Source organism: Micromonospora sp. DT228, from assembly GCF_049841595.1.
In the GTDB taxonomy this organism is placed as follows: domain Bacteria; phylum Actinomycetota; class Actinomycetes; order Mycobacteriales; family Micromonosporaceae; genus Micromonospora.
Window position 1 is genome coordinate 57,672 of sequence record NZ_JBNCKO010000023.1, and the last position, 43,035, is coordinate 100,706.

Here is a 43,035-nt window from a genome sequence, read left to right on the forward strand (position 1 = left end):
GCCCCTGCCAGGGGCGGCTGGCACGCCGGGGCGAGATGCGGCGGCTCGCGGGGTGCCTGCCGATACCGTGAGCCGGTCGCCAGGATGGTGAGCAGGGTGGTGCGCCAGTGCGTGCAGCGGCCCAAAGCTGCGCGATGAGGTGCGCGTGGATGGCTAGCGGTTCGCGGCGCCGCCTCGCGGGGCGCGGACGCAGGCGGCGGCGAGGCGTTCGACCTCGCCGATCAGGACCATGACCCGGCCCGTCGGGCCTGTCTCCTTCTTGGCGGGCTCTGTCAGAGCGCGACCGCGAGCAGTCGCTGGTTGGTGTCGATGGCGTCGAGCAGCCGGTTGGCCTGTTCGAGGTAGGTCACCCGGTCGGCCATGGCGTCGCTGGCCGGGGCCAGCTTCGCCCCTTCGGCGGTGATCAGCGCGTCGCCCGCGAGGGCGCTCAGGGCGCTGTGGTGCTGGTAGGCCATGCAGCCGGCCTGGTACATCTCCAGTTCGCTGAGGCGGATCTGCCCGGCGCCGTAGGTGGCGGCGTTGTGCATCCGGATGGCGTTGACCCGGGGCTGATGGGTGAAGTCCGCGACGGCCGTGTCCCACGGGTATTGCTGCGGGTCCGCTAGGTGGCGGGCCTCGTAGACGTGCCACGGCGTGGCGTTGCGGGTGCCGTGCACGGCGCGGCTGAACAGTTGGTGGCGGATGCCCGCCCCGACACCGGCGGCGTGGCGCATGCCGGTCAGGTCGAGCAGTCGCGCTGGTCCGCCGGCGCAGTAGGCCGGGCGGCCCTTGCGCAGTCCGAACATCTGGCTGCGCTGCCACAGGTGCAGGGCGGGGCTGGCCCAGAAGCGGGGCGACAGCGTGCCCTGCACGCCGAAGTTGCGGTCGAGTTGGTGTGCGGTCAGGGACTCGCGGGGCAGGTCCCCCGGCACGCAGACGATCATGGTGTGGATCGTCGCCGTCGGTGTGACAGCCGGCGAGGTGGCCTTCCTGGTCGGGTTCTTGGGCACGAGTGGTCCTCCTTGGGGGTGGGCGCGTCAGGGCGCGCGGAGATGACCGGCCCACTGGGGTGCGTGGGTCGGGTTGCGGAGAGGTGCGGTGCGGGTTGGTGGGGTGCGACCTGGGGTCGCCGCGCGGCGCGGTGCCGACCGGCCCCGGGAGGGGCGGGTGGGCGAGGCGCACCGGTAGGTGCGGCGGTGGTTCCGAGGTGGGACCGGACCGGGGTGGGGATTTATGAGGGGGGTGTTAGTGCCGTGAACGGTAGCGGTCTGTTCTGTCAGGCCGATCCGACGAGTTGATCGCCGGAAAGTGGGGTTGACCTGCGATGTGGGGCATTCCGGCTCATGGGGCAGCCGTCGTCGGCGCGGACGCTGTGAGCCTTCATGGCTCTCACAGATGACCTTGTTTGCTGACAGACGTCGGCGACGGTAGTCGGCTTGCCGGAGGTGCTCACTCTGGCAACTGTCGGCGCGCTGGCCGGCGGTGTGAGTTTTACCGGTGGTCGAAGCGCCGCGGGTTGGTGACCGTGTCGGGGCCGTGGTCGCAGGGCAGCTCGTGCAGGTACCGCCGGTGGCTGGGGTCCGAGACGAGGGTCCACACCCGACCTGCCGGGTCGGGGCCGTGGACGGCGGTGGCGATCGGGCTGGCGGTGCGCAGTCCGGCGAGCACTGCGAGGAGGCTGGCCTCGCGGCGCCGGCTGGGGACCCAGAACAGCACGGGGTAGCGGGGGCCGAAGGTGGTGAGGCGTTCGTAGCCGCGCAGCTTGGCCACGACCCGGGCCAGGTTCTCGGTGTCATTGTCGTGCTCGAGGAAGAAGCCGGTCGAGGTGTCGCCGACGGTCCAGACGCCGTGCCCGTCGGGGCGGATGCCCGACTGGGCGTAGACGGTGGTGGCGTGCTGCTCGGACCACCAGCGCGACAGCCGGGCGTTGGGTGTGTGGCGGGCGGTGGCGATGAGGTCGGTGAAGAACTGGTTGACGCCGAGCAGGTGGTTGACCTGGCCGCTGGCGGCGATCCGCTTGGCGCGTTCCAGCGAGCTGCGCGGCGCTTTGCCGCTGGTGCCGGTGGGGTCGTGGTAGACGGTTGGGTGTAGCTGCAACCCGACGGGGCCGAGGGTGTAGAGCAGTGACCCGTATCGGCCGTGGGCGCCGCTGCGGCCGAATCGGTGCAGCACGTCGAGGCGGTGCAGGATCGTCAGCCGCCGTTGGGCGGTGCGCCGGGTGTCGAAGAGGGCGCTGGTGATTTGGGCGGTGGACAGCAGGTAGTGCTCGGCGAGCAGCCTGAGGAGGGCGTGGTCGCGGGGAACGATGCGACCGAAGACGGCTAGGGGATCGGGGTTGCGGGAGGCGGGGGGAACACGGGAGTACACGACGGTTGCTCCTGGGCAGGATGGGGTTCCCCTCCCGGTCGGGAGGGGTGTCTGGGACGAGGGAGGCCGGTGCGGAGGGCCTGTCACGGGGTGTGTGCGGCACTGACAGCCCAGGTCAACACTGTGCTGCGGATGCCCGGCGGTCACCCGTGACGATCCCGATGGTGAGCCGGTGCGCGACCCGGGCGACGCCACCGTCTGACAGAGACAGTTAGCTCCGGTCGCTCTTCGGACGGGAGCGACGGTCGTTGGGTCTGCGGCTGAGCCGTTCGACGAGGTCGTCGACGGCGCTAGTGTCCTGGCTCGGTACCGCCGCTGCGGCGGCCTGACGGATGACGGTCGCCTCCCCGACGATCGGCTTCGGCGGCCGGGTCTTCATGGTGAACGCCGGGGTCTGGCGGCCGTTGACGACCAGCCGCGCGGCGGCGGTGTACGCGTCGAGGTGGGCGAGGTCGTGCTCGCCCAGTTCCGGCAGGGTGTGCCGGGACAGGACTCTCGCGTCTTCCGGCGCGACGGTGAAGTAGATCTTGTTGCGGGCGTTGGCCGACGCCGCGGCGAGCAGGTCGCGGGGGAACTGGGCCAGGTCCTGGTGGGCGAGCACGAGCGACAGCCGGTACTTGCGGGCTTCGGCGAGCATCGTGTCCAGGGAGTTGGCCAGGGTCAGGAAGTTTTGTGCCTCGTCGATGATCAGGGTCGCGTCGCGGCGCCGGTCGGGTTCGACGCCGGCGCGGGCGGTGGTGGCTTGCCATACCTGCGCGAGGATCAGGGAGCCGAGCAGCCGGCTGGTGTCCTCGCCGAGCACTCCCTTGGGGATGCGGACGAGCAGCACTCCGCCGTCGAGGACGCGGCCCATGTCGAAGCTCGATTTGGGGTAGCGCATGGTGCGTTTGACGAAGTCGCGCAGCAGGAACGCGCGCAGCCGGGCGAGGACCGGTCCGATGACCTGCGAGCGGAGGCTGTCGTTGAGGCTGTCGTACCACTGCCAGAAGCCGCTGAGCCCGGCCGGGTCGTCCAGGTCCACCGTCATCGCCGAGCGGAACTGAGGGCTGTTGAGCAGCGGCGGGATGTGTTGCAGGGTGACGTTGTTGTGGCGCAGCAGGGTCAGGCAGGCCACCCGCATCACGTCGTCCATCCGCGGTCCCCACGCCTTGGCGAAGATGTTCCCGAAGATCGACACGAGGTTGTCGACGACCAGGTCAGGGTCGTCGCCTTCGAGAGGGTTCAGCGTCGGCGGGTTGTCCTGGTCGGGGTCGAAGAGCACGACGCGGTCGGCGACGGTGGCGGGAAGCCGGTCGAGGATGTCCAGGACGAGGTCGCCGTGCGGGTCGATGACGACGGTGCCGCGGCCGGCCTTGATGTCGTCGAGAGCCATGTTGACCAGCAGCGTGGTCTTGCCGGAGCCCGTGGAACCGATCACATGCATGTGATACCTCGCGTCCGTCACCGACAGCCCCACACTGTGACCACCGATTTCGGCGTCGCCGAGCATCTTCACCCCACGCCCGCCGCCGGGCACGGCGACCGGCGCCGGCATGGACGCGGCCCGCGCCCGGTCCAGGCCGGGCACCGCGAGGTCCTGCGGCAACGCGGCGAGGGCCGCGAGTTCCGGGGCGGAGGTGAGGAATCCGGGGCCGAGGCGGCGTGCGGCGAGGACGGCCACCGGCGCTCGCATGCGGGCGCGGTGGGTGAGCCGGTTGCGGCCGGTGTGGATGGCGAACGCCGAGGCGAGAGTGTCGGCGATGCCCCGCAGCCGGCCACGTGGGTCGGCGCCGGGACGCCGGTTGGTGGTGGCGACGGCGTACCGGATGCCGGTCTGCCACAGCGGATGCGCCGTCTTGTCCAGGATCGCCCGGACGTCGCGCTCCACGGTGGGATCCCGACGGGACACGGACGCCGTAGACCGGCCGGTGCCGCCGCTGCCGGACAGGAACGCGTCCAGCACCCACAGCACCGGCGCGGCCGGGTTGATCGCCGGTACGGCGGTGGTGCCGGCCCGTAGCCGCCCGGCCGCGCGGCGGGCCCGTGCCGCCCGCCGGGGTGTGGCCGGGCGGGCGAGGACCTGCACGCAGGCGTACTCGCCGGGTTTAAGCTGCGCGCCGGCGGCCATCAGCGGGCGCAGCGGGTCGGTGTCGTGGTCGGTGGCCAGCGGCAGCCACTCCGCGTACACGGGCAGCAGGTGCCCACCCGCCGCGGGGTGCGCGTCCAGGGGGATCGGCGGCGGGGGGTTGTCGTCGGTGGTGGTGGCCGAGCTGGGCCACGCCGCCCGCACCGCGGCCTCGACCGCTCCCGGGGGGACGGTGCCGGGAACCCAGATCGAGATGAGCAGTTGCCGGCCGGACCACGTGTACTGCCACACGACGTGCGGGGCGCCGTGGAGCAGGCGCCGCCGCCGTGACGGGGTCAGCACGCCGGCCAGGTTCGCCCACAACGCGCCAGCGCTGTGCGGGTCGACCTCCGGCGGCGGCGCGATCGTCACGAGGCGCGCGCCGCGGGCGTGGTGGCGGAGCCGCCCGATCTCGACCAGGTTGCGGACCGCGATCCACACGATCAGCCCGCCAGCGGCGACAGCCGCCAGCCACGGCCGCTGTGTGGCCCACACAGCCGCGTCAAGCACCGCGGCCGCCGCTCCGGTAGGGGGCGGGACGGGGCCGGCGCCCGGCCCGCTGGTGGGGCCGGGCACCGGGGATACGAGCGCTGAGCTGAGGGCTTCGGTCGGCGGTGTCACAGATCGCCCTCCTCCTCGTCGAGGTCGGCCAGTTCGACCGGATCGGTGGTGCACAGGGCGTGCTCCGCGTCGGAGGCGATCGACTCGAAGCTGGTCCTGCTCGCCCCGGAGATCAGCAGCCCTTGGCCGCGGCGAGTCGAGAGCAGCAGCCGCCGCTCACCGTCGGTGAGCCCGAACGCCTCGCCGACGGCATCGATGGCCTGCGGCGCCTGCCGCAGCAGCACCTGGGTGGAGGCGTTGGACACCACCGCCTGGCCGAGATCGGTGCCCAACACGTCGGCGGCGTCCTGGGTAATGACGGTCAGCCCGGCGTTGCGCTTACGTGCCGCCTTCGACATACGGAACAGGAAGCGCGCGCCTTCGCCGTCGCGCATCAACAGCCACGCCTCGTCGACCACCACGAGCCGCCGCCGCGACGGGCGTTGTGGGGCGTCGACGGTGCGCCAGATCGAGTCCAGCGCGAGCAGTGTGCCGACGGTGCGCAGTTCGTCGGGCAAATGCCGCAGCGACCACACGACCAGGTGGCCGACCGGCGCCTGAGTAGTGGGTGCGTCGAACAGGTCGGCGAAGCTGCCCTGCACCCACGGTGCGAGCCGGGCGGCCAGCGTCGCGGCGGCCGGGTCGTCGTCAGCGCGCAGCGTGGCGGCGAGGTCGCGCAGCAACGGCGCGGGCCGGTGGTGCGTGGCCGGGTCCGCGGTGATCCCGGCGGCACGGTAGACGGCGAGGATGGCCCGGTCCAGCGCGGCTCGCTCCGCCGGTGGCGGCCCGTGGCCGAGCAGCACGCTGATGAGCGTGTGCAGGAACAGAGCGCGGCGGGTCAGCGTGTCGGGACGCCGGTCGCCGACGGGCAGATCCAGGGGGTTGATCTTCACGCCGGGCAGGCCCAACCGGACGATGCTGCCGCCGACCGCGTCGGCCAGTCGCAGGTACTCGTCCTCGGGGTCCACCACCGCGACCTGCACACCCTGGTAGAGGTTGCGCAGGATCTCCAGCTTCACGAAGTACGACTTCCCGGCCCCGGAGCGGGCCAGGACGATCGAGTTGTGGTTCTCCTGCGTCCAGCGGTCCCACCAGACAATCCCGGCGCTGGCCGGGTTGATCCCGTAAAGGACACCGCCGGTGGCCGGCGGGTCGCCGGGCAGCGGAGCGGGCAGGTCCGGGCTCGACAGCGGAAACGCGGCAGCGAGGGCCTGGGTGTCCATGGTGCGCAGCATCCGCAGCCCATCCGTCGCGAGGGGCAGGGTGGTGGTCCAGCCGGGAAGCTGCCGCCACGTCGCGGGCTGCACCTCCAGAAGGGTGGACGCGGCGGCGGCCCGGACCTGCGCGCACGCCTGCAGAAGTTCGTCTTCGGTGCGGGCGTGCACGGTCAGGTACAGGCCGACGCGGAACAGCTTCGCCGCGCCGCGGGCCAGCCGCTCGGCCAGGTCACCGGCGTCATCTGCGGCGGCGTCGACGTAGGGGTCGGCGAGCTTGCCGCGCTCGGAGTCGGCCCGCCGGGACGACTCCAGCCGTGCGCGTTGTTTGCGGAGCCGGTCGGCGGCGATCGGGGACGGCAGCGGCTCGATGTGCAACGCGAGGTCGAGCCGGCCCGGCCAGGACAGCAGCGGCTCCAGCCACGCCGGGCCCACTTCGGCCGGGTATCCGGTCACGACGAGGGTGGCGGCGAAGCCGTCGCCCACGCGCAGCCACCGGGGTGTGACCTCGACCGTGGCTGGCGCGACCGCCGACGCCAGCGAGTCCGGCTGCGGCTGCGCCTTGTCGTCGCCGAACAGTCTCTTCCTGATCATCGTTGGCTCCTTGTCCTGCGGGTGAGGGCCGCCGCGGTGATGACGGCGTCGGGCGCGGCCAGGCCGCCCGGCCGCGGCGGCCGGTACGGGTCGGCGGCGCCGGCCAGGGCGGCGGTGACCGCCGAGCCGTCCAGCACCCGCGGACTGACGCCGAGGCCGGCCAACGCCCGCACCGTGTCATCGGCTCGCCGCCGCGCGGCATGCGCGCGCTCGCCGGCCGCCGTCCGGGTGACGACCAGGACCTGCCGACGCAGCGGGTCCCGCCGGGCGGCGAGGTCGCCGAGGAACTCCGCATGATCGGCGCACGCCTCGCGCAGCCGCGGATGCTGTTGGGCGTCCACGGCGGCGGCGAGAGCCCGGCTGTGGGAGGCCAAGTCGACCGGTTGCGCGGACACGACGATCTGCGTCGGCGTCGACAGGCTGTTGAGCCACCGACCCCACCCCTCGATCAGGGCCGCCTGCTCGCCGGGTGTGCGCAGCGCGAGGTTCACCGTGGTGGTACCGACGATCGCCGCCCGCGCGCCACCGAGGCTGACCTCCCCGTCGTCGTCGATGGCGTCGGCGGGCAGCCGCAACGGCGCCGGCAGCGGCACCCGGCCGCGCTGGGGCGTGTCGACCCAATCCGGCGCCCCGGTATCCGCCGCGATGCTGGCGTTCGACAGCGACCGGGGGGTGCGGGTGTGGCGGATTGCGTGCAGCAGCCACACATCCATGGACAGGCCGTCGCGGCGGCCCAGCGCCAAACCGATGACCAGCCCGCCGAGCACCACACCAGCACCGATGAACACCGGCACCGGCACGACATCGTGCAGCGTGCGCCACGCGGCGTAGAAGCACAGCGCGCCGGCGGCGACGATCGCCAGCTGGTGGAACGTCAGCCCGTAGGCGACCTTGTCGGGGGCGTCGACGTCGGCGGGCATCCGTGCCCTCAACGGCGCTTCCGGATCAGGTCGGGTCATCTGATGCTCCTCCGAAGGGTGTTCAGGCCGGGGACGGTGCGGGCCAGCTGCTGCACCACGACGACGCGGACCACCGCGCCGAGCATGGTGCTCGTGCTACGTCCGGTCTGGCCCGCCCAGCGGGCCAACAATGTGGGGATCTTGACGGTGGTCCAGAGCAGCACCACCACGACCAGGAGGTTCACTGTTCCGCCCGGGTCGACGGGCAGGCCGAACACGGGCAGCATGGTCGCCGGGTCGAGCAGTGTCTGCTGCCCCGCGGTGAGGAAGAACGCCTGCGCCACGGGGATCGCCAGACATCCGGCGTAGGCGCGCCACCACAGCCGGGCGAGGGCGTCGGTCTGCGGCAGTGCGTGGCAGGCCAACGCCAGCGGCGCGATGCTCGTCATCACCAGCAGCGCAACGAACCGGCCGATCAGCTGGAACGCGGCCGTCACGACCAGGACGGTGATGAGCAGGATCAGGATCAGGAACAACAGTGGGACGGTGCGGTCCTGTGCCGCCGCGAGGTGGGTGCGGATCGCGGTGAACGCGCCGTCGCCGTCGTAGCCGCCCTCGCTGATCGCCGCGGTTAGGGCGTTGGCGAGATCGATGAGCTGGTCGCAGGCCAACTGGGAGAAGTGCGCGGCGGTGAACCCGACGACCAGTCGCGGGAGGAGGTCCTTGATCGTGTACCGGGATTGTTCGTCGCCGCCGGCGACCATGACGAGCAGGCCGGCGGCGACGAACGCCAACACGAAGACGGTGTCCACGATCCAGACCGACCGGCCGGTGAGCGCCTGCACCTGCGGCAGCACGGTGACCTTCGGTGTGGTGAGCAGAATGCCGGTGATGAGGTCGAAGATCGCGTTGAGGCAGGCCAGGATAGCCGTGGTGAGCCAATCAAGAACATGGTCGAGGACCCATCCCATGACGATCAGCCCCCCACGATGCCCCGGACGACCTGCAGCAGGATCGGGGCCAGGACGGCCAGGCCGTAGCCGACCAGCGCGTTGCGCAGGGCGAGATTGCCTTTCTCGACCTGCGACGGGTCACCGCCGGCCGTGGCCCGGTATACGCCGGCCAGGACGAGGAAGAGGGTGGCGATGGCGGCCAGGATGCCCATGACCCAGGCCTGCAGATTGGCAATCACCACGGGCAGCGAGTTCGCCGCCAGGTGAACGGCGGCACCGGGATCGGCGTTCGCGGCGGCCGGGGCGGCTAGCGACAGGCCGACACCGCCCAGCGGTAGAGCCGCACGGAGTGCGAGACGAACGACTCGCGGGATTCGGAGAGTTTGCTGTGGGGTGCGGGACATTGCGGTTCACCTCCCGCCGCGCCCCGGCCACGAACAGACCTGACCGGGGGCGGCGATTGCTCGAAGCGGTCCGATGGGACCGCCGCCGGGCGCAGGCGAGCAGCGCACGAACCGCGTAAGCCCCGGGAGGAGCTCGTCCTCCCTCATGGGTGGGTTGCGGTCATCAATGTGGTGTCAGCGCATCAACTAGCGCGGCACCCGAGGCGCGCGGATCGCGGCTGCTCGTGTCGCCCGGCGGCGGGCGGGACCGGCGAGCGGTACAGCCCGCCGAAGTCCCGCACCCCCAAACCGGGATTTGTGAGCCTGGGCGAACACTTGCCGCGCTCACCCCGGTCCAGGCAGGCCTCACAGGGCTGGTGAAGGGCTATCACTGCTCGACAGCCTTGCCTGCGGGCGAGGACTCGCAGCCGGCTCGGAACCGCTGTGTGCGAGCGGTGTGAGGGCCGCCGGGGCTCACAGTTCTTGACAAGGCCGAATTGGCTCGCCCGTCCGTTCCAGGGTGCTTAGGACGACGGCGGAAAGCTCCGATCGTCGGAGCGGAGGGGTACGGCTGAGCGGTGCCTGCGCCGCAAAACGTGCCGGCGGGCAGGTCTGCTGGCAATCCTGCGCTGGTCTTCTGCTGCCAGCGCTGGGTGCTACCTCCGGAGCAGTTCTGCTGGGACGGGCGCTCGGCAAGCGGAAACGGCTGTGGCCCGACGGTGCACGTCGGGCCACAGCCGTGCCGGTTGGATGTCAGGCGGCTGCGGCAGCCTGCTGCCGGGCGGCTTCGCGGCGGGCGGCCGCGGCACGTCCTGCGCGACGCCCGCCGCGCTGCTCGGCCTGCTGCCGCAGCCGCGCCGTGGTCTCCGGCGACGCGACCCCAGTGAGTAGCCCGTCGGCGAGGGCCTCGGCGACGCGGCTGTCGATGCGTGACAGCCGCATGCGCAGGGCGTCCACGCTGACACCATTCCTCGCGGCTATGGGCTCGATCGCCCGTCGACCGAGCCGCACGTCGATATAGGGCTGCTCGTCCTCGGGGTCGACGATCCCGAGGGTCACCGCGCGGCGGACCAGGAGATCCGGATGCCCGTACGGCACCGGCGGGGTGCGGGAACCGAGGGCGAGGTGCTCGATGTCCTGCACCGGCAGGCACTGATGCTGCTGCAGCCGCAGGTCCCGCCCGGCTCGCCACGCCGCCTTGCACAGGCTCGCGTACGGCGCGGGTTTGCCCAGGTCGGCCCGGTCGCGAAGCGCGGTCAGGAACCCGGTCAGGATCTCGGCGTCGATATCGGCTGGGTCGCCGGTGTAGCCCTCGCCCAGGTGGGCCGCGTACCGCTGCAGCGCCGGCATCGCCATGCCGACCGCGGCGATGACCCAGTGCGGCCCGTCGAGGCGGGCGCGTCGGATCAGCTCGCGCCACACCTCGTCACGCGCCGTGTAGGCGCGGGGGTGGCGCAACAGCCAGTCCCGCAGCGCGGGCAGCGGCATCACCGGCTGCGGCAGACCCGCGTCGCAGAAGAACGCCGTGCAGTCGAGAGCCAGCGGCGCGGGCTCGCAGGTCAGCGCGGCGAAGGCGGTCGCCGCCGCGTCGAGGGCGGACGTCGGCCAGTTCATAGCGTCGGACACGCTCATGTCAACACTCCTGTGACACCGAAGGGATGCGAATGCCGTCGCCGGCGTTGTCACGGCGATCGGTGGCATCGATTGCGCCACAGCAGGCTCACACGGTCCTGACAGAGCCGCTCAGGGCGCTATTCGTCGCCCTCGACTGGGCCTCTGTCAGTGGCCCGCCCGCACGGCGCGCCACCGCCGCTGATCGTTGGCAAGAGCCTGACAAAGGTCGGCTGACCTGCCCTGTGACACCCTGACGGAGTCTGTGACCGCGCGGTTCGAAGGTGGTGGCACAGGCTCACGTCGTGAGCCGCGAGATGGCGCGGACGACCTCACAGGGGACACACGCGGCCTGCTGTGACAACCGGGTCGGCTCACAGCGCCGCTGTCACCGCTCGCCGGGGACGGCCCGCGCGGACTGCCGACGTACCCGTGACAGTCGCGGGCAGGCTGTCACCGCTGGACATCCCGCACCCTGTCACAGGCGACGCGCCGCGCCGATGACAACGGCCCGGCACACGAAGTTCGGCAACCTCTCACAGTGCTGGGCAACGCTCATCCACGTCGACGCCCGACGCGTTCTCTCCAACCGGCGCCGGCACCGTCAGGGCGTTCTGTCAGTGACCCAGCGTCACAGACAGAAATGAGTGGGAACGACGCCGGTCCCGTCGCGGTAGGCCACCTGCCGATGGCTGCCGCCACGTCCCGCGCACCAGGCAGGACGACGGAAATCGGGACCAGCCGCTGCCGGGTCGAGCGTTGTGAGCGGTTGTGGGTTCGGCAAGTGTTCGCCGAGGCTCACAAAACCCGGTTTGGGGATGTCAGCGCTTCACGGCGCGGCGCGGAGCCGACAGCACATGAGCGCGCACACGCCGCACCCACACCCGCAGGCCGACCACAGCGAGCCGGCCGACTCCACTCTCATCGACCTGATCGCCGGCGACCCGCCGGTACCGATCACGGTCTGGCGCACGGCCCGTACCGACGCCGACCCGCACACCATCCTGCCCACCCGTCTGGCCTACCGCCTCGTCGCCGCCTACAGCCGGCCCGGGGAGGCGGTGGCCGACCTCACCACCGACCACGTCCTCGCACCCATCTGCACCCAGGGCGGTCGCCAGCACCACCGCGCCTGGTTCACCGACAGCTCCAGCCTGATCATCGGACCCGCCACCGCCGGCCCGCCGGCGCCCACGACCGCAACCAACCCGCTCACCGCGCCCGAGCCGGAGGCCGGCGACGCGCAGGACCCGCCCGAGTTGGTCGACTGGTTCGGCGACGACCTCACCGACCCCGACCTGCCCGGCGCCGACGCCACGGTCATCCGGCCGCCCCACGACGGGCCGCTGGACGCGGCCATCAGCCTGGTGGTCGCTCCCTGGCCGCTGCACGAGGCCGGCACGACCGCCCGGGTCCGCCTCGCCTGGCTCCTCGCTGCCTGCGCGCGGCTGCTGCGCCCCGGCGGCTGCCTCGTCCTCGTCGTCGGCGTCCCCGCCGGTACGCAGCCCACGCCGGAGGACTTCGGGCCGCTTGTGGCCGCCGCCTCCGCGGCGGGACTGGGCTACCTGCAGCACATCGTCGCCGTCGAGGCCGACACCGACGGCGACCAATTCATCTACTTCGGCACTGATGAGGAGCTGCTCACCCTGGCCCACGCCAACCCCGAGCAATGGTCGGTCGCCCACTTGCGGGTGCACGCCGACCTGATGGTCTTCACCCCGCCCTCGACTCCCGCGGTTGGCGTGGGACGGCGCCGTGGCCGCGACGGCGGTGAACGCCATGGCTGAGCACACCACCGCGGGATCCTTCGGCGCGAGCGAGCCGGACACCGATAGCCCCGCCGCCGGCAGGGATCACCCGGGCCGGCACCGCGACTACGAAGGCCGCCACCGCGCCGAGACCAACAGCCTGTCGGTCTGGGCCACCGCCCAGTCGACCGGCCCCGTCCAACGACGCGGCCGGTACGTGCCGGAATCGGTCAAGCATCCCGCCCGGATGCTGCCCGCGATCGCCGCCCACGCTATCGCCGCCTACACCCAGCCCGGCGATCTGGTCCTGGACCCGATGTGCGGCATCGGCACCACCCTGGTCGAGGCCGTCCACGCCGGCCGCGACGCCTTCGGCATTGAATACGAGCCGCAATGGTCGAACCTCGCCGACGCCAACATCCGCCACGCCCACGACCAGGGCGCCAGCGGACGCGCGTCGGTCATCCGCGGCGACGCGACCCGGCTGATGTCGCTGGTGCCGAAGGCCCTCACCGGGCAGGTGGCGCTCGTGGTCACCTCACCCCCGTACGGGCCGACCGTCCATGGCCTCGTCCGCCCGGGCGAGCACGGGGTCGTCAAGTACGACGACCGGTACAACGACGGCGAGGACAGAGGCAACCTCGCCTACCGCGACTTGACCGGCCTCGCCGACGGGTTCGCTGAGATCCTGCGCGGCTGCACGACCCTGCTACGACCCGGCGGCGCCGTCGTGGTCACCGCCCGCCCGTGGCGCAAACGCGGCGAGCTGGTCGACCTGCCCAGCGCCGTCATCGCCGCCGGCCTGCGCGCCGGACTCGTGCCGACCGAGCGGTGCGTCGCCCTCCTCGCCGCCGTCCGTGACGGGCAGCTCGTCGCCCGCCCGTCGTTCTTCCAACTCCAACAGGTCCGCAAGGCCCGCACGTCCGGGGTGCCGATGCACCTCATCGCCCACGAAGACGTTCTGATCTTCACCAAGACCCGTACGCCTGAGGGCGGATCCGGGGTGGTCGCGTGAGTCCCCCCACCCACCGCTACCTGTCCCTGGGCGCCGGCGTGCAGAGCTCCACGCTCCTGCTGCTCGCCGCCCAGGGCGCGATCTCCGGGTTCACCGCGGCGATCTTCGCCGATACCGCCTGGGAACCGGCAGCGGTCTACCGGCACCTGGACCGCCTGACCGGCATCGCCGCACTGGCCGGAATCGAGGTGGTGCGCGTCAGCGCCGGTGATATCCGAGCTGACGCGCTCGACCCACGCCACCGGTTCGCCTCCATGCCTCTGTTCACCCTCGGCCCCAACGGTGAGCGGGGTATGGCCCGCCGGCAGTGCACCTCCGAATACAAGATCAAACCCATCAAGGCTGAGGTGCGGCGCCGGCTGGGATACCCAAACCCGAGGCGCGTCCCGGCAGGGGTCCGGGCAGAGGTCGCGATCGGGATCAGCCTCGACGAGATCGGTCGAGCCCGCGACTCCGACGTCGCCTACATGCACAACGTGCACCCGCTGCTCGACGTCGGCTGGCGACGCACCGACTGCCTACGCTTCCTGGCCGAGCACGGCCTCGCGGACACCCCGAAGTCGTCGTGCGTGGGCTGCCCGTTCCACGACGACGGCTTCTGGTTCGCCCTGCGCGAGCACAGCCCGCAGGAGTGGGCCGACGCCGTCGCCTTCGACTGGTCCATCCGCAACGGCTCCGCCCGGGCCAACGCCGAGGGACACCCCTTGCGCGGCCAGTTCTTCCTGCACCGGCAGCGAGTGCCGCTCGACGAGGTACAGCTTCGCCCACGTCCGCAACCGGCGGAAGCGCCTGGTTGTGGCCCCTGGTCCTGCCCACACGGCGAGCCGGTGACAGGCGACGCCGGGCGCGGGGAGGTGACGTGAGCATTGCCCACACCACCGCCCCCCGCATCGGATCGCTGTGCACCGGCTACGGCGGCCTCGACATGGCCGTCGAGCTGGTGCTCGGCGGCCAGCTCACCTGGTATGCCGAAACCGACCGGCACGCCCGCACCGTCTGCGCCTACCACTGGCCCGGCGTGCCCAACCTCGGCGACATCCGCACCGTCGACTGGACCCGCGTCGAGCCCGTCGACGTCCTCACCGCCGGGTTCCCGTGCCAGGACATCTCCAACGCCGGTAAGCGCGCCGGCATCACCGGAGAGCACTCCAGCCTGTGGAGTGCCGTCGCCGACGCCGTTCGCGTCCTTCGACCGCCGCTCGTGTTCGTGGAGAACGTCGCCGCCCTCCTGCGGCGAGGCTTCGACGTCGTCGAAGCCGACCTGGCCACGATCGGGTACGACACAAGCTGGACGTGCCTACGCGCGTCCGACATCGGCGCCGCCCACCGCCGCGACCGCCTGTTCCTGCTGGCCGCACCCACCCCACAGCGGGGCGGAGATGCGGACGCTGCCGACACCCTGCGCCCGTGACGGCAAAGGACCCGGCCACCAGCACGGCCTGCCCGACCTCATCGAACCGTCGGGCTCCACCCACAGCCTCCTACCCACCGCCAGCGCAGGGCGCATCGCTCGCACCGGTCAGCACGCGCACACGCGCATCGACGCCGCACGGTTACTGCCCACCCCGAGGGCGAGTGACACCGGCACGCCCGGACGACGCGCGGGTGCCGGGTTCCGGCCCCCACTGTCTGAGGTGCTGTTGCCCACCCCGCGGGCCACCGATGGCGAGAAGGGCTGCCCAGGGCAGCGCGGCTCGCACGGGGACCTCACCCTCCCCTCCGCGGCGGTACGGGTCTTGCCCACCCCGCGCGCGTCGGACGGGCGCGGCCCCGGGCGGCACGGCGACGGCGGCGCGGACCTGCGCACCACGATCGCCGCACTCGGGCAGCCCGACGAGCAGCGGTGGGGCGGCTACGCCGCTGCGGTCGCCCGCTGGGAGTTGCTGCTCGGCCGCCCCGCACCCGAACCCACGCAAACCGGCCGGCACGGCAAACCTGTCCTCGCACCGCTGTTCGTGGAATGGCTCATGGGTCTGCCCGAGCACTGGGTCACCAACCCCGCGCTCGGGCTGCCCCGCACCACCGCGCTGCGGGTCCTCGGCAACGGCGTCGTCCCCGCCCAAGCGGCGACCGCCCTGCGACTGCTGCTCTGCCAGCACACCTAGCGCTGCCAGCCCCCGGGTGGCTCGTCGTGGGCGCATCCACACAGCGTCCGCGACGAGCCACCACCCGCGGTGTCCAGCCGCCAGAACCTCCGACGTTCGGGAGTCCACCCATGCCTGCCAACCTGCCCCGCGCCCGACGGCGCCCGCCGCCGGCCGCCCCCACCCTCCACCACACAACAGCGGACCAGGACGAGCAGGAGTCGCAGCTCTATACCCCAACCGAGGCCGCCGCCCGACTACGCGTGCCGGAGTCATGGCTGCGCCGTCGCGCGGGCTGCCGCCAGATTCCTTGCACCTTCCTCGGCAAGCACCTGCGCTTCTCATCCGCCGACCTCGCCGCCATCATCGCCGCCGGCGCCCAACCCCCCACCGGCCGGCGCGGTGCCCGACGACGCCGGCACCCCACCGGCGACTTGCCCCACCCCGACAGCCACGCGTCAATCACCCCCGCACCCGACACCGACCGGACGGAGACCACACCATGGCCTGGGTAGAAAAACGCGGCACCCGATTCCGCGTACGCCTGCGCCTGCCCGACGGCACCGTCACCACCGACTCAGCCCACGACCTGCGTGCCGACGCCGCTATCCGCGCCAAGGAAATCGAGGTCGAGACCGCCCGCGACACCTACATCGATCCCCGCGCCGGACGCATCCCCCTCGCCGACTGGGTCCCGATCTGGGAGACGACTCACCAAGCGGGCCCCGCCACCTGGGCCGCCTACCGCAGTCACCTACGGCTGCACATCCTGCCCGCCCTCGGCGCGCTGCCGCTGGTCGACATCCGCCGCCAACACGTCAAGACCCTCGCCGTCGCCCTCGGTAAACGGCTCTCACCGCGATCAGTGGCCGACGTGATCATGGTCTTATCGATGGTCCTACAGGAAGCCGTCGAAGACCGCCGCGTCCCCTTCAACCCCTGCCGAGGAATTCGCATCCCCAAAGGCATCCGCGCCGAGCGTCCACACGCCACCGCCGAGCAGGTCGCCGCGATCGTCGCCCGCCAAGCCCGCACTAGCGATGGGCTGCTCATCCTCACCGCCGCCTACACCGGCATGCGGTGGGGAGAACTCACCGGACTCACCCGCGACAACGTCGACCTCACCACCGGCAGCATCCACGTCCACCCCGACGTCGGCGCGCTGCACGAAGTGGAAGGCAAGCTGTTCCTCGGCCCACCCAAGACCAACGACTCCGTCCGCCACATCCGGCTGCCCCGCTTCCTGACCACCCTGCTCACCGTCCACCTCGCCGAACAACCCCACGACATCGTCTTCCCCGGCGCTCGCGGTCATCACCAGCGGCGCTCCAACTTCAACCGCCGCGCCTGGACCCCCGCGGTCGCCGGCAACCTGCAACGGGGCATCCCACCAGTCCTGCCCGGCATGCACTTCCACGACCTGCGCCACACCCACAAGACGTGGCTCATCGAGGACGGCATCCCCGAGATCGCCCAAGCCCGCCGCCTCGGTCACCGCCTCGCCGGCGTGCGCGGCATCTACAGCCACGTCACCGAAGCGATGATCACCAACGTCGTCGACGCCCTCCAACGCCGGTGGGAAACCACCCAGCCCGACCGAACTGTCGACACCGTCCGACGACTGCGCGCCGTTGCCTAACAGAGGGGAGGATGAGCCATGCTCCTGGCTTTCGTAGCGGAACCACCGTGCGCGGTGTGTGGGCGACCGGCAACGCACGTCGAACTCGTCGCACCTGGTACCCGACCTGCGGACTGGCAGTTCTGGTCACCGCAGCAGCGCGACGCCTACACCGCCGCCCGTCAGCGTCACGACGACCAGCATTGGTGGCTGCTGTTCTCCGGAATCGAGGCGGGCAACGGATCCGGCCGACCGGTGGACCTGGAAGAGGCGCAACGGATCGCCGACGCCTTCGCCCAGCCGTACCGGTACGCCGCCGTAACCTCTGCGGGCTTCTACGACGACGCCGGATTTTGCGGCCAGTGCGACGCCCCGTACTGCTACCGCCATTGGAACGTCTCTAACACCGGCTACGGACGATGCCCGCGAGGCCACGGCAAGAGCCTTGATCCACACTGGTGGCCCGATGATCTTTAGGGGCTTTCGACGGCGAACCCAGTGGGAGAACGTGGCTAATGCGTCCGCACAGACGGCGGGGGCGCCGTAGCCGGGCTCAGTGCGTCCAGCCAGCGGCGTGAAGGCTGTTGTGGAACCAGCCCCCCTGGCTGAACGGCCGGATAGTTCTGTCGTCGCCGACGTGGTGTGGGAAGAGGGCCAGGACGTGGGCGAGATCCTGCTCGGCCGGTCGGGGCAGTTGGAGGATTGCCTCATCGAGTGTCAGGCCGCTCGCCTGAACGAACTCGGGGTGCATCCTGAGGTATGCCACGACGTGGTCCACTACGGTGGCGAGACGCTGGCGCAGTCGGGCGGCGTCGGGTGCGTCACGGCTGTCCCGTAGGTCAACCAGTTGCCACGCCGGCCCGAACACCGGCACTAGTTGGCCGCCTGCCGCGTTGAAGAATTCCAGGGCCCCCCGACGGGTGTCGGCATCACCGAACCCATCCTCGATCATTTGCCGCACGTTCGAGTAGACGTGGGCGAAGGTGTCGTCGGCGGCGATCGCGACGACCCTGGTGATCGTGCGCGGGGCGGTGGCAATTGTTGCCGAAGATCCCTCCACTCTGCTTTCCTCCCGTACAAGCACGATGTGGAAGCTCGCCTATCTCCCACAGGCTAGGCAGTCAGGTCAACCGCTGACGCGCCGATGGGGCCCGACGTCTACGGGCTCACCTGCGTCGCATGATCGCGTGCAGGGTCCTGCTGCTCCCAACCTCCGTCACGTTAATGAGTTCCCACCCCGTGTGGCTGAGGTAGTCGGCGGCGGCGAGCGCCTGGCCGATGCTGGCCCCACCGGGGGCATAGGCGGCCACGGCAAGATGCCGGTGGGGGTAGGCGCGTAGATCGACCAATTGCTGCAGAACCGCCGCCGCGGTGATGGAGCGGGAGCGAGCGACAGATTCGATGGTCTCGCGGGGCATGCCTCGACGATAACGGTAACCAGCACGGGCGATCGCCTGGCGCAGCTGACGGTATGGTCAACAGCGTGGAAGCTCGGACCCGGAAACGGGCGCTGGTTGTCGGCCTTCTGGTAACGCTCGCGGTTATCGGGGGGTGTGACGACGGCGGACCAGCGACGCGCCGGGCCGTCACCACCTCGCCGGCCGCCGGTGCTCCCGCCACCAGTAGCCCGGCGCCCGCCGTCGGCCCTTCCTACGACGCCACCAACCTCGACCTGTGCCGGCGTACCGACCTGACGCCCCTGGCGGACTTGTCGGTGAGGGTCGCTCGTACCGATCCGAAGCCGCCGCTGGCGCGCCAGGGCTCGTCGTGCCTGTTCGAGATGCGCACCGCGGACGACCACCAGGCGAACTTGCTAGTGGAAGCCTCCTCGTTGACGAGCGCCGAGGAGGCGGGACGCCTCTACACGGCGACCCAGCAGGTGACAGGCATGACGGCGGACGGCCCCGTCGCCGACGTCGGCGAGGAGGCCGAGGGGTTCCTCAAACGGTCGGACCCTGGCTTCAAGTACACCGAGTACATGCTCCACGCCCGGGACGCCAACCTGGTGGTGAAGGTCTGGCTCGCGGTAGGCGGCGATTCCTACCTGCCTAAAGAGGCACTCGCCGCGAAAGCTCTGACGATCCTCAAGGCGACCTTCACCGCCGTGCCGCACGCCTGACGACAGGCGCTACCCGCGGACGGCTTCGGGCCAACGGCCTCCGGGGAGCTTGGAGTAGTCACCGACCTGCGTCGCGATGTCCCGGACGTTACCCAGCGCGTCAACGAAACGTTCACCGATCCGCAGGAGGGTGTCCAACCCCGCGGTGACGATATCGCCGACAGACTTGGCCAACGTGTCGATGGCCCAGGGAATGTTGATGACCGTCGTCGCGTCGACGGCGGCCTGGGCGAACTTACCTGCCAGGTTGGTGACGATCGTCGCTAGCTCGACGGCGTAGTCAACGTTGGCCCTAGCGATCTTGAACAGCCACTGACTGATGAACTCCGCCTTGAGAACGGACTCGTCGACCGCCGCCCGCTGTTTGCCAGCCTTGTCGGCGTAGGCGCGGGCCGCGTCGCCGGTCCACTTGACCAGGTTCTGGTCGATTGGCTCACTGATCGCGAACGACAGTTGGGAGACGGGCGTCTTTACCTCGGTGATCCACCGGAAGCTCATTGAGATGAGCGATAGCACCGGCATCTGGTGCTCCATCGCGTGATCAACCCGATCCATGACCTCCCGCAGGCCGCGGCGCGCGGCGTCAATGTTGTGCTTGATCCACAGCAGCGCCGCCGGGCCGATCAGCCACGCCCACTCGTTGACCCGCGAGACGACGTCGTTGAACCCCTCGACGGCAAGGTCCACGCCGACGCGGATCTGGTCGAAGGCCTTGTTGAACGGCTCGCCGTATTCCAGGTCCGGCGGTGCGGGCTGCATCGGCTTGTGTCCTTCCGGGTCGTCGCGTCCGTGCTTAGGCTTTGTAGATCGTGTTGAGGTCCAGCGAGATCACCTCGTCGGCCCGGTCGTAGGCGTCGGCGACGCGCCGAAGGGCGTCACCGACCTGCTCAAACTCCGTCGCTGCCCCGGCGAGGATCGCGACCATGAAGGTGTGGAAGTCGCGGTACGCGGCTGAGTGGACGCCGGCGTTGACGTCGCCGATGTAGAAGGCAGAGGCATCCAAGCTCAGCCCGTCCGTGGCGCCCTTGATGGCGGTAGCGCTGTCGGACAGCTGCAACCATTTGCCGCCCTCGGTACGCAACGCGTCGGTGATGACGTTCAGCTCATCCACGCGACCACCCCTCAAAGTCGTGTTGATCTGCCCCTGCGAGGTCGAAGGAGCGAAGGACGGACCGTGCGTCGAACTGCAGCTGACCGGCGTCGGCACGGGCGATCCGTCCCGTGTCGCCGGTGATACCGACAATGCTGTTCGCGCGAATCCGCAACGTCAGACAACCGTTGGGGCTGGTTATGACCTGCTCGACTGGGGAAACGCGTAGCTGCGCCACCCGATCCAGCTCCGCGTCGAGGCCCTGCAGCGTGCGCCAGGTCGCCCGTGACCACACGTCCTCATCGAGCTCCGGCGACGCCTGCACCGCGGTCGGTCGTGGCAGTGTCGGCGGAGCCTGCCCCTGCTGAAATTCCTTCAAGGCGGCCTGTTCCAGTGCGGCGCCGACGGCAGCGCTATATGCCTCAAAGAGCACCACCGGGAACCGAGCCACGCCAACCTCGCTACGCCACTCGCGGCTAACCAGGACAGCTTTAACCCGCCGTCGCGTATCGACGACTACCGAAACCGATCCGGTGGCATCGGATCCGCAGAAACCATCCGTTTGGGACGGAATCCCGCCCTCCCGCAATACCTGCTCGACGCGCTGCTGAAGCGCGGCCTCATCACCGAAAAAATCGAGGCTTGCCAGCGACAGGCGTGGGTCGCGTCCGTCGCTCATCCGTCCCTCAGTTTCCTCAGCAACCAGCGGGTGCCCAATGGGCCCGATCTCCAAAGGCACGACCACCGTACGTGAAACCTCGTCAACCCGCAGTACCCGTGCCCGCCGTGCTGCGATGCCCTCACCGGGGGAAACTGGCCGAGTTCGCGGATCGGGCGGCTGCCGATGCCTAAGCCTTCGAGCGCAACGTCCGAGATGCCTTCACTCGTCGCTCAGCCGACGATCGCCAAGGCACCATCGGTCGGTACCGACGGTGAGGTCTAATCGCGTACCACGGGCGCACCGACTGTTCCGTCGTCTAGGACGTCGGTCGTACACAGGGCTCTGACCAGGCTATTCGAGATCTCGTTGGCTGCGGTGAGGTGCACCCAAGTACGGGCCAGCTCTATCGGCCGGCGTCGCAGGGGGCCTGCCTCGGGCACCGCGAGCAGCGCCGATCGGCCTACCCTTACCGTCCGAGCCGACGCTCGGCGCCAGCACGGTGCCGAGAGTTCATGGGTGACTGCTGGAGGTGTCTCGTGCGGTGGCTCCTGCAATGCAACCCGACCAAGTGGCGCATCCATGATTTCGTCGCCGATGGTCATGAGATAACCGCGTGGACGGCAACACGTCACCTCAGCGATATCCGTCCTGATCAGGATATTGCTCTCTGGTTGACCGGAAGCACCGGCGGGGTGGTAGCGGTGGGCCACACCACCGGTCCTCCAACACCGGTGGCAGAGGGGCGAGTCGACGATGGCTATTACGCCGAGCCGCCTGATCCTGTCGCCGCCCGCTGGGTGGTGCCGGTCCGGCTCACGCGACGATTCTTGGACCAGCCGGTGCCACGCACCGCCCTCGCTGGCGATCAGGACTTCGCTGATAGCGCGATACTCACGCGGCCGTGGTCGGGCAACCCGTTTCCTCTGACAGACCGACAGTGGCTGGCCGTCGCACGACACTCGTTCGGCAGAGGCACCTCGGTCAACGGCCAGCTACCCGCCGAGGCGATGACCGGCGCGACCGACCTCCTACGCCGCTTGGTCGGCCGGCCGCTGACCACAGCATCAGGTCGACTCAACACCGTCATCGAAGTACGCCCTCCACACGTCATCGTCAGCACCGAACGCAGCCCCAACGGCCAGCCTGTACCGGTCGCCTGGGTCGACGATGCCCTCAGGCGCCTCCTGCGCGACGGGTGCGTCGAGCTTCACCCGCGTACCAGTACCTACCGGAGTGCGTTCATCGGAGCGGTACTGCTCACCCTGCCGGGTGCCCGCTCGTCCGGTAGCCCTCCTGTGATCACCCTCGACGCTCCACCGCAGCTCGACGCCGCAACCGGCGCATTCACCTTCGATGGCGACCTCGAACGGTTCGGCGTAGCCACTCATCGTGGTGAGCAAGCCCTGCTGCGCCAGCGCCTTTTCGCCTCAGCCACGGACGCCGACTGTGCTATCTGCGGGGAGACGTACCCGGTCCGCTTCCTCCGTGCCGCCCACATCAAGAAGCGCGCGGTCTGTACGGAACAAGAGGCACGCGACCTCGACCACATCGCCATGCCCGCATGCCTACTTGGGTGCGACGCCCTCTTCGAGGCTGGCTACATCGCTGTTGACCCCACCGGTCATGTCATCGTTACCGGCGACCCGGGCAACAGGGCCGCGCTAGATCAACGGTTGGCAGAGCTGGCAGACCGACGAGTAGACGCTCACACGACCAGCAGCGCTGCCTATTTCGCTTGGCACCGCGAAAATACCTTCCGCAGCTGACACAGCAGTTCATCGGCGACGATCAGCATCGGACGGCATGGGGGCATCTGGGGGCCGACGTCGCGATCGCCCGCCCTTACACCGGTAGAAGGCCTCCGAGGCCGCGTCTGCCGAGGTCGAAGTTGCCGCTTGCGATTGAAGGTCGCACGTTCGGCACTGGCCTTTATGCAGGTCACCGCAGGCATGGGCCCGCAGGCCCCGTGCTCTCACGCCGACACGGTCATAGGCGTCCTGACCCTAGGCCGGGGGATCGGCTACCGCGCCCAGCGTCCAGTCAGCCAAATATGCAGGCGACGCGCAACGGCGGCTATTGCAGGGACCGGGGGATCTCCGAGGGCTAGCCACGCACTACCAGCACGGCAAGCTCGGCCTCCACGTCGAGGTACCGAGTTTCGGCCAGAGTGCAGCCGCCGTCCACCAAGCTGCGATTGGCCTGCCGACGGCGCATAGACACCTCTGGCCCGCACCTGGAGCCTCGCCGAAGGGGGCCGGATAGCGCCGGGCGGCGGGGACGGTGGAGGGAGTTGAGAGAGCCGCTTCGAAAGCCGATGGGATCTGCCTGCTGAGCCGTCACTGCCGCACTGAATCAGGGCTGCGGCTCTCACCTCGCTGAGGCTCAGTGAGCCTCTTCAAGAATCGACCGGTTGATTGGTACGTCGCGCAAGAAGCGGTCCCGAAGGCGACCATCCAGCGTGGTTGCCTTCTTGAGCACCAGTGCTCGGGCGAGGTGGAGCGACTCGTTGGCCTCGCCATCGTGGCCCAGCGCACGCTGCACGGCCGCGTGCCGGTAGAGAATCTCCTCTGCCACAACCGCGGCGAGCCGCCATCCTGCCTCGCGCAGATGCTCCGTCGCACGTGCGCTGAACCGCAAAGCCTGCTGACCGTCACCGCGGCTGAGATGCCACTGCCCTAGCAATGAAAGGGTGACAATCTCGCTACGCCGCATGCCGGTGCGTTGGGTTTCATCAAGGCAGTTCCGCAGCACGTTGCCAGCGAGCTCGTCGTACGCCGGATCGGCATCGACCATGCTCAAGAGGCTCGCCGCGTACAGGTTCGCGACCAGCGGCGCCAGGTTCGCCTGCCAGGTCACCGTTGCCTCAGCCTGCGCGTCCCTCAGCTGGCGTAGTCCCAAGGCGTCCCTGCGGTCTTGCACGCGGCGGGCCCCGAGGTACGCCAGGTTGACGGCATGCCAACCGTCTGGCTCTTCTTCATCGCGAGATCCGACCGCCTCGGCTAGGCACTGTTCGGCCTCCGTGTAGTTGCCGATCCCGGCCTCTACCTGTGCCAGATAGTTGAGACCGATCGGTAGCAGTCCCAGGTTGGGGCGTCGCCGCACCTGCGGGATGGTGGCCCGTAACCGGGCCAACGCAGCACCCAGCCTGCCTGCGTCGTAGAGGTTGACGCCGATCTGTAATGCGACCATGTGGCGGGCGCGCTGGACGACCGGATCCTCGGACTGTCGCACGGAGTCGTCCTCGGAGGCAGCGGCCTCTGCACGTGCCAGGACTGCCAAGCCGCCCTCCACGTCAGTCTTGGGTAGCTGCCGCCCGTACTCGCAGCCCGCCAACAGGATGCTAACCGCGTCGCCGTTCTTCAGCGCCTCGTGCCATGCCTCCCGTAGCAGAGGGAGCGCGGCCGGCACTCCTCGTGTGTACAGCAACACTTTGCCGTGCAAGTACTGGGCGCGGATCCGTAGATTGGCATCCCCGGAGCCTTCTGCCGCCCGCATCGCCTCCGTTGACAAAGCCTCCAGGCGCACGGTCCCGTCGGGTTCTGGTCTGGTCCGCCAGCTCAGCTCGCTGGCCGTCAGCAAGAGCTCAACTAGCTGGGCTCGGAGCCGGCACGTTTCCTCGTCCACTGGGGCGCGCCGAACACACTCGAGGCCTTGCTCGGCGATCTTGACAACCTCGGGTGCTGACGCACCGGTTTGAGAGAGCCGACACGCGACAAAGTGCGCTACTCGCCCGGCCGCGGGCCAGTCCCGCCCCAAGCGGTGATGTCGCACAAGCTCAAGCGCCAAATCCTGCGTCAGATCTCGATGATCCTCCGAGTACTCATGCAAGACCCGCCCGATCCGCCGATGCCGATCCCGCCGTTGCCACTCGCTCTGGTCGAGATACAAAGCCTCCTGCACCAGGTCATGCTCGAAGGCATAGCGGTCAGCCTCCAGCCGGTCGTCCCACGTGTTTGGCGGAAGCAGCTGCAGCAGCCCTGTGTCCCTGGCTAGCCGGTGCAGCCGATCCGCGACCCCGTCATGACGCGTGTCGAGAACCCTTGCCACGATGCTGCTGTGAAACTCCCGTCCCTCAACCGCTCCAACAGCCAACAGCCGACGGTCGTCGTCGCTGAGGCGGCTCAGCCGCGCGGCCACCACCAGCCGCACCTGCTCGGCCAACTGAATGCCCTCAGGATGCGGTGCAACCAGGTCGCTCGGTAGGTGGTCAGGGGTTGACGGCAGTGCCAGCTCTCGGCGATTGCTGAGGGAGTACCGAAGCAGGAGCGGATGCCCACCGGTGCGCCGGGCAAGCTCTACGGGCGCTACGTCAGGCGCAGACATCCGCTCGGCGTATTCGGCGATGGCCGACACAGGCAGACCCCGTAGCCGTATCCGCTGAGCGAGCCCGGTGACGACTAGGTCATCCACAAGCAGGCGCGCGGCTTGATTCGCCACGAGTTCGTCGTCGCGACCGGCAAGGACGAAGAGAACCCGCTGATCTTCGACCGCCCTGGCGAGATATGACAGCACTGAACACGAGCTCTCATCGATCCGATGGAAGTCATCGATGGAGATGACCACCGGGAACCTCTCCTTGATGAGGTGTAGAAGCGCATCCGCCATTGCCCTCGCAGCGGTGCGGTTCTCGACCAGCGGAGCGCCGGGCACCGGGCCGGAGAGAGTCTCCGCGACCATCTTCAGGGTCGACCCCACTCCCGGAACCAACGTCAAAAGTTCTGGCCAGCGCTGCTTCACCGCCTCACCGGACCGTCGTAGCAGTCGCCTCCTCTTGGGCCTGTTGCGATCGATCAGCCAAGCCAGGTCAATGAGCGGTCCGTACGCCTCCAACTGCCCCACCTGAACGTGGCACCCCACCGACAGGAAGTCAGCCGGGGTGCCTGCCTCCTGGACGTGTCGGAGCAGGGCACTCTTACCGATGCCAGCCGGACCTTCAATGATCAGGAAGCCGCCATGGCCATCACACGCGCGATCAACCAGCGCCCGGACCGCGGATTGCTCGTCCTCTCGGCCGACGAACAGTTCAGCGGGCATCAGACCTCCCGAGAGCGAACACCATCAAGGTACTTCGATCCTGGCAGAAAGCCTCCACATATCTCCGGACGAGGAAAGGTTCGGGAGATCCTCCCCCACGCCGTCGAGACGAGGACCCCCTAGGTCCTCCATCCGCCCGGCTTACCTGGCGGTGATGCGGCTTCAAATTGCCTGCTCGCCCCGGCTTCGTTCATCGAGCTCGCGTCGGTACCAGAGTCCGGCGAGGAAGGCCGCCAGTACACCGAGCACGGCCGAGCCTATGCCGCCAGCGAGCCGAACCTGCCCAGTACCCATCCAGGACGCGAGCAGCGCGACCGTGGCAAGTACCGCGCAGACGACCGCCGCCGGCAGCAGGGCCCGTCCCGAGCGCGGCGCGTTCAATACCAGGCCGGCGGGTTGCCGCTGCACGACCAGCACGTCCTCAAGCTTCATGTCCGGCTCAACCTCAAAGCCAGCCCGCCTCAGCGCCTGAACGTAGCGGCCTATCGTCCCTGGCTTCTTCGGGTAGCCGCAGTACGAGACGTAAAACGGCTCCGGTCCGTCACCGCTGGCGCCCTCCACCGCAAAGCCGTCCAGATGGCGCTCGCCAACGTCACGAAACCCGGCCCCGCGGAGTACGCGCCGTACGGCCTCAGCGTCGCGGTCCCGTGAAGACCACAACGGCCGTTCCCCTTTGCCATACCCGTACCTTGGCTCATCCATGAAACTCACCGTATCGGCACGCGGCGTGGCGGTGTGCCCACGCTCTGGTCAGCTCTCTCTGGCGACGTCATAAAGCAGCCATCTCGGACAACGGCGACGAAGGTGTAGTGGCGCGATGCCAGGTCGAGCTTGGCTCAATGATCACAGACCAACGCCCGTCAGGTCGTGATGATCAACACCATCACCATCCTGGTCACCAGGGACGAGTACCGACAACTGATACCTGGTCGGCAGGTCGGGGCTGTCTCGCTAAGGGTGTTTCCGGCGATCTTGGTTAGTAGGTTTCAGCGGCGGGGAAGCGGTCGCTGAAGGTGATGGCGAAGGCGTTCAACGCGGGTTTCCAGCGCATCGTCCATCGGGTTCTGCCTGCTCCGGTGGGGTCCAGGGACCGGGTCACCAGGTACAGACATTTCAACGCGGCCAGCTCGTTGGGGAAGTGGCCGCGGGCTTTGATCGCCCGCCGGTAGCGGGCGTTGAGCGATTCGATCGCGTTGGTGGAGCAGATGACGGTGCGGATCTCTACGTCGTAGTCGAGGAACGGGATGAACTCGGCCCAGGCGTTGTCCCACAGGCGGATCACCGCCGGATACCGGCCGCCCCACTTCTCGGCCAGGTCGTCGAACGCCGCCCGGGCCGCGGTGGCGTTCACCGCGGTGTAGATCGGCTTGATGTCATGCTTGATCTGGTCCCAGTACTTGCGGGAGGTGAGCCGGAACGTGTTGCGGATCAGGTGGATGATGCAGGTCTGCACCACCGTGCGGGGCCACACGTTCGTGACGACCTCGGGTAGGCCTTTCAGGCCGTCGCAGACGAGGAAGAACACGTCCTTGACGCCTCGGTTACGCAGGTCGGTCAGCACGCTCATCCAGAACTTCGCGCCCTCACCACCGGTGCCGGCCCACAACCCGAGGATGTCCTTGTCCCCGTCGAGGGTGACCCCGATCGCGGCGTAGAACGGCCGGTTCGCGACCTGCCCGTCCCTGACCTTGACCACGATCGCGTCGATGAACACCGCCGCGTAAATCTCGTCCAGGGGCCGGTGCGACCAGTCGGTCATCTCCTCGATCACCTTGTCAGTGATCCGCGAGATCGTCTCCTTGCTGACCGAGGCGCCATAGATCTCAGCGAAATGAGCACTGATCTCTCCGGTGGTCAAACCCTTGGCATACAACGACAACACGACCTCGTCGACCCCGGACAACCGGCGCTGCCGTTTCTTGACGATCTGGGGCTCGAACGTGCCCGCCCGGTCCCGCGGCACGTCGATCTGCACCGGCCCGGTGCTGTCGGTCAGCACCGTCTTCGCCCTGGTGCCGTTACGGATGTTGCCCGAGCCGGCGCCGTCGGGTTCGTGTTTGGCATAACCGAGGTGCTCGGTCATCTCCTCGTTCAACGCGGTTTCCAGGACCGTCTTGGTCAACTGCCTCAGCAGCCCATCCGGACCGGTCAACGCCAGGCCCTGTTCCTTGGCCGCCCGGACCAGCTCGACGGCGGCTTTCGCCTCAGCCGACGGCTCGGCCCGCTTCTTACGTCCAGCCTGATCGTTCTGTGTCGCGGTCATCACGGCACCCTCCTCACCAGGCACAACGCCCGGCAGGTCAGGCCGGAAACACCCTTAAATCCACAGACCCGGCAGGTCGTCCTCGGTGGCGGGAGAGGAATTCGGCGGCGGCTTCGGCTTTGGCGCGTTCGACGTCGAGTTCGGCGATGACCGAGGTGTAGACGTCGGTCATGGCGGCGGAGGAGTGGCCGAGGAGTTCCTGGATGTCCTTGAGGTCGGCGCCGGCGGCTTTGAGGTAGGTGGCGGCGCAGTGCCGTAGGTCGTGCAGCCGGATCGGGGGTAGATCGGCGTCGCGGACGAGGACTTCGAAGCGGTCGGTGACGGCGTTGGGGTGCCAGGGCTTCCCGCCGGGTTGGACGAAGAACAGTCCGGTGTCGGGCCAGGTGTGCCCGGCGGCGAGTTTCCACTGAGCGCGGCGGGCGTGGTGGGCGCGCAGGACGACGCGGGTGATGCTGGCCATGGCCATGATTCGGTTGCCGGACTCGGACTTGACCTTCTTGATCACGGGTGTGTAGCCGTGGGTGGCGATCTGTTGGGTGACGCTGATCAGGGAGTTGTCGAGGTCGACGGCGGTGTCGGTGAGTCCGACGGCCTCGCCGCGGCGCAGTCCGCGGTGCAGGATGAGCGCGAACAGTGGGTAGAGGGCGATGTCGTGCTCTTCGGCGTGGTCGAGGAACGCGCCGGCCTGCTGCGGGGTCCACACCATGACCGGGCTGGGCCGCTCGCCGGTGTCGCGCCACCGTTGTACGGCTTTGGTGGTCCATACCCGGGCTTTGGGGCGTACCCCGGAGGGCAGTTCGATGTGGGCGGCGGGGTTGAAGTCGATGAGCCGGTTGTTGCCGCGGCGGATGGCGTCGTTGAGTGCCTTGTGCAGGGTGGCGCGGATGCGGTGCATGCTGGCAGGTTTGGTGGTGCGCAGGCCGCGGACGCTGGCGCGGATGGTGGGGTCGTCGCTCTGGCGGGCGATCTCGATGGCGGTGCTGCCCTCGGCGATGGCGGCGAACATGGCTTCGACGTGCTCGACCCTTAGTTTCACCAGGGCGATGGCGCCGAGGTGTGGGACCAGGTGGACGCGGATGTGCGACTCGTAGGCCAGCAGGGTGTTGGGTTGGACGCTGCTGAGGCTGCGGCGGGATGCCAGCCACGACTGCAGGTACTCGCCGACGGTGGTCGTGACGGTGGCGGGCAGTCCGGCGCGGACCCGTCGGGCGATGGTGTCGCGGTCCGGCAGTGGTGCGCCGACGGTGACGGCGAGGAGCATGTCGGCGATCTCGGCGGCGACGGCCGGCTCGTCACTGGCGAGGGCGAGTAGGGCTTTGGCGTGGTCGCGGTCGCCGGTGGCGGCGTCGCGGGTGTCGAAGGTGCTGCGGCGTAGTTGCCGGCGCGCCTGGCCGGGGTGGGTGGGCAGTTCGAGTTGGTAGGCCCACCGGCCGTGGTTGGGGTTCCACGCTCCGCTGGGCCGGCGGAGCTGCGGGCAGCGGTTGCCGAGTTTGCGGCCCTCGCGGTCCCGGCAGGAACAGCGTTTGAAAACGGACCCTTTCGCCCTGTTCACGTGTGTCCCTCGGACCGAGCCTGCGGCAGTAGGTGACCGTAGGATCGGTCGAGGACGGTCCTGAATTGCCTCTCCGCCTGCGGTTGGCTCGTGCTCCGGCGGATGGCTGTGCTGGTTGGGCGGCAGGTGCAGGGCGTGGAGGATGGCCGCAACCGGCACCCGGTAGCGGCTGCCGAATCGGAGCACCGGGACGGGGAACTGGCCGGATTTGGCCAGGTCGTACGCGACCGAACGAGACAGTCCCATGATCCGCGCAGTGGTCGTCAGATCGGTAACTGCGCCCAAGGCGCTGATTCGCTCACCAGTCCAACTGTTGTCCCGGCCGTCGCCGCCAAACCTGGCCGGTGACACCGCATTAGAGACATGTTCCGAGATCTTCATCGCAGAGCGGTCCGCCAATGACCAAGTAGAGACGATGCCTGACTGTGAACCGACCTCAACGCCAAGCGAGGGCATCCTGGGAGAGAACGCGCCGACGAGTGCAGAACCCTCGCTGCTCCCTGCTGACAATTCGAACCGAACACTGACAGTTTGTGATCAAAGTGCTTGGCAGGTGCAGCGCATCCTGTCCGAGTCGGCTATCTGACTCGGGGGGACCGTTTTTGACGCAGCCGGCATGCGGCGGCGACGGCCAGCGCAGGACCCGCCGGGCAGATGCGAATGCCGGCTGCGGCCCGGCACCTTTCCGGTGTCGCTGTTCGCATCGCGCGCCTGGGCCGTCTGCCGCGCGGCCATTAAGAGCCCTGCTGATCAGGAGAGTTTGTGACTCAATGTGGGACCAGGACGCCTATCGGGTCTTCGAGTGGTCTGGTCCCGCCACGAGCGTGGAACTCCGCGGCGACCTCACGGCTGTCATGGACCGGCTGTACGGCCAGCTGCTGCGGGCCTGGGCCTGGGCCCGGGGCCGGGGTGACATGCTGCGCCAGCGCCCGACCGAGTCGCAGGCCATGTGGGTCCGCCACTTCGAGGGCAGGCTCTCCGACCTGCTCGCCGGTCAGAAGTAAAGTCCAGATCGTCCTCCTGTTCAGCCCGGATCAAACATCTTGATGGGAGTGCGAAATCCACAATCGACAGATGGTGGCTAACGTCCTCGCCTCTAGCCGCCGAGTCGCCTAGGGTTTTCGCGTCGTAGCGCCACGGGTGGCGCCAGAGAAAAGGTTGAGCCATGAATGCAGTCATCGACCTCGGCAACGGAGACTCCCTCCAGCTGGAGCCGGCCCGGCGCGTCCTTCGTCTCTATCCCGGTGCCGGTGGCGCCCAGGTCGAGGTGACGCTGAGGATCAGCAAGGCGCAGGACCTGGCGCCGGGTGTCCCGTATCGGGTGAGCGCCCAGATGTACGTCGAGGACATCATGCGCCGGCAGCGGATGCTGTGCGTCCTCAACGCGGCGAGCCTGGTCACACCGCTCGTCCAGGCAGGCCAGGTGCAGATGTCGGGCTTCGTCACCGACGAGCAGTTGCGCGCCGTCGAGCAGCTGCGCGCAGGCGGGGACCTGTGGGTGAACCTGAAGCTGTCGGTTTCGTCCGTGGAGCGGCAGGCCGACTCGGTCCACCCAGACAAGCAGGGCCCGCAGGTTTCCTTGGAGGATGTGGCGGCGCTGCGCGATGGCAAGCCGACCGAACTGACGTGGCTCAGGAAGGCGCTGGGGGCGGAGTACGGCCGATTGGTGCTGAATGCCAAGGTGACCTTTGAGCGGCCGTTGCATAGTCAGCGAACGGGGGACTTGAGGTTCGACATCAACGCCGGCGAGTGGGCCTCGCAGGTGGCCGCAGTGGATGCGGGGGCGTTCGTTGAGCTGCTGGTGCCGCTGGCGAGGGGCGCTGACTACACCGGCGCGGTGGCGGCGCTGCGGGCGGCTCGTGAGCTGCTCCGGCAGGGCAACATCGAACCGGCGATCGTGGAGGCGCGCAAGGCCGTGGAGCAGGTCCGCGACGCGTACGGAACGCTGAAGCTGTTCAATGCGGCGAAGACGAAGGCCCCGCGGCAGCGGACCTATGACGAGCGGTGGGCGTTCATGGTGGAGGACCTGTTCTCAACCATGAGCGGCGCGGGCCACAAGGACGAGGTGACGCAGGACTTCGAGTACACCCGGGAGGACGCCGAGATGCTGATCGTCGCGACCGCGGGGATGCTTAAGCGGCTGTCCCTCGACAGCAACTCGCTGTAGCCGGACGTAAATCACACGAAGGTGGGCTCGTGCGCGGTGGCGGCGAGGATGGCCAGGACAGCCAGGGCGAGCATGGCCAGGGTGATGAAGCGGTGCCAGCTGATCCAGTTGCGGACCTGGTAGTGGCCGAGGCCGATCTGGCCTTTGCCGGGCTGGAACAGTTCTTCGTTGCTCCAGCAGCGGCCGCTGCATCGCCTGCGGATCGCCGTGACCGGCGCGTTGAGCGAGCGACCAGCAGGTCTTGCGTTCCGCGTCCGACCGCAGCCTTTCCAGGAACTGCCGACGATCCGGCGTGGCTTCGCGGCGCGAACCGTCCCCCGATGCACGTCACCGGCTCGTTCACTATGCCCCGCCACCCAGCAGGGTCTACGCTGTCGCCCACGGCCAATGCACCATCTTCGGTTGTCCTCACGAACATCGCTGATCAACGTGTCCTTTGTTGACACGTAGACCTCAGAGGATCGTCCGGGCAAAAGGGTGGCCGGCATGCCGAAGCACACCGGCCACCAGGTGGCTCGACCTTAGGCGTCGACAGACCAATCACAGTATTCGAGGCCACACATCAAGCACCGAGTGTCGTCCTCGTCCAGCGGCGGCCAGTTGTGCTCGCAGCACGCCTGGTCGGCCTTGAAGAACTCGGCCCAGCACTCGCTGTATTCTGCAGCCACCCGGCCCCAGAGGTAGACGGGATCGGCGACCGAGTTCAGGTCGTTCGTGACAGGTTGCGGCAGCGTTGCTTGATTGTCGGCAACCTGCTGGTCATCGGCTCGGTTAGTGGTCATGGACAGACTCCTTGTCTGCCCGCTCCGCCGAGGTCGACAGCATTCGTACGAACCCCTGGTCAGCCGCTTGAAGGTGGCATAGGACGCGCGTACTGCTGTACGGTGGTGCACACATGCACCACCGGTGGCCCCGGTGCGCAGAAGCGCACCGAGGACAACCGCTCGCATGTATGCCCGGTAGAACGGGCATTGTCTGGACCCGCAGGAACGCTCGTCGAAAAGTTGATCCTGATGGGTTTAGATCTTGTTGGTGGTGGCGTGGTGGTAAGCAAGCTTACTGCTGCGCCACCACGTTTTTCTCGCGCTCTACTGCTGCCCGAGGGCAGCCAGGCCCGCTGCGCCCCCTCGCGATCGACCATCTGCCACCCGAGGTCGTCCACGCCGGCGGAGCGCTGGGTACCACAGCCGGAGCCATCCTGGCGCCGGCGAATCCGGAAAGCCCCTGGTCAAGCCCCAGGTTCGTGCTGGGCCCACCTCCTCGAACAGATAAACGGGAACCGCTGCACGGATCCTCAGCCGATCATTCCACCCCGCAGAAGTCGGGCGCAACTCCGTCTCGCGTCACCGTGGAGCGGTTTCGAGGATTTCTGCGCGCTTCTTGCGTTGATCCACTACCCCGAACCAATTACTGTGTCAACGTGACACACCAACCCCTCGGTGCGGCGCACTACAATACGGACAGTTTTGAAGCAGTCACTCCACGCAATCATGGTCTCCATGAAGATGTGAGTGAGTCCTGGAGCGCGCAAACCAATCAGACCATAGCCTCGCAGATTCGTGATTGGCGAAAGGCTCGCGGCCTCAGTGCCCAGCAGCTATCCGACCGCTGTGCAGCAGTAGGGCATCCTATCCCTCGAAACATCATCGCCAACGTCGAAACTGGCCGGCGAGTCAGCGTAACCGTGCCAGAACTCATAGTACTGGCAATGGCCCTGAATGTGCCACCAGCTCTCCTGATCTATCCAGTCGGGAAGGAAGCAGCTACGCGAGTAGCTCCGCGACAAGCCACCACTACATGGAATGCAGCCAAGTGGTTCGTGGGCGAGTCACGCCCAGGGCCGGGCATGGTGGGCGTCGATGATGAGACGGACTACAGGGCAGCGTCTAGAGAATGGGAGTCGGCCCATGATTTGGTCGCGGCGTATCAGCGGCATGATGCTCTCGTGCGCCGGTACCGGCTTATTCGAGACGACACAGTGGCCGAACTTAAGCGAATGGCCGAGCCTTCGATCCCAGAACAGGAAGAAGAGATGCGACGGACGCGCCAACTTCGCACAGACATGTTGGCGAACGATCTCGCAAGGGCTATCGACATGCTTCGGGGTCACCGGCTCTGGCTGGAGAATATGAGCCTTGCAGTCCCAACTCTACCTCCCGACATTGATCTGACGTAGCCTCCGCATAACCTCGGATTAGTCAGCCCTTTACGAACTCATCGACCAGGTCCCGGGCCGTTGCAGACCACAGCTCCAATTGCCGCGGAGAGACGTGTTGGGCTGGATTCCGCCCGTGGAGCACGTCGCAGATTTGCTTATAGCTGCTTACGCCGCTACGGACAACTCGAAGACGTCGCTTCCGGTCGTTCCGATCAAGCCCTGGTTCTCCCACTGCCAGCATGAGGCGGCGCTCAACGCTACCGATATCTGGGGGAGCCGCGATGACGTTAGCCGGGAGGGAGGCCACGACCTGCTCAATCTGCACACGCAAGATTAGCGCGTGCAGCAGGCTCTTATCGTGTGCGGGACCTGGCCATGCATCGTAGGCTGCCACAAGATCATCCATAGCGGCAATCGGCCATCGGACTCTAGCCACTAGGAGCCTGCATCCATCCGGCGGATGACTTTCAGCATCTTGCGCGCATCGTTAATCCAAGCGCGCCACTGAGAAGCTTTGGGTGCGCTCGGCGCCCCACCATGCGCAGCCCTGTTGAGAGCAGAGATAGTTGACTCATACTGATCAAGAACCAACGGAGGCAAGCCGACCTTTGCGGCGTAGTCATTAAGCAGCACAAGTTGACTACGAGTGTCGCCAGCCTGCTCGCGATCAGCAGCTATCCGCTCCGAAGAGAGTCCCGCCCTTCGCCCAAGAATCTCGACCTGCGTCCCGACCTCCGTATCAAGCGCCTGTCTGCACATCGTCAGGATCATGATGACCTGGGCGGCTTCGGTACCGAGGGGCTTGTTGGCCTCGGCGCCGAGCACCCGCTCCAGGTCCTCGAGAAGCCCCATACCAGGGTAGGTAACGTCCTTGACCTGCACTGTCGACGAGCTGCCTGGAGGGCGGGTGAGCCGGATGTGGAGGGGGTGCTCGTCGAGCGCCCGGAGTTCGTGCCACAGTCGCTCGTCATGAGTGAGAACGATTATCTGGTACGACTTCGATAGTGTCCCGAGAACTCGGGCTAGGTATCTAACTCGATCTCCATCGAAAGCGTGGATCGGGTCGTCGAGCACGAGGAATTTAAAAGGACTATCTGGCTGCGTCGCGCGGGGAAGGTACGTCGCTAGTGTCAGCGCGTTCCGCTGGCCCGTGCTGAGTACCTTTGGGGCATCCGGCCCTGGTGCAACTTTGGTGTCACCAAAAGCAAGACTGATCACCACCTTGCGCGCCTGACGGATTCCGCCACTTAGCTTCACCTGCGTGACCTGCAGGTCGCTGTCATTATTTAACTCTGCCCAGTACTCAACTACCCGCGCCGAGATTGGATCGAAGAGTGCGGTGCGTGTATCCCTTGTCCACTGTTCGACGACCTTGCCCAATCTTTCGGCGTGCAATCCCCGGGTATAGCTAACGCGGTCTTGCTCGGCTATCCGAAGCCATTGGTCGATCTGCTGCCGAACCCGCGCCCATTCGTCGGCGGACTCTTCGTGGTTTGCGATCACCTTAGCTTTCGCGTCGGAGTACCAAGCGGCGATCAGAGCTGACTCAGCGGCAAGCGCTGTGAGGGCGTCGGTACTCACTGTCTCCCCCTGAACGGTGGCGACCTGGGAGGCCAGTTGGTCCCACCGATTGATCAATCCGCCGACCTCATCCGGGAAATGCTGCTGAAGCATCTTGCGGGCATCGGCGGCAAGATGGCTAGGTAATGCGGTCGCGGCTAACTGCCGCCACTGAGCTCGAACGATGCTTTCTGCCTCACGAAGCGCTTGAAGCTCAAGCTTAAGACGGTCGGCGGCAGTGCGGGCGGTCTGGAACCAGCTCGCGGCGAGGGTGCCACAGACAGGACAGACATCGGCAGCCCGCAGGTCCTCGAGATGCTTGCCTTCGCCGTCCACCAGGCTTGTAAGTGCGGCTTGTACCGCCTCAGCACCGGGCACTACCGCAACCCGCGCAGCCTGCAGCCTGCGGATCGCATCACTAAGTCGCTCAACAGCGACTGTGTCAACGACCCACTCGCGCGGTAGATGCGGGCGCGGTGCTTGGCTTCGCGGTAGCGCAGCCGCGAGTGACCTCAGATTGAGGACCTGGTCAGGTGCCGGCAACGGGCCTTGCAACTTCATCAGGTCAACTAGGGTCTTGGCTGCCGCGAGTCCCTCGATTAGGGCGAGGGTCGCGTTGTAGACGTCCTTGACTCGTCCTTGTGCAGCGCGGCCAGCTGTTCGCACCTCGTCCACCAACTCCAGCAGCACCGTCAGCACGTCGAGGGGCAAGCCGCCCTTCAGGAACTCGTGCAACAGGCCCGGCTTGTCGATGACCGGCGAGATCTCCGGATAGAGCAGCACTGGGTTGAACTGGGCGTACGCGGCGTGCCAGCTTCGGGGCACTGGCCGGTCGGTGCCGTCGGGCAGCTGCCACCGGACGTTCTCGCTGCCACGACAGCTGATCGTCACATCGTCCTGACCATTGCTTACGACCGCCTTGATGAGACGATCGCTAAAGTGCAAATTCGCTTCGGCAAGCTCGTACTTTCGAGAGACACCTCCGCTAAGCACGTGCCGGAGTCCATCCGCAGCGCTCGTCTTACCGGTGCCGTTCCGAGCCGAAATCACGACGATCCCGGCTGCGGGCGGGAATTTCAAAATGAGGGGAACTTCGCCAACCCCCACGTGCCCCCGAAGTTCCAGGCTCCGCAGAAACCACGGCCCTGGTGGGCCAGGGGTTTCCTGTGCACCGAGCTCCAGGAGATGGTCATCGACCAAAGTTCGCAGGAGGCCGCGAAGGTCTTCGTCAAGATCTTCCGCTGCTGCAGCGACGTCAGCCCAAGCCAGTACCACCCTGGCCTGCCTAGTTCTCGCCACGGACACCCCTTCCGCGATATTCGGAGCCGACCGCAGACCGCACGGTGACGCAACTCAAGGTGATGGCCGGTCACTCAACGGTGCAGGACGATAGCGGGACGCTACCGGAATTGCCGACCAGGGAGGAGCCCTCTCAGAATGCTGTGCGCCGCTGAGGGCTCCTTATTCCACGCGTGTTGGTCGACTAGTAACAATGCAGGCAAACCACCCGATATGCCCCTGTTGCTATGTGGCCGAGGAGGATCCAGGTCGGCGCGGAAGCGCGCCCTAGCGTGAGGTTGCCCAGCTCGCCGGGGTTTAGGGCGAGAGGATCTTGGCTGTTGATGAACGCCAGCCCGCCGTATAGAGCAAAGGTGCGGTCACGATGCACAAGGGGCGGTCACGATGCACGTCGTTGCGTGTGCCCACGTTTGCCCCGCATGAGCCCTGTCATCGATAGGAGCAAACCGGCTGCGGCCAGGCCGGTTGCTGCTGTGGTCAATTGGTCAACCACGTCACGGCCGAGGCTCGGAGCGGCCGGCGAAGGTCCGACGCAGAGTAAGTGATCGAGGAAGCGTTCCGCGAGGGCGCGGGCTCTCACCGAGCTGCTGAGCAAGGCCCGCGCTGCGAACGAACGAGGCCGGAGCGGAACTCCGCTCCGGCCTCGGGAAGACAGCCCGCCGCTCTACCGCTGAGCTACAGCCCCATGTTGTGGAGCTGACGGGATTCGAACCCGCGACCGATCGGGATGATCGCGAGCACCCTTCGGTGCCGACGTAGATGTAGCGCGAAACGTCCGAAATCGCTCGGCCATGGTCGCCAAACTACCGCGCAAGATCCTCCTGCTCTCGTTGAAGCGCGCCGGCCAGCAGCATCGGCACCGCGAACCTCTACTGGAAACTCTCGGCCGGAGCCACTACCAGCCGACTGCTCAGCTATGCCAGGTCAACTACAGCACCTACCCCGCAGCCCAGCGATACACCTCCAGCGCCGCGACGACCCCGGTGAATGTCGCCCTGACCGCATCGGTGATCACCACACCGGTGGCCATTCCGACGGTGGTGTACACCCCACCACCGTGTGCCGCGACCGGTTGGGGTGTCAGGTAGCGGTCAGGCACCTACTCCCCATCGCGGTTGTTCCCGATCCTGTCCGTATGGATCCGGCCCAAGCGTGCGCAAGCCATGGGTGGAGCATCATTACCTCGGCCTCTACCAACTCCCAGTTCGCAGGCGTCCTCGCTGGTTTCGTGTTCACTGGCATCGTGATGCTGTTTGCCATGAGGGGTGGCCGCTACACCCAGGCGCTGGCGGTGCTGAGCCCGACCTTCATCGTGCTCGGCTTCGACAGCTACCTCTTCAGCCATGTCACTGGCAGCGGAAACGACGGCGAATGCGCCCGGGTCTGGACCGACGGAATGTTCGCCAGCGGCATGCTCGGCGTCGGCGCCGCCGGCGTCGTATCCAGCATCTGCTGGCTGTTGGCAGCCCACCTCGACACCCATACCAAGCAACCACCGCCGCCAGACGCCAGCACAGGTCAGACGACCACGGGCCAGCGGCCCGAACTTGCCCAGCCGGATCCGGCGATCGTCAACCTGCCGCGCATCGCGGCCGGGATGATCTACGGCGTGACAGTCGGGATCTGCCTGCTGCTAGCGATGACGGCAGACCGGTACCTGCGACTTGTCTCAGATGACGCGCCTCGAATGCTCTGGCTGTGGGTCGTATGGGCCGTGCCGGTGGCGGTCCTGTTTGGCCTCGCTGTCCTAGTCCTCGCCCGTTGGCGGCGACGGGCCCGGCGCCAGCACGCGGCAGAGAACAAGACGCGGACCTCGCGCGTTCGGTCGCTGACGTTCGTGGTGTACGGGATGCTCGCCTACGGCCTGCTGACCCCGGTACTGGCCGGCGTTATCGCGAGCGTGGGCGATCACTGGTGGCAAGATCCCGGTCCGCAGATCGTGGTGCCTGCGGTCCTCGTCGAGCTGGTATTCGCCACGCTGCTGCTCGTCGCGCTTGTCCTCGCGGCGCCGCCAATGCCGCCGCCTGCGGTCCGCCGGCACGAACCGAATGGCCTTCAAGACGACAACGGCCTTCCCGTACCGACCCAACCGGACCCCGTCGGCGCGGAGGTCGGCGGTGCCGTCGACGACCATCCGGGACCAGGCGCACAGACCGAAAACGCGTAAGACAGGCACGAGAAGGGCTCGAAGCCGGACGGCCGGGAGCAGGGCATACGCGCCATGTTCACCGCATCGGCGACGGCAGCGCTCACATGCACGTCTGGTTCTTCGCCCGGCCGGAAGGGCCAGGCGAGCAGGTCTACGGATCCTGGCTGGTCGTCTGGGACGGCCTCCTGCGAGAGTATTCCGCCGACATCACCGAGGCGGACACGGCGAGTGTGGCTGATGCCCCGGTCGCCTCGGGTCGTGTCCCAGCCACGGCGAGTTGCCGGTCAACACCTAGGCCCAGTCGCGTCCAGCCCGGCACAGCAGCCCGGCGTCGCCACCGTCCCGATAGTGCCGCCGCGAACCCGTAGGCCCCTGGCAGTAATGAGGAAGTCTTCAGCCAGCAGCGCGTTCACGACCTCATCGCGGCCGCCAGGAGGCTGAATCTCAAGCCGACCGGCGAGCGCGGCCACGGTGAGCCCCGTTCATTGCCGCAGCCGGCGTCGAGCACCAACCACTCACCGCGATGTCATCCATCGGTCGGTTATGCCGACGAGCTTCGTTCTCGGCAGAGACCCTCACGATCTGGTGAGCGTTGGCCATCAGTTGATGTCCGAGCGCTGCGCGAGCGGGCCACACTGCGAGATGGCAGGAGCAGCATGCGAAGGGCGGTTCAGGTGGCGTTCGATGCATCGCAGTACGTCGTCGGCGACGACTGGGCGTACAGGTCTCGGGACACGGCGCCGTCGGAACGCGTGCGCATCAAGGCTGTCACGCCGAAGAAGGCCAGTGCGAGCATCGAGGTAGAGTTCCTCGATGGCGACGGCGCCGGCCGCCGTCTGCAAAGCGTGTCGTCAGCCCGGCTGAAAGCCCGGTGGGTCGACGTTGAAGCCTACGACGCCCGGCAAGCGGACTGGCAGCGCATCGACGGCTTCGAGCTCGACTCCGTCGAGCGGAGCGCGGTTCTCACCGTCTACTGCGCCCTCATCCCTGAGGATGTGGCAGAGCTGGACTGGCGTCCGGTCGAAAACGCAACGATCATCAAGGATCGCGCGAAGCTGACCGACATCCTTCAGGTGCCCGTAGAGGAGATCCTCGCGACGGTTCAGTGGTTCACCACCGATGACGCCACGATCGTCTCGCCCGCCGGCGCTGTCATCATCGCGGAGGCCGCCTGCCGAGCCCACTCGCACATCATCCTGGAACACGTGATCGAGGAGGAGGCGGCCGCCCGGCACAAGTGCAAACACGGCGGCCCGGATCCCATCCACAAGGGCGAGAAGTCCAGTCCGGAATGGGAGTATCGGTGGTATCGCGAGCATGTTCGGCCCGAGCATGAACTTCTGCGGCAATGGTGCGGCCACCGTGCCGTTGTAGCTCACGAGCGCCTCACGGCCGCTGAAGCGGAGAACCACCGCCTCGACCTCCTCGTCGTGCAACTCATCAAAGCTCTCGACGTCGCTGGTGAAACCATGCAGGCTGAACGATTCGCCGAAGAACACGAACGCGACCGGATCACCCCTTACCTCGCGCGACCCGTCGTCGACCGGCCGCTGCACTGGTCCGAGATGCCGGTGCGTGAAGTCCAGGTCTATCGGCGCCGCTGGTGGGGGTAGGCGTCCATCACTGCCAGAGTCGCTCGTCCTCGGAGCCTTGGTTCATGGCGCTCCGCTGGCGGTGCGGCAGTGCCGCGGGCCTCGGCCGGCCCATAGCCTATGCGCAGTAGTCGCAGCGGCTCGACGCGGGCAACTCGGTGTAGCAGGTCGGGCAGCGGGGTCGGGGTATAGGCTCCGTCGCAGCCCTGCGAGCTGCCCGGCGCTCGGCCAGTTCCTTGGTCAGCTCAGGTCGGCCACCGTCAGCAGGCAGGCCGACAGCGTCGTAAGCCCGGTAACACAGCAGGCGGTGCTCGGCGGCGTAGACTTCGATATCTTCGCCGGGGACATCCATGACGGACTTTGGTGCCTTGGCGTAGCCGTCTCCGATCGTGCCGTCCTGACGTACGCACAGCGACGTAATCGGCGGGCCACCTGCGGCCTTTGCCAAGATAGCGACCTCTTCGAGGAGTTTCCCGATCCAGTTGGTCAGCAACATGCGCGTACGGATGCCTGACCGCTCCTGCACGTGCTCGCCGAGATGCTTGTACTTGATAACGGCGTTGTACCGGCGTGCCGTCGTGACCAACTCCTCATGGGCGAGCGGTATCCACGCTGCGAGGGCATCCACGAACGCCACGGGCGAGTTGTCCGCCACGTGATAGGTGCCTGGCTCCGTCGTCACGCTTGGACCCTAAGGCTCGCCGCAGTCAAAGTCGAAGATTGCCGGCAGGCCCTTCAGGCTGGAGACCTCTTCGGCGGACCCGAAGACGTCAACGTCGCTCCGCGGCGGCGGTAGGGCGTGTCCGCTCATGCCGATGAGCGGATGCCGACGGACTCGCTGTCTGCATGACACCGGAGTTGACCCCGCACGCGCTGGCCGACAACGGTGCCGTCGGCGGGGTCATAGGCTCGCCGGGTGACGGACGAGGAGACTACGGAACTTGTCATCGATCGCCTGCTCCTGGCGTTGGCGGCGCAACTCGACACGTCGGGGAGTCCGGCCCTGGCGGCCGGTGCGGCCGAGGCGCTCGCCGACTTGAGCAGGTCCCAGGGCGATGTCATCTTCGGCCAGGCGGGCCATCTGGTTCACCACGGCGCGGACACCGAACCGCTGAAGACTCTCATCCACGCGATCACGGCCATCCAACGCGATGAGGCTCCGGCAGATGCCCCGCTGAAGCCGGGTGACGAAGTGCGACTCGTGGGTGAGGTGCCAGAGAGTCTTGCCGACTACGACGAGATGTGGCTGCGCGAGATTACGTTCGTCGTCCGCTACGTCGGTAGGACCACGATGGTCGACGTGCAGCCGGACCTGGCCGAGGATTACGTGATCGCGATGGTGCCGGCCGCCGGCGTGGAACCCATGCGAAGGGAGAGCACTCGGTAGCATCGCCGCATCCGCTCAGGTACGACTGTCGCCCATGCGTCCGGTGAAGCCGTCGGCGACAATCATGATGCCGGAGAACGCTCACGGTGACGCGTGCCCGCCCACGTCCGCTTCTGCCGCCGATCGCGCGCAACGTGACGTCATCACGATCGCAGGAAGCCGGTGCCGGTCATGCCGGTGTGTGGATACTCCTCGTCATGCTCACTGGGCAGTGTCGGCGTGCAGGAGCTTCAATCCTCTTCTTCGTATTCGCCCACGGGCCGCAAGGCCTGCACAAAGGACACGAAGCTCGGTGCCAGCACCGTGATCCGGTAGTCCCACTCTTGGTCGACGTGGACTACTCGCGGTTCGCCGTCGGGGCCGCTGTCGCGGTAGTCGAAGGCGATCATGTCGTGTCCAGCGGATGGACAGGTGGCAACGTACACGCCGATCGGCGGGTAGCCCCATTCCTCGATCCAGAATCGGCTGCCGGCCTCGCCTGCCACCGAGTAGCGCTTCTCCCGTCCGATCCCCATGATCCCGTCCACGGCGACGTGAGTGTCGGCCCACGTGGTCGGGTTCGGTGCCGGACAACAGCTGTGGTGCGGCATCCCGCCGTTATGCGACCGCATCAACGTCACGTACGACGCCGGTAGCCGGTAGCCCAGTTCCGCCTCGACCGAATCGATCAACGCGGGCGACGGAGGCACGTCGACGTAGGTGTCGAGCGCGTACTCGTTGTCGTCCCAGAAGGCGTCCGGGTCGAGATCCGGGAAGATTGTCAACGCCGGCTGAAGGTTGACCCCTCTGTTCCGGCCGAATTTTGACCCCCTCGCTGGTTGTTGATGTTTAGTCG

38 protein-coding genes and 1 pseudogene are annotated in these 43,035 nt (G+C 67.8%); 17 read left to right on the forward strand and 22 right to left on the reverse strand.

Features of this window, described 5'->3' with window-relative positions; genetic code table 11:
* Positions 1 to 272: 272 nt before the first annotated feature.
* From ACLQ29_RS31670 to ACLQ29_RS31705, 8 genes are all read right to left on the reverse strand, one after another.
* Positions 273 to 989 (reverse strand): hypothetical protein, encoded by a 717-nt coding sequence (locus ACLQ29_RS31670; RefSeq protein ID WP_425775047.1) that lies wholly within the window; start codon positions 987 to 989, stop codon positions 273 to 275.
* A gap of 481 nt (positions 990 to 1,470) precedes the next feature.
* Positions 1,471 to 2,346, reverse strand: coding sequence for a replication-relaxation family protein (locus tag ACLQ29_RS31675; protein WP_425775048.1), 876 nt, complete (start codon positions 2,344 to 2,346; stop codon positions 1,471 to 1,473).
* 211 nt (positions 2,347 to 2,557) lie between these two features.
* Positions 2,558 to 5,026 carry a type IV secretory system conjugative DNA transfer family protein gene (locus tag ACLQ29_RS31680; protein ID WP_425775081.1) on the reverse strand — a complete coding sequence of 823 codons (2,469 nt, stop codon included), beginning with the start codon at positions 5,024 to 5,026 and terminating at the stop codon, positions 2,558 to 2,560.
* A 41-nt stretch (positions 5,027 to 5,067) separates the two neighbouring features.
* Positions 5,068 to 6,858 carry a VirB4 family type IV secretion system protein gene (locus ACLQ29_RS31685; protein WP_425775049.1) on the reverse strand — a complete coding sequence of 597 codons (1,791 nt, stop codon included), beginning with the start codon at positions 6,856 to 6,858 and terminating at the stop codon, positions 5,068 to 5,070.
* On the reverse strand, positions 6,855 to 7,778 hold the full coding sequence (locus ACLQ29_RS31690) for a PrgI family protein (RefSeq protein WP_425775082.1): 924 nt from the start codon (positions 7,776 to 7,778) through the stop codon (positions 6,855 to 6,857). The genes ACLQ29_RS31685 and ACLQ29_RS31690 overlap by 4 nt, the downstream gene beginning before the upstream one ends.
* Before the next feature lie 35 nt (positions 7,779 to 7,813).
* Entirely contained in the window at positions 7,814 to 8,728 is a 915-nt protein-coding gene (locus ACLQ29_RS31695; protein ID WP_425775050.1) for a hypothetical protein, read from the reverse strand.
* Between the two features lie 5 nt (positions 8,729 to 8,733).
* On the reverse strand, positions 8,734 to 9,114 hold the full coding sequence (locus tag ACLQ29_RS31700; protein WP_357347205.1) for a pilin: 381 nt from the start codon (positions 9,112 to 9,114) through the stop codon (positions 8,734 to 8,736).
* 732 nt (positions 9,115 to 9,846) lie between these two features.
* Complete coding sequence (locus ACLQ29_RS31705; protein ID WP_425775051.1) at positions 9,847 to 10,725, reverse strand: hypothetical protein; 879 nt, start codon at positions 10,723 to 10,725, stop codon at positions 9,847 to 9,849.
* 836 nt (positions 10,726 to 11,561) lie between these two features.
* On the opposite strand from ACLQ29_RS31705, the gene ACLQ29_RS31710 reads away from it, so the two are divergent.
* The 8 genes from ACLQ29_RS31710 to ACLQ29_RS31745 all read left to right on the forward strand — a co-directional run bounded on the left by ACLQ29_RS31710 (position 11,562) and on the right by ACLQ29_RS31745 (position 17,646).
* Positions 11,562 to 12,491 (forward strand): hypothetical protein, encoded by a 930-nt coding sequence (locus tag ACLQ29_RS31710; protein ID WP_425775052.1) that lies wholly within the window; start codon positions 11,562 to 11,564, stop codon positions 12,489 to 12,491.
* Positions 12,484 to 13,467 (forward strand): TRM11 family SAM-dependent methyltransferase, encoded by a 984-nt coding sequence (locus ACLQ29_RS31715; RefSeq protein ID WP_425775053.1) that lies wholly within the window; start codon positions 12,484 to 12,486, stop codon positions 13,465 to 13,467. Before ACLQ29_RS31710 ends, ACLQ29_RS31715 begins: the two co-directional genes overlap by 8 nt.
* Positions 13,464 to 14,330 (forward strand): hypothetical protein, encoded by an 867-nt coding sequence (locus ACLQ29_RS31720; RefSeq protein ID WP_425775054.1) that lies wholly within the window; start codon positions 13,464 to 13,466, stop codon positions 14,328 to 14,330. Before ACLQ29_RS31715 ends, ACLQ29_RS31720 begins: the two co-directional genes overlap by 4 nt.
* A complete protein-coding gene (locus tag ACLQ29_RS31725) occupies positions 14,327 to 14,878 on the forward strand; it encodes a DNA cytosine methyltransferase (RefSeq protein WP_425775055.1) in 552 nt (183 codons plus the stop codon). Before ACLQ29_RS31720 ends, ACLQ29_RS31725 begins: the two co-directional genes overlap by 4 nt.
* Before the next feature lie 223 nt (positions 14,879 to 15,101).
* A complete protein-coding gene (locus ACLQ29_RS31730) occupies positions 15,102 to 15,572 on the forward strand; it encodes a hypothetical protein (RefSeq protein WP_425775056.1) in 471 nt (156 codons plus the stop codon).
* A gap of 110 nt (positions 15,573 to 15,682) precedes the next feature.
* Entirely contained in the window at positions 15,683 to 16,066 is a 384-nt protein-coding gene (locus tag ACLQ29_RS31735; protein ID WP_425775057.1) for a helix-turn-helix domain-containing protein, read from the forward strand.
* Entirely contained in the window at positions 16,054 to 17,190 is a 1,137-nt protein-coding gene (locus ACLQ29_RS31740) for a tyrosine-type recombinase/integrase (RefSeq protein ID WP_425775058.1), read from the forward strand. Before ACLQ29_RS31735 ends, ACLQ29_RS31740 begins: the two co-directional genes overlap by 13 nt.
* A gap of 18 nt (positions 17,191 to 17,208) precedes the next feature.
* Complete coding sequence (locus tag ACLQ29_RS31745; protein WP_425775059.1) at positions 17,209 to 17,646, forward strand: hypothetical protein; 438 nt, start codon at positions 17,209 to 17,211, stop codon at positions 17,644 to 17,646.
* Positions 17,647 to 17,722: 76 nt separating this feature from the next.
* On the opposite strand, the gene ACLQ29_RS31750 is transcribed toward ACLQ29_RS31745, so the two are convergent.
* Complete coding sequence (locus ACLQ29_RS31750) at positions 17,723 to 18,253, reverse strand: hypothetical protein (protein ID WP_425775060.1); 531 nt, start codon at positions 18,251 to 18,253, stop codon at positions 17,723 to 17,725.
* Positions 18,254 to 18,335: 82 nt separating this feature from the next.
* Positions 18,336 to 18,587: a transcriptional regulator gene (locus ACLQ29_RS31755; RefSeq protein WP_425775061.1), complete on the reverse strand. Its 252-nt coding sequence runs from the start codon at positions 18,585 to 18,587 to the stop codon at positions 18,336 to 18,338.
* A gap of 53 nt (positions 18,588 to 18,640) precedes the next feature.
* Between ACLQ29_RS31755 and ACLQ29_RS31760 the strand changes: the two genes are divergently transcribed.
* Complete coding sequence (locus ACLQ29_RS31760; RefSeq protein WP_425775062.1) at positions 18,641 to 19,288, forward strand: hypothetical protein; 648 nt, start codon at positions 18,641 to 18,643, stop codon at positions 19,286 to 19,288.
* Positions 19,289 to 19,297: 9 nt separating this feature from the next.
* On the opposite strand, the gene ACLQ29_RS31765 is transcribed toward ACLQ29_RS31760, so the two are convergent.
* From ACLQ29_RS31765 to ACLQ29_RS31775, 3 genes are read right to left on the reverse strand one after another with little or no spacing between them, the layout of a single operon-like run.
* Complete coding sequence (locus tag ACLQ29_RS31765) at positions 19,298 to 20,047, reverse strand: hypothetical protein (protein WP_425775063.1); 750 nt, start codon at positions 20,045 to 20,047, stop codon at positions 19,298 to 19,300.
* A 34-nt stretch (positions 20,048 to 20,081) separates the two neighbouring features.
* A complete protein-coding gene (locus ACLQ29_RS31770; RefSeq protein WP_425759461.1) occupies positions 20,082 to 20,399 on the reverse strand; it encodes a hypothetical protein in 318 nt (105 codons plus the stop codon).
* Positions 20,392 to 21,057 carry a hypothetical protein gene (locus tag ACLQ29_RS31775; protein ID WP_425775064.1) on the reverse strand — a complete coding sequence of 222 codons (666 nt, stop codon included), beginning with the start codon at positions 21,055 to 21,057 and terminating at the stop codon, positions 20,392 to 20,394. The genes ACLQ29_RS31770 and ACLQ29_RS31775 overlap by 8 nt, the downstream gene beginning before the upstream one ends.
* A gap of 518 nt (positions 21,058 to 21,575) precedes the next feature.
* Between ACLQ29_RS31775 and ACLQ29_RS31780 the strand changes: the two genes are divergently transcribed.
* Positions 21,576 to 22,805 (forward strand): EVE domain-containing protein, encoded by a 1,230-nt coding sequence (locus ACLQ29_RS31780; protein WP_425775065.1) that lies wholly within the window; start codon positions 21,576 to 21,578, stop codon positions 22,803 to 22,805.
* Between the two features lie 616 nt (positions 22,806 to 23,421).
* Here the strand turns inward: ACLQ29_RS31780 and ACLQ29_RS31785 are convergent.
* From ACLQ29_RS31785 to ACLQ29_RS31800, 4 genes are all read right to left on the reverse strand, one after another.
* Positions 23,422 to 26,073, reverse strand: coding sequence for an ATP-binding protein (locus ACLQ29_RS31785; protein ID WP_425775066.1), 2,652 nt, complete (start codon positions 26,071 to 26,073; stop codon positions 23,422 to 23,424).
* A gap of 162 nt (positions 26,074 to 26,235) precedes the next feature.
* A complete protein-coding gene (locus ACLQ29_RS31790) occupies positions 26,236 to 26,775 on the reverse strand; it encodes a hypothetical protein (protein WP_425775067.1) in 540 nt (179 codons plus the stop codon).
* A 274-nt stretch (positions 26,776 to 27,049) separates the two neighbouring features.
* On the reverse strand, positions 27,050 to 28,336 hold the full coding sequence (locus ACLQ29_RS31795; RefSeq protein ID WP_425775068.1) for an IS256 family transposase: 1,287 nt from the start codon (positions 28,334 to 28,336) through the stop codon (positions 27,050 to 27,052).
* A 37-nt stretch (positions 28,337 to 28,373) separates the two neighbouring features.
* Positions 28,374 to 29,888 (reverse strand): tyrosine-type recombinase/integrase, encoded by a 1,515-nt coding sequence (locus tag ACLQ29_RS31800; RefSeq protein WP_425775069.1) that lies wholly within the window; start codon positions 29,886 to 29,888, stop codon positions 28,374 to 28,376.
* Between the two features lie 770 nt (positions 29,889 to 30,658).
* Between ACLQ29_RS31800 and ACLQ29_RS31805 the strand changes: the two genes are divergently transcribed.
* Complete coding sequence (locus ACLQ29_RS31805) at positions 30,659 to 30,892, forward strand: hypothetical protein (protein ID WP_425775070.1); 234 nt, start codon at positions 30,659 to 30,661, stop codon at positions 30,890 to 30,892.
* A gap of 161 nt (positions 30,893 to 31,053) precedes the next feature.
* The gene (locus ACLQ29_RS31810; RefSeq protein WP_425775071.1) at positions 31,054 to 32,055 is read left to right on the forward strand and encodes a hypothetical protein; all 1,002 of its coding nucleotides are present in this window, start codon (positions 31,054 to 31,056) and stop codon (positions 32,053 to 32,055) included.
* A 26-nt stretch (positions 32,056 to 32,081) separates the two neighbouring features.
* Here ACLQ29_RS31810 and ACLQ29_RS31815 read toward each other — a convergent pair.
* Together ACLQ29_RS31815 and ACLQ29_RS31820 are read right to left on the reverse strand one after the other, a co-directional pair.
* Positions 32,082 to 32,249: pseudogene (locus ACLQ29_RS31815) on the reverse strand (IS701 family transposase); the annotation flags it as partial.
* Positions 32,250 to 32,576: 327 nt separating this feature from the next.
* The gene (locus ACLQ29_RS31820; protein ID WP_425775072.1) at positions 32,577 to 32,837 is read right to left on the reverse strand and encodes a hypothetical protein; all 261 of its coding nucleotides are present in this window, start codon (positions 32,835 to 32,837) and stop codon (positions 32,577 to 32,579) included.
* A 170-nt stretch (positions 32,838 to 33,007) separates the two neighbouring features.
* Between ACLQ29_RS31820 and ACLQ29_RS31825 the strand changes: the two genes are divergently transcribed.
* Positions 33,008 to 34,231, forward strand: a complete 1,224-nt coding sequence (locus ACLQ29_RS31825) for a helix-turn-helix domain-containing protein (RefSeq protein ID WP_425775073.1) — start codon at positions 33,008 to 33,010, stop codon at positions 34,229 to 34,231.
* Between the two features lie 417 nt (positions 34,232 to 34,648).
* Here ACLQ29_RS31825 and ACLQ29_RS31830 read toward each other — a convergent pair whose 3' ends face one another.
* Positions 34,649 to 37,048, reverse strand: coding sequence for a hypothetical protein (locus ACLQ29_RS31830; protein WP_425775074.1), 2,400 nt, complete (start codon positions 37,046 to 37,048; stop codon positions 34,649 to 34,651).
* Between the two features lie 815 nt (positions 37,049 to 37,863).
* Here ACLQ29_RS31830 and ACLQ29_RS31835 point away from each other — a divergent pair.
* The 3 genes from ACLQ29_RS31835 to ACLQ29_RS31845 all read left to right on the forward strand — a co-directional run bounded on the left by ACLQ29_RS31835 (position 37,864) and on the right by ACLQ29_RS31845 (position 40,834).
* Positions 37,864 to 38,160, forward strand: a complete 297-nt coding sequence (locus ACLQ29_RS31835) for a hypothetical protein (RefSeq protein WP_425775075.1) — start codon at positions 37,864 to 37,866, stop codon at positions 38,158 to 38,160.
* A 140-nt stretch (positions 38,161 to 38,300) separates the two neighbouring features.
* Positions 38,301 to 39,239, forward strand: coding sequence for a hypothetical protein (locus ACLQ29_RS31840; protein WP_425775076.1), 939 nt, complete (start codon positions 38,301 to 38,303; stop codon positions 39,237 to 39,239).
* A gap of 656 nt (positions 39,240 to 39,895) precedes the next feature.
* A complete protein-coding gene (locus ACLQ29_RS31845; protein ID WP_425775077.1) occupies positions 39,896 to 40,834 on the forward strand; it encodes a hypothetical protein in 939 nt (312 codons plus the stop codon).
* Between the two features lie 97 nt (positions 40,835 to 40,931).
* Here ACLQ29_RS31845 and ACLQ29_RS31850 read toward each other — a convergent pair whose 3' ends face one another.
* Positions 40,932 to 41,495: a hypothetical protein gene (locus ACLQ29_RS31850; RefSeq protein WP_425775078.1), complete on the reverse strand. Its 564-nt coding sequence runs from the start codon at positions 41,493 to 41,495 to the stop codon at positions 40,932 to 40,934.
* A 234-nt stretch (positions 41,496 to 41,729) separates the two neighbouring features.
* On the opposite strand from ACLQ29_RS31850, the gene ACLQ29_RS31855 reads away from it, so the two are divergent.
* Positions 41,730 to 42,200 carry a hypothetical protein gene (locus tag ACLQ29_RS31855; protein WP_425775079.1) on the forward strand — a complete coding sequence of 157 codons (471 nt, stop codon included), beginning with the start codon at positions 41,730 to 41,732 and terminating at the stop codon, positions 42,198 to 42,200.
* Positions 42,201 to 42,430: 230 nt separating this feature from the next.
* Here ACLQ29_RS31855 and ACLQ29_RS31860 read toward each other — a convergent pair.
* On the reverse strand, positions 42,431 to 43,035 hold a 605-nt coding region (locus ACLQ29_RS31860; RefSeq protein ID WP_425775080.1), incomplete at its 5' end, for an SMI1/KNR4 family protein.

What these genes read in the sequence shown, in the direction of transcription:
- ACLQ29_RS31715 (WP_425775053.1), top strand. Translation starts at nt 12,484, where the DNA reads ATGGCTGAGCACACCACCGCGGGATCCTTCGGCGCGAGCGAGCCGGAC.
- ACLQ29_RS31710 (WP_425775052.1), top strand. Translation starts at nt 11,562, where the DNA reads ATGAGCGCGCACACGCCGCACCCACACCCGCAGGCCGACCACAGCGAG.
- ACLQ29_RS31695 (WP_425775050.1), bottom strand. Translation starts at nt 8,728, where the DNA reads ATGGGATGGGTCCTCGACCATGTTCTTGATTGGCTCACCACGGCTATC.
- ACLQ29_RS31795 (WP_425775068.1), bottom strand. Translation starts at nt 28,336, where the DNA reads ATGACCGCGACACAGAACGATCAGGCTGGACGTAAGAAGCGGGCCGAG.
- ACLQ29_RS31685 (WP_425775049.1), bottom strand. Translation starts at nt 6,858, where the DNA reads ATGATCAGGAAGAGACTGTTCGGCGACGACAAGGCGCAGCCGCAGCCG.
- ACLQ29_RS31825 (WP_425775073.1), top strand. Translation starts at nt 33,008, where the DNA reads ATGCCCGGTAGAACGGGCATTGTCTGGACCCGCAGGAACGCTCGTCGA.
- ACLQ29_RS31765 (WP_425775063.1), bottom strand. Translation starts at nt 20,047, where the DNA reads ATGCAGCCCGCACCGCCGGACCTGGAATACGGCGAGCCGTTCAACAAG.
- ACLQ29_RS31760 (WP_425775062.1), top strand. Translation starts at nt 18,641, where the DNA reads ATGGTCAACAGCGTGGAAGCTCGGACCCGGAAACGGGCGCTGGTTGTC.
- ACLQ29_RS31745 (WP_425775059.1), top strand. Translation starts at nt 17,209, where the DNA reads ATGCTCCTGGCTTTCGTAGCGGAACCACCGTGCGCGGTGTGTGGGCGA.
- ACLQ29_RS31700 (WP_357347205.1), bottom strand. Translation starts at nt 9,114, where the DNA reads ATGTCCCGCACCCCACAGCAAACTCTCCGAATCCCGCGAGTCGTTCGT.
- ACLQ29_RS31740 (WP_425775058.1), top strand. Translation starts at nt 16,054, where the DNA reads ATGGCCTGGGTAGAAAAACGCGGCACCCGATTCCGCGTACGCCTGCGC.
- ACLQ29_RS31735 (WP_425775057.1), top strand. Translation starts at nt 15,683, where the DNA reads ATGCCTGCCAACCTGCCCCGCGCCCGACGGCGCCCGCCGCCGGCCGCC.
- ACLQ29_RS31705 (WP_425775051.1), bottom strand. Translation starts at nt 10,725, where the DNA reads ATGAGCGTGTCCGACGCTATGAACTGGCCGACGTCCGCCCTCGACGCG.
- ACLQ29_RS31820 (WP_425775072.1), bottom strand. Translation starts at nt 32,837, where the DNA reads ATGACCACTAACCGAGCCGATGACCAGCAGGTTGCCGACAATCAAGCA.
- ACLQ29_RS31805 (WP_425775070.1), top strand. Translation starts at nt 30,659, where the DNA reads ATGTGGGACCAGGACGCCTATCGGGTCTTCGAGTGGTCTGGTCCCGCC.
- ACLQ29_RS31690 (WP_425775082.1), bottom strand. Translation starts at nt 7,778, where the DNA reads ATGCCCGCCGACGTCGACGCCCCCGACAAGGTCGCCTACGGGCTGACG.
- ACLQ29_RS31775 (WP_425775064.1), bottom strand. Translation starts at nt 21,057, where the DNA reads ATGAGCGACGGACGCGACCCACGCCTGTCGCTGGCAAGCCTCGATTTT.
- ACLQ29_RS31810 (WP_425775071.1), top strand. Translation starts at nt 31,054, where the DNA reads ATGAATGCAGTCATCGACCTCGGCAACGGAGACTCCCTCCAGCTGGAG.
- ACLQ29_RS31755 (WP_425775061.1), bottom strand. Translation starts at nt 18,587, where the DNA reads ATGCCCCGCGAGACCATCGAATCTGTCGCTCGCTCCCGCTCCATCACC.
- ACLQ29_RS31790 (WP_425775067.1), bottom strand. Translation starts at nt 26,775, where the DNA reads ATGGATGAGCCAAGGTACGGGTATGGCAAAGGGGAACGGCCGTTGTGG.
- ACLQ29_RS31785 (WP_425775066.1), bottom strand. Translation starts at nt 26,073, where the DNA reads ATGCCCGCTGAACTGTTCGTCGGCCGAGAGGACGAGCAATCCGCGGTC.
- ACLQ29_RS31835 (WP_425775075.1), top strand. Translation starts at nt 37,864, where the DNA reads ATGGTCGCCAAACTACCGCGCAAGATCCTCCTGCTCTCGTTGAAGCGC.